A 57,671-nucleotide genomic window follows, 5' to 3' on the forward strand; every position below is an offset into this window, starting at 1 on the left:
ATTAGTGATGGTGATGAAGGAATTTGTGAGATTGGTGGCACTCACTCCTGCTGCGCCACTGCTCAAGGTAAAGGCACTGCTAGCAATGGCAAGATGGGAATTGTCCACGCGCAATGCAGGAATCAAGATGCGAGATAGGATGTACCTTGCTGGGGTATCTCCAGAGTTGTTTGGGATGTTCATATCTGCCCCGGCCTTGATGAGCAGGCGTAGAATATCGATATTATTTTTCATTGCTGCGTATTGCAAAGGAGTATTGCCTCGAATGCTATCTTTGACATTCACCCTTGCTCCAGCCTTGAGGAGTGCTTCTGTTAGGCGGATATTATTGAATTGCACCACCTTGTGCAATGCGGTTTCTCCATGGCAGATGGCATTGACATTGGCGTGATAATTGATGAGCAAATACACAGCTTGGGCATTGTTTTTCCTGGCTGCATCATACAAGGGAGTGCTGCCCCTAAGCCTCGCATTTACATTTGCACCTAGCTGCAGGCCTCTTTTGACATCCTGGAAATTATTGCTAAATAGAAGATAGTCATATTGATTGGCTAGCAATAAAGAGGAAAACAAAATTAAGAGAAAAAATCTTTTCATTTTTGCTCCTTGAGATAAATTTGAGAAAGTTTTTTGATTTTTTGAAAGATTTCCAAGAAATCCACGCCATAGACTCTAGTATCTGCGATACTGGTAATAAAATTGGTATCCCCATTATATCGAGGTAAAAGATGCAGATGCAGATGCCCAGGGATCCCAGCACCTGCTGCTTTTTTGATATTAATGCCAAAATTCACCCCCTGTGCTCCATATTCATAGAGCATGGGGATGGCTTTTTGGATGATGATTTGGAGATGTAGCCAGGTTTTGACAGGCAATTTTTCGGGGCTATCGATGTGTATGTTGGGGATAAAAAGCAGATGCCCGGGGATATAGGGGAAGCGATTCATGACCCCATAACAAAGCTCATCACGATAAAAAACCCTATTTTGTTCATCAAGCTGGGGATTTTGAGAAATCTCACAAAAGATGCAGCCCTCTGTTTGCGTCTCAAAATAATCTGTGCGCCAGGGAGCATAGATGTTTTGCATAGGGCCTCCTAAATGAAATTGGGAGCATCATTGGCAAATAAAATGAGATCTCCCTTGTAAGTGGAATTGAGCAAGAAATTTTGCAGCTGACTCTTGTCTTTGAGCACGATTTTTTGGGGCCTGCGGATGTGCTGGGATAGGATGTGGGAATTGAGTTCCCCGGTGATGATTGCCATATCAAAAGTAGAGTCAATGGCCTTTGCAAGAGTGATGTTGGATTTTTCATCACTTTCAATGATGCCAGGTGTGATGATGACCTTTCTGCCATCATAAAGTCCCGCAATCCGCACAGACTCTAGCATTCCATTGAGATTTCCATTGAAACTGCTATCCAAAATCATCTTGCCATTGACCACTTCCTTTGTCAGGCGATGGGGGATTGGCTGCAGGGTGCCAAGCACTCTTTGCATGGTTGGGATGGGGATTTTTAGATGATGGCCAAGCAGGATGGCAGCACTGAGGTTATGGATATTGAAGGCTCCAAGAATATTGGTTTTGAAGGTGTAGAAGTTTTGTTCAATCTCTAGCTCAAAGCTTGTTTCTTCAAGATTAGCTTGTTCATTGCGTAACTCTGTGGGGAAATATTGGATTTTTTTATTTTTGGAGAGATATTGTGGGAAGGTATTGTCTTTGAAAATCAGTGCAAATTCTAGTCTATTGCTCTCTAGCAACTCAAATTTTGTCTGCATGATATTCTCAAGTTTTTTAAAATATTCTAGATGTTGCTCGCCAACCTCGCCAATGATGCCATATTGGTGATTGAGCAAATGTGCAATCTCTGCGATATCACCCTTTTGGCGCGCACCGGCCTCTACGATGTAGATCTCTGTATGGGGAGGGAGATTTTCATTGATGTCGCTAACAATGCCCTTGATGGTGTTTACACTCCTTGGGGTGGCATAGACTTGGTATTGTGTGCGCAGGATTTGGTAGAGGAAGTTCTTGATGCTGGTTTTTCCATAACTTGCGGTGATGGCAATAATTTTTAGATCTTTGATGGAGTTGAGTTTTTTTTGCGCTTGTTTTTTGTAGCGGTTAAATAAAATGGCCTCAAAACAATAAGAACAGATGAGGCTAAAAATCAAACTCAAGAGGAAGAAAATATTGTTGTTGCTCTGTAAAAAGAATACCAAAACATACTGCTGCAATGCCATGAACGCAAATAAGATAATAAAAAAAGTTTTGATCCTCCTAGTGAATACGAGTTTTTTGTCTAGTCCGATAGCCCAATTTATCAATAAGGGCAGATAAAAGAGATAGAGGCTGATGAAGAGCAGAGTGGGGGAGTTGCTAGGCCCCACAGCGATAAAGAGTGCTAGGGGCAGGAGGAAATAGAGAAAATGCCAGATTTGCTTGTGATGTTTTGTGATAACACGATAAAAACTATAGTTGTACCATTGGAGATTGGTCTGGAGATAATATGCCAATGCAAAAATAAAAATCCAATTGGAAACAAAATAAAAAACAACAAGCCAATTCACTTTAATCCCTTAGAATGACAAAATCTTGGAATGCCTTTGGTGGGATGATTTTGGTTTGCACTGTATCCACCCGCGCGCGCTCAGGTCCGATTTTGAGCAGGGAGACAAAGGCGTTGAGGAATTCCATATCTGCCGCACTGGCATAGACTTCTACGCGAAAATCCTCTAGATTTCTTATGCTGCCAGTGATTTCTAGCTCCCTTGCTTTTTTTTGTGCAAAATTGCGATATCCCACGCCTTGGACTACGCCAGAAATTAAGATGTGTAGAGTCATTACTACTCCTTAAAATAAAGCTTTTCTATCATATCTCCTTGCTTCAGGAAAAAATAATGATCGCCTTCCAGCGCGTAGAATCGGCTATTCTTGATGAGTTTTGATATTTTTTCTCCCGAAGAAAGGCTTGTAGCTGAGTCTTGTTTGCCCCAAAAAATCACTGCCTTTTGTTCAAAATTGGCAAAATGCGGGGTGAAATCCTCATTCACGACATTTTTGAAGGTATTATACATGCCTTGGTTGAGATTTTTGGCATCCTTGCTGCGCATGAAACTTGTATTGAGGTAGAGGGACTTGCAAAGCTTTGCAAGTAGGATTTTTAGTCTGACTTTGAGGGGTTTTTTTTCCAAAATCCCAGCTGAACTTAGCAAAATGATGGGGTAGGGTAGGAGAGTGGCGACCTTGCCCCCAAAGCTATGCCCAAAGACAAGTTGGGGAGTTATGTCTAATGCGTGAAAAAATCTCTGCATAATCTCTGCATAATCCTGCGTATTTAGGGTTTGCTCATTGGGGCTGCGTCCAAATCCTGGTAGATCGATATAGCAATGATTGTATTGGGGAAAATATCTTTCAAAGGCGAGTTTCATGATTTCTTTGTTGCTGCCCCATCCGTGCAAAAACACGATATTTTGCTCGCTTTGGTGATGGATGAAGTCATAGGCAATGGGAAAATCATGGCCTTGATAGGAGATGATTCTTTGTGCCATTATTTTGCTTTTTGGATTTTTTTGATGTATTGATAATCAACAAAAATAGGTTTCTTTTTGGGGAGACTGGTGCAAAGTGATATTAGGGTTTTTTCAAAATCTTCAAAGAGATAGTTTGCCATGCTGCCAGGGATGGGATTGATTTCGTTGATGTAGATTTTGTCCTCATGGATGAAAAAATCACAGCGAATCAATGCGCCCTCAAAGCAATTTTCATAAAGAGCTTCAAAATGCTTCTGCATTTTGGTGACATTTTGCGCGGAGAGATTGGCATTCTCTATCTTGGAGTCGCGCGAAAAATCCAAATATTTGTCTTCAAAATCTAAAAATTCTTTTTTGCCAGGCTCCTCGATGAGGGAAAAAACAAAATCCCCCTGGATCTTGCAGCCAGCGAGATTGTATTCTTTGATGCCGCTGAAAAAAGGCTCGACCAACACGCTTGAGTCATATTCAAAAGCCTGATCGAGAGCAAAATTTAGGCTTTGGGGATCTTTTGCTATGCTGATGCCAATAGAGCTTCCTAGTCTTGCAGGCTTGATGATGAGAGGGAAGTCTAGGGGGATCTTTTGCTCTTGATGCTGTGTGAGATGGACAAATGGCAGAGTGGGGATGCCACGCTCTTTTGCAAAAATTTTTGTATAGAGCTTATTGAAACTCAGGACACTGGCCTCCACTCTAGGCCCGATGTAGGGGATATGATAAAAATCAAGCAATCCTGCAAGCGTGCCATCCTCTCCATCAGCTCCATGTACTAGATTGAGTAGGATGTCAAACTCTAATGGGTTTTTGCCAAAAAAACCAGAGGTAAAAAATCCTCTCCTATCAAGATGTAGGGGCTTTTGGGATTTGTGTTTTTTTTGAGCAAAGAAATCTGCTTGCATTTGATGGGATTGTATGTGGTAGAATCGATGTTCCTCATCTAGGAAGATGAAGAGTAGATTTTCTTGTTTTAGGACATTTTTGAGTGTGATAGCACTGACAATGCTGATCTCATGCTCCCAGCTTGCCCCACCAAATAAGATACAAAGAGTCATTTTTCATCCTCGTTTTTGCTAATTATAATATATTTGAGTAGAAATCACTGTGCCTGTTTCAAAGTTCTTGGGAAAATCCCAGTGGAGATTATTTAGTTTACCAGAGGATTGGGGAAAAGCTATATAAGAGAGCAGGAAGCGTAAAAATTGGCCGAGTTTCTTTCTTTTTGTTATTATTTCTATGCTTTTACTTATTACAAGATTTTACAAGGAGTTTTTATGGGTAGTGTTACTTTGATCAATAATGAAACGGGTCAACAATTTGAGTTTGATTTGATTGATTGCACCAGGGGGCCAAAGGCTATCAATTTTTCTAAGCTTTTTGAGACAGCAGGGATTTTTTCCTACGATCCAGGTTATGGTTCTACGGCAGGATGTGAGTCTACTATCAGCTATATTGATGGCCAGAAAGGTGAGCTATTCTATAAGGGCATCCCCATCCAAGAAGTTGTGGAAAAGTATAAATTCATTGATGTGTGCAAATTGCTTATTAGTGACTCTGCTCCCAAAAATGCCGCCGAGTCTTTGGAATTTGATCTAGAATTGCGTCATCGCGGATTTTTGCATGAAAAATTAAAAAGGATGTTTAACTTTTTCCCCGATAAGGCTCATCCTATGGCAACACTTTCTGCTCTTGTCTCTGTTCTTTCCACGCTTTATGTAGATCACAGAGATGAAGACATGGCAGATGATAGGGGCTATCAAACCATGGCAAGAAGAATCATCGCCAAAATTCCTACGATGGTGGCTTTTTGTTATCGCAATTCTGTGGGTGCACCATTCATCAATCCTGATATCAGCAAAAGTTATGTGGAAAACTTCCTCTATATGCTGCGCGGATATCCGCATGGTAGGATGAAGATTGGTAAGCATGGCGAACAGGAAATCACTGCGCTAGAGATTGAGGCATTGGATAAGATTTTGACATTGCATGCAGATCATGGGCAAAATGCCTCCACTACCACAGTGCGAAATGTTGCTTCCACAGGTGTGCATCCCTATGCCGCGATTTCCTCGGGGATATCGGCATTATGGGGGCATGCGCATGGTGGGGCGAATGAGAAAGTTTTGCGCCAGCTCAATGAAATCGGGGATATCAAAAATGTGGATCGATACATTGCTAGGGCAAAGGATAAGAGCGATCCCTTTAGATTGATGGGCTTTGGACATCGTGTGTACAAAAACTATGATCCCAGAGCGAAGACTCTCAAAAAACTCAAAGATGAATTGGATAAAAAAGGCATCAAAATGAATGCTCGCTTGAGTGAGATTGCTCATAAAATCGAGGAGGTGGCGTTGAATGATGAGTATTTCATTCAAAGAGGGCTTTATCCCAATGTGGATTTTTATTCAGGAATCATTCTCACAGCACTTCAGATCCCCACAGAGCTCTTTACTCCGATTTTTGTAATGGGAAGAATGCCGGGTTGGTGCGCACAGCTTATTGAGCACCACAAAAATCCCTCTGCAAGAATCACCCGCCCAAGACAGGTGTATTTGGGAAAATGATCCGCAAGGACCCAAGGGATGAGTCTCTTGGATCCTTGGGCTCTTTCTCTTCTATCATTGTTTTGGTTCTTGTTTTATTGGATTTTTTCTGGTCTCTGCTTTTTTTGATGCGTTTATCATCGCTGGGGTTTTTTTTGACCGCTTCTTGATCGTCTTTGCTCCCTGTGCTGCGACTTCTCGCCATGAGGTGATTTTTGCGACTCTAGTTGAGAAATTTACATCTTTATGCACAAAGGTTGGATTTATATGACTAGGGTTTTGGGTGTCTGTCTTCTTTGATTTTTGCTCCATTGGATGCAGTTGGAGCAAAGGCAGATAGGGAGATGCTAGAGCAAGATAAAAAAAGCAGGGCCTAATTAGAGGTTTTATCGCGCAGTCGCGATGAGGCATTGGTAAAAGGAGTGCTCAAAAAAGGCGAGAGGGTGGTGTCTCGCGGGCAGGATGTGTTGCAAATTACTAAATCTTTGTGGTCTTGGCGAATTTTGGTAAGAAATGCAGGGAGAAGTAAGCTGAAAGCAAAATAAAAATTTGCTTAGAAGGGTTAAGGGCTGCATATAATATCGCCTATCTCCCTCCCCATCACTTAGGATCTTGTGTGCATTGCTATCACTTATCAATATTTTCTTTAAAAAAGCTTTCCAAGCGATGATAAATAGCTCTATTGCGATTGTCTATATCCTCTTTTAACCAACCATTTTGGGGCAATTTTGCTAATTCTTGGACTTCTTTTAAATGCTTGGTTCTAGCATCCTTGCTATATATTTCTTTCTTTTTGGCAAAAAAATTATCAGCGCATTTAATATTGGTTTTTTTAGGAAGCAAAATCTTGTTGCCTATTTGTTCTAAATATTCTTTATGACTTTCTTCATCCCAACCATTAAAGTTAGCATTCTGCCATTGTTTTGGCAAAATATGCTCAACCTCCAAGCCAGAAATATCAATGGGCTGTGAAAAATTATCATAAACATAGGCATAAAGATAGAGTAGGTATTTGGCCTTATTTGCCCTATCTTCCCACATATTTTCTTTGAAGGTTTCAAATGATGGATAGGGGATTTCATCTATCTTTTTGGATGGATTTTCATTCTGTAAAATATTAATGTTTAACTTCAACACCAAATGGCTAATTCTATTGCTAGTAACCTCTAGTCTCAAAAAAAGCAAGCTTACTTTTTTAAGCAGTTCCAGCAGTGGTGCTTCAAATGCTTGGCTGATTCTATCTTTTTTAATATTTTCATCCCAAAACAATTCTCTATGCTTCCATACCAAACAACTTACAAATGACTGCCAGCCTTTATTTTGAAAAATATTTAGCACATTTATATAATTGAGAGATTTTCCGCACAGATAATCTTGTGGTGCTAACCAAAAGTTTGCAAGTGATCTAATAAAGGGCATTGTTTCATCCTTATAAAGCCAACCATCAGACGAACCCCAAGCTTTTATTGTTTTGCTTCCTACTTTTTTATCATCTTTTGAGGTAAAAAAGTCTAAAAAATCTATCGTCGTCGTATTTGAGTCATTGTGAACTGCTTTAATGATGTGCATATACTGCAAAAATAGAAAATCAAGATTTACATCTTTATTGCTCTCTACATTCTCTATATTTGCTTCAATCTCGTTCCAGAGTTCGATGAAGCAATCTAAATCCGCGCTATAGCGTTCTTTGTAGTATTTGTACAAATATCCTTTTAGCACATCAGCATTGGATAGTGGCATGCCACGAGAATTGAGCGTGTTAAAAATTGTCATTGCTGATTCTTGGCTATCACACACCACAAACAACACAAATAAATTTTTACCTAAGACAAAATTACAAAACTTAGTTCATCTAAGTGTTTCTTTGACTTTAAAATCTTTTAACTTACCTTTAAAATACAAATAGTTTTGCACATAAGGCGAGCGATTGTTTTTGTTTTTTTTGTTATGCTCTTGTATGAAGCCCTCATCGATTGCATCGCTTAGAATCTTGCTAAGATTTTCTTCTTCTTTTGCTGTCACGACCTCACTTTTCAAATGCTGTCTTTTAAAGTCAAATCCTCTTTCATTTTCATATTCCCACACGCATTTGCCAAACGCTTTTTCATAATCCCCCTTTTCTTTTTCGCTATTAGATTCTGTTTTAAAGCACTCATAAAATGCTCTAAAAAGCAGGGTAAAAGTCGTAATTCTTTGTTGTCCATCAATGATTTGAAATTCATCTTTCTTTTCTGAAAAAGCAACAATGGAGCCCAAGAAATATTCATCATTCCTATTATCAAAGGCATTAAGAATATCATTCCACAATGTTTCACAGTGATCTATTTCCCATTTATAAGGGCGCTGATATGGCGGGATGATAAATTTTACATCTTCTTCGCTTAGCATTTTTGCAATGTATTTTTGTTCGGGTTTAAAATTCATTTCTTGCTCCTTGCACAATTTTGGGTTGCGAGTTTTTTTTTCAAACTCCACCAAACATATTCCATTTTATTCCTATTGCTTGCATTTCATACATTTAGCAGATTGTGGCATCCAGCTCATGTTTTTAACTTCAGAGCCAAAAAGGAAATTTTAAAAATTCAAAAAGTAGGGTAAGATCAAAATGAAAAAATCTCAAAAATCAAGGTAAATGCCAAAAAAGATGAAATTTAGACATTTACTTTTTCAATGAGTTTCCAGGGTAGCCCTTGTTTGTTGAGCTCTTCCATAAAGGGATCGGGATCAAGTTGTTCCATATTCCAGACCCCTGGCATGTCTCCCCAGATGTCTTGGCAGATGAGTTTGGCGCCAATCATCGCGGGTACACCGGTAGTGTAGCTTATAGCCTGCGCGCTGACATCACGATAGGCCTCTTGGTGATCGCACACATTATAAATATAGACGGTTTTGTCATGTCCATTTTTGGATCCAATGATGTAGCAGCCGATGTTGGTTTTCCCTTTGGTGCGGCCAGCAAGAGATGCAGGATCTGGTAATAGGGTTTTTAGGAATTGAATGGGTATGATTTTGTGCCCCTCATGTTCGACTTCCTTGATTCCCAACATCCCGACATTTTCTAGGCATTTCATATGGGTGATATAGCTCTGAGAGAATGTCATAAAAAAGCGAATTCTTTGCAGTCCTGGGATATTTCTGACAAGGGATTCGAGTTCCTCATGATAGAGGAGATAGGAATCTTTTTCTCCAATCTCTGGATATGCCCAAGTCTGCATAATTTCTAGAGGCTTTGTCTCAATCCACTTGCCATTTTCCCAATAGCGCCCATTGGCACTCACTTCGCGCAGGTTGATTTCGGGATTGAAGTTGGTGGCAAAGGGATAGCCGTGATCTCCAGCATTGCAGTCTAAAATATCAATCGTGCGGATTTTGTCAAAAAGATGCTTTTGTGCATAGGCGCAAAAAACATTCGTCACCCCCGGATCAAAACCACTGCCCAGCAGTCCAAAAATTCCCGCGCGCTTAAAGCGGTCATTATAGGCCCATTGTTCCTTGTATTCAAATTTTGCAGTGTCGGGATGTTCGTAGTTGGCGGTATCCAAATAGTGGGTTTTTGTACGCAAACAAGCTTCCATAATGCTTAGATTTTGGTAGGGTAGGGCGACATTGATGACGACTTTTGGCTGGTGTTTTTGGATTAGGGCCACTAATGCCTCCGTGTCATCAGCATCCACGCTCTCACAAATAATTTCACCCAATTGCTTTTCTTTGATATTTTTTGCAATGGCCTGGCATTTTGTGATATTTCTTGAGGCCAGAATGATTTTTGAAAAGGTCTGTTTGTTTCGTGCAAGTTTGTGTGCGACGACTCCACCAACCCCACCAGCTCCTATCTGTAAAACAGTGCTCATATTGATTCACACTCCTTAGATTTTGAGATTTTTTGTTTTCATGATAGCAAAAAAAGATAATACTCCAAGAATATTAAAAGCCAAAACACATATCTCGCAGCAAAAATTAACATTTTCTTCATAAATGTCAAAACTTAAAAAAGAGTGAAAACATTTTCAAAAAAATACTTCTTGAAACGCTTTAAAATAGGGGTGGTGAAATTAAGGGGCCATAGATTTGAACCAAGGAATATTTGTTATAATCCTCTGAAAAATGAAGGAAAATCCATGTATGTGATTACTGGAGGCGGGACAGGAGGGCATTTGGCCATTGCCAAGGCATTGGCCATCGCGCTCAAAGACAAAAAGCAGTCTATGATTTATATTGGTTCGATGCAGGGACAGGATCGTGCTTGGTTTGAGCAAAGCGATCTCTTTGAGGCGGTGTATTTTTTGGATACCACTGGGGTGGTGAATGCGCGTGGAGTATCCTTGGCGCGCGCGATGTGGAGGCAGCTAAAGGGGATTTTTTCTCTGCGCGCTATTTTTGCCAAGCATGAAATTAAAGGTGTGATTAGCGTGGGGGGGTTTAGCGCTGGGCCAGCGAGCATGGCGGCAGTTTTGTTTGGTAGGCGTCTTTTTATCCATGAGCAAAATGCTATCAAAGGCAGGCTGAATCAAATCCTAAGTCCTTTTGCAAGGGTGATTTTTGGGAGTTTTGAGGATGGGGGCAAAAATTTCATCAAGACTCCTTATCCTGTGCGTAAGGAGTTTTTTTTGGAGTCCAGGGTGCGCAGAGAAATTAAAACCATACTTTTTTTGGGCGGTAGTCAGGGGGCTGTGGCGATCAATAATTTTGCATTGAGCTTGGCGCAAGACTTGATTTTGCGAGGATATAAGATCATCCACCAATGTGGGGTAAAAGATTTGGAGCGCATGAAGCAAGAGTATATTCAGATGGGGATTTTTGGAAAAATTGACTTGTTTGACTTTAGTCCAGATATTTTTGGCAGGATTTCTCAGGCAGATTGTTGCGTGTGTAGGGCGGGGGCCAGTAGTGTTTGGGAATTGGCAGCTAGTGGGATCCCCTGCCTCTATGTGCCTTATCCCTATGCCGCAGGGGATCATCAATATCATAATGCCTTGTATTTTGAGAAGAAAAAGCTCGGTCTCATTGCGCAGCAAAAGGATCTCACTCCAGAGAAATTATGGGAATTTTTTGAGTTTATTGGGCCTAATATGGCAGGCATTTCCCAGGGCTTACAGAACACCATCCAAAAAAATGGTGCAGAGATGATTGTGGGGAGGATTATGGATTCTTTGCAAGCATGATTTCTAAGATCTGCTGATCTACATCCAGCATGCTATTAGAAGCAATTGCGCAGAGATTTTTTATGCTTTTGTCTGCATCATCGCTCACAATTCCATCTTGGGCATTTAGACTAGATTGCTCCAATGCTATTAATAAGGATTTGAATACAGACTGCACGGTGGTGGAGACTTTCATGGAGCATCCATTGCTGGCACCATCGCACAAAATTCCGCTAATATCCCCAATCATATTGCAAATGCCACGAGACACCACATCAAAATTCTGTGTGAAAAGCCATGCAATGCCTGCATAGCTGCCAATCCCAGCAGTGGTGACTGCACAGAGTGCAGAGAGTTTGGGGAGTTTGGAGTGAATGTAGATGGCGGTGAGATGAGAGAGGAAGAGCGCGCGATTGAGATCTTTTTCTTTGCCAAGATGTTTTGCTGCGATGACCACAGGCATGGTCGCAGTGATGCCTTGATTACCAGATCCAGAGTTGGTCATAGCAGGCAGTGGCGCGCCACCCATGCGTGCATCGGAGGCCGCGGTGGTGAAAATGAGAATCTGGCTGCCCAAATCTTTTGGAAGATCTTTGGAGTATTTTTGAAATGTGCGGCCAATTTTTAGGCCATAATCCTTGCGTAGACCCTCTAAGGATAGAGCCTGGTTCATCTCTGCGCATTCTCCCAAAAAAGCAATCTTTTCTTCCTCAATCATGCAGGCTAGATCATAGATGTCGCGCAGGCTTAGAGAAGAGAAAATCTCTAGTGAAGCGGAGGTGCAGTCCTCTGTGTGAGGATTTTCTACAAGGGTTTTGCCATCTTTTTGTACTAGACTCACATGGCAATGACTTTGTGTTATCAGCACGCATACTTGATGATTTTTGCTTGTGGCAATAGCCTTGATATAGACTGTGGGAACATTTTTTTCTATAGAGATTTTGATGATGCCTAGGAGTTTCTTTGCCTCTTCTAGCTGCTCTTTAGTGGCATTTTTGAGTACCTCTAGTCCAAGCGCACTATTTTGGCAGACATATCCCATTGCCGCAGCGATTTTAATCCCCTTCATTCCCGTGTTTGGTACACTCACCGCGATGGCATTTTTCATAATGTTGCCAGAAACAAAAAGCTCTAGGCTACAGAGTTCCTCTTCAAGATTCTCGCTGGCAACTGAGCATGCCAGGGCTATGGAAGCTGGTTCTGTACAGCCTAGTGCAGGTTTGACTTCTTGCTTGAGAATTTGGATGATTTGATCTTTGATATCCATATTTTCTCCTTAATTTTTCCACATTTTAACAACTTTTTGTACAAAGTGATACAATGATATTGATGCATAAAATGTACAAAAAAGAATCAAAATCCATCTAAGAGCCCCAAAGTAGGGCAATTAAAAAGCTCCTAAGGGCTGGGCGAGTCAAAAGATGTGATAAAAAGAGTCAAAAATAAGGACGCTAAAAGGAAAAACTCAGATAAAGCAGAACAAAAATCAACCCTTTTTCTGAGGGTTTGAAGAGATTGCAAAATAAGGAGGGTTATAAAAAAACAAAGAAAACAACCCATAAAAAAGAGAAGTTCAAAAAAGAAAGCTCCTCAAAAAGAGAAGCATTCAAAAAGAGTGAAAAGTTTATTGCATTTGCGCAGCGACTTCTGCAGCAAAATCCTCGACTTTTTTCTCGATGCCCTCGCCAAGTTCAAATCGAATGTACTCAAGGATCTCGATTGTATCGCCAATTTCTTTGGATTTTTCCTCGAGGACTTGAGCGATGGTTTTTTTGTCATCCATGACAAAGAATTGCCCCATGAGAGTGAGTCTCTGATCTATTAGTGTATTGTCTGCGATGAATCGATCCATTTGTCCTGGTAGGATTTTATCCCAAATGGCCTCTGGCTTGCCTTGTTTTTTGAGCTCTTCTTTGAGTTTTTGCTCTTGGGCTTTTAGGACTTCTTGGGTCAGCTCGCATCTACTGATGAACTCTGGGATTACCTTTAGTGGTTTGCCCAGTCTCTTGAGCTCTTCATTTTCTTTTTCTAACTCTGCTTTGAGCGCGACTTTTTCTTTTTGGATGAAATCCTTGTCAAAGGCTCTGTAGCAGAGCACCTGCGGCTTCATCGCTGCAGCATGCATGCAGATATTCCTTGCAAGCTCACTAACTTTTTCTGCATTGGCTTTGTTTTGGCATTTCAAAGAGAGCAAGACCCCCACTCTGGCATTAGAGTGGACATAGCCTGTTACGATTCCATTGGCATCTGCTTGAATATTGGCAATCCTCCTTACCACGATATTTTCGCCAATTTTGGCAATCTGGCTATGGAGATAGTCGCAGAATTTCTCTCCCTCAACATCTGCATCTTGCAAGGCATTTGTGCAGGAAATTCCTTCTTTTTCTACGCAAAGTGTGCTTTTTTGTACCAATGATTTGAATGCTTCATTTTTGGCGACAAAATCTGTCTCACTGTTGATTTCTAGCATCACCGCATTACTCAAATCCTCTTTGACTTTCACAGAGATTACACCCTCAGCCGCTACTCTATCTGCCTTTTTTGCAGCCTTGCTTAGACCTTTTTCTCTCAAAAACTCTACAGCCTTCTGGATGTCTCCTTGGGTTTCTACCAATGCTTTTTTGCAGTCCATCATCCCTGCATCTGTCATTTCTCTGAGCTGTTTTACAAGTTGTGCGCTAATTTCTGCCATTATGCCTCTCCCTTTGTCATTTCTTTTTCTATTTCTGCGGTTACCTCATCCATGAGATTTTGTTTTTCTTCCTCAGTGGCAGCTTGTGTCTCTGTTTCAGTCTCCTGGCTGCCATCAATCATCGCACGTCCTTCAACGATTGCCTCGGTCATTTCTTTGCAGAAAAGCTGAATGGAGCGAATGGCATCATCATTCCCGGGAATAGGGTAATCCACAACGTCAGGATCGCAATTGGTATCCAGCGGAGCTACGACGGGGATGCCCAGCCTCCTGGCTTCTGCCACGGCGATTTTCTCTTTGACCACATCGATGACAAAAACCACATCTGGAGCTTTTTTCATATGTCTCACGCCGCCAAGATATTTATTGAGTTTTTCTTTTTTTCTTAGGACCATTAATCTTTCTTTTTTGGTAAGCATATCAATCTGTCCGCTTGCCTCCATTTCTTCGATGATTTCAAGCTTGCGAATGGATTTTTTGATAGTACCAAAGTTGGTGAGCATGCCACCTAACCAGCGATAATTGACATAGGGAATTTGGATTTTTTCTGCATATTCCTTGAGGGTTTCGCTTGCCTGCTTTTTTGTGCCCACAAACATGATGGTTTTACCCTCTGCAGCAGCATCTCTCACGATGTTGTAGGTATATCGAAAGTAGCGTAGGGTTTTTTGCAAATCAATGATATGAATATTTTTTCTCACACCAAAAATAAATCGCTTCATTTTTGGATTCCAGCGTCTTGTCTGATGTCCGAAATGTACTCCGCACTCTAGCAGATCTTTCATTGTTACCATTTTAACTCCTTCATAATTTTGGTTTTTCCTCCACGCTCATTAATGACAAAAGCCACAACCTTTGAAGAATTAGCGTGTGTGAATTGTAAAATGAAATCTCGATTGTAATGAAAAACTGCTTTATTGGAGCTTAATTTTTGATTATTTGCGGGGTGTAGTGGGAATTTTGATTTCGCATAGGGATTTTTAGTTTGTGTTTCTTGGGTTACCCAGGATTTTTCTGGTGTACGGGTTTTAAATTGGTTATGACTTTGGAATTGGTATAGGATTTTGTGTGCGAAGATTTTTGAGAAAATGAGACTTTTGATAAACCCAAAACACCGCAAAACCTTGCGCATGAAAATTTAGCATGAGTAAATTCAAAAGAGATTAAAAAGGATCAAAATAGAAGCTTTCTGCATTCTATTTTGATCCATAAGGTCTATTTTTGCATCGCTTCAAGCGCGTATTTTTCACCTAGTTCAAATGCTTTTTTGTTAACATCTGCAACCTTTGCGGGAACCTTGGAGAGCATGGTTTGGAATACCAAATCCCGATCCACGCATTTAGTGAAAGTCACTGTGATTGCCAACGCGACGACAGATTGTGTGACGACATTTCCCACCTCCTCTTTGGCAATCGTGATGATGGGGATTTCATGAATCTGAAATTTTTTTCTATCTTCTTCTGTGGGGGTTACGAGATTTGGCTCCACGACGACAATCCCTCCATCCTTCACACCGGATTTGAACTGATTGAAGCTGATTTGAGCGGTGGAGAGCATAAAATCAATCTCGCCTTCATTTGCATAAGGGTAAAGGATTTCTTTATCATCGAGCAAGATATCGACCTTTGTGGGCCCCCCTCTCACCTGTGAAGTGTAGGTAGAAGCCTTGAGACCATAGCCATTGGCAAGGATTCGGGATTCCGCGAGAATCTCCCCAGCGAGCAAAACGCCCTGGCCACCCACGCCTGTGAATCTAAGTTGATTTTCCATATTAACTCCCCTTTTTCATTAATGCTCTGTCAATAACGCCTTGATATGCGTCAGTATATTCTTGCTTAGTGGTATCATGCTTGAGGATGCCTGTAGGGAACTTTCCGATCTTTTCCTCATCAGATAGTTGTTCGTATTTGCGTTGAGAGATTGTGCGAGAGTCAATCCATTTTAGCGTTTCTACTGCCTCTCCCATTTTATTTTTTCTTCCTAGATTGATGTGGCAATTGCTATGGATGTCAAAGAAGCTAAATCCCCTGTGTTTGAAGCCTTCCACCAAGATTTTTTCGATTTTTGCAGAATCTAACACGCTTTCTCTGGCCACAAAAGTCGCTCCTGCGATATCAGCAAGCTTGCATGGATCGATGCTATTTTCAATATTGCCATATTGAGCGGTAACAGTCCACATGTCTTTTGGAGTGGTGGGCGAGGTTTGGGAATTTGTCAGACCATAGATAAAATTGTTGACCAAGACAAAATTGATATCAATATTGCGGCGGCATGCATGCATTGTGTGATTGCCCCCTATTGCCAAAGCGTCCCCATCTCCACTCACTACAATTACATGTTTATCAGGATGGGTGAATTTGATCCCTGTAGCATAAGCAACTGCCCTGCCATGCGTGGTGTGTACGGTATTGCAATTCACATAAGAGCTCATTCTGCCGCTGCAGCCAATCCCGCTCACCAAACACACATCTTTCATATCCCATCCTAGAGTATGAATCGCGCGTACGATGGATTTCAAAATCACACCATCGCCACAGCCCCAGCACCAGAGCGTGGGCAATTTATCTACCCGTAAATATTCATCATAGTTAAAAGCCATTTTACATCTCCTCTATTTTTGCGATAATTTCATGTGGGGAAATACTTCGCCCATCTGCCTTGCCAAAAAATGTCACTCTTCTCTGCATAATGCGCTCAATTTCTTCAAGATACTGTCCCTTATTCAGTTCGATTACTAGGATTTTTTCAAATTTATCCCCCAATTCTTTGAGTTGCTTTGCTGGGCTTGGCCAAAGGGTGATGGGTCGGAACAATCCTACTTTTTTGCCCTTGCCCTTCAGCTCAGCCATGGCTTCTTTTACCGCTAGCGAAGCAGATCCATAAGCAATGATGGCAATCTCTGCACCTTCAAGATCTTTGGTCTCAATATGGGTGATTTCCTCAATTCGAGATTCTATCTTTGCAAACAAGCGATCAATGAGGGCTTGACCCATTTTGGCGTCTTCTGTGGGGAAGCCAATGGGGCCGTGATGCAAGCCTGTGATATGATAGCGATAACCCTTGAAAAAGGGATTGAGCACTGCAGGGTCATTGGAGCCCACTCCATAGGGAGTGTAGTCTTTGGGATCTCCATCAAAGGTTGCGCGATTTTTAATACTTTTTTGCACCTCTTTGAGATCGGGGATCTTTGCTTTGCCATACATATGTCCGATGGTCTCATCCATCAGCAAAAAAACAGGAGTCATGAGAGTTTCTGCGAGATTGAAGGCGCGAATGGTCTCTGTGTATGCTTCTTCAAGTGTTCCTGGTGCCACTGCCACGGCCTTAAAATCCCCATGACTTGGATTTTTCATAAAATTGATATCACCTTGTGCAACTCGAGTGGGCATACCCGTAGAGGGTCCAGAGCGCATGACATTGGCGATGACTAGAGGAATCTCTGCCATAAATCCATAGCCGATCTGCTCGACCTTGAGTGAGATCCCGGGTCCTGAGCTTCCTGTCATGGACTTTGTGCCACTCATGCTTGCACCCAGTGCTACAGATATCCCACTAATTTCATCTTCCATTTGGATGAATCTTCCACCATTTTGTGGGAGTGCTACGCTAAGTTCATGCATGATGTCTGAAGATGGGGTAATGGGATATCCACCATAAAACTTACAGCCCACTTCAATCGCGGCCTTTGCTACTAATTCATTTCCACCAGAAATTATTTCTCGCATTGTCTTTCCTTTTGAATTATAAAAAGTAATGATTTTGTTTGATTTTTTGGGCTCGCTCTTGAGCTTCTTGTGTGATTTTTGCAAATTTAAATTCCTTGCGATCTGCCACATAGATGGCAAAATCAGGGCAATGCAATTCGCATTCCCTGCATCCTATGCAGCTTTCAGGATGCATTACTTTGATGATTTTACCCAAGACTTTTTTGGAATCTAATTGCATGCTCAATACCCCAGCTGGGCATTTGGATACGCAAATATCACAACCCTTGCAACGTGTCTCATTGGTCCAAACTGGCACACCTTGGTGAGCTACTGTATCTGACATTTTTTCTCCTTGCTACTTGATCGTATCAACGAATTGCTTTTTTAATGTGGGGCGCATTAGCCGCGCATTAAACAAAGCAGTAGTTTATCCAAACTTCTTAATAAAACATAGAGATTTTTTTATAAAATCACGGGAAAAATTGCAGGCAAAAAAACAAGCCTTTGGGAAGAAAAAACAAGGGGTTTTGGAGAGGGCCCATAGAGCGAAGGGATCGCCAAAAAATAAGCGAGGAAATTGCAAAGATTTTGCAAAGAAAATCACAGAAATCTTGGCAAAAAATTCAAGCCTTTTGGCAGGAGTCTAAACAGAGAAATTTAAGAGAGAGATAAGTGAGAAAATCCTCACAAAAGTCGAGGGGGTTTTGGCAGGATATTCTCAAGCGCGGCGCAAAAATTAGCACAGAATTTTTTAGTTTGAATGAGGGAAATCCTGCAGCAGTGAAAAAAGCTCAAAAACCTTGGTGGGGGGGATGTCAAAGCTTTTAAGCGTGCCAAAAAGATGTGGTGCAAAAAATCAGCATAGCTCAAAGCCACAGAGCTTAGTGGATGTGGTTTTTGTGCTCCTCATAGGTTTTGCTGAAAGTATGCGTGCCCTCTTTATTTTTGACAAAATACAGATAATCCACTTTTGCGGGATGAATGGCAGCCTTGATGGCTTGGATACTCACGCTTCCCACTGGGCTTTTTGGTACGCCTTTATTCTTATAGGTATTGAAAGTGGAATTATCCTGGCGGATCCGATCGGGGGTGATTTTTTGGTGAGAGTATTTGTCATAATTCAGGCTCCCATCCATTTGCAGAGGCATTCCTTTTTTGATGCGATTGTAGATTACTGCGCTAATTAGGGGCATCTCTTTGTCATTAGCTGCTTCTTTTTGAATGATGGATGCGATGGTGATGTATTTAAACCACTGCTCCTCATCATAAATCCCTAGTACCTTCAAGGAGAGCTCTTTATGGCGCTTGAGGGATTTTTGAACCAAAAACTGCATCAAAAAATCTGCATCCGCACCAAGGGGAAGCTTGTAGGTATCTGCAAAAATCACTCCATCATCATAGGGAGCGTATTTTTCATAGGCTTTTTGCAGGTTCTTTATAGAGACGGGAAAATTTTGGGCAAGAATCTCATTGAAAAAAAACATCGTTTCTCCAGGGATGAGGGTGACTTCTTTGAGCGTGGATTTGGAATGAGAAAGCGCATACAAAAAATCCCCCTTACTAAGCACGTTCTCTCCGATGTGAATGAAGCCACTTTGTGGCTTTCCTATGGCCAGTAAAAAAAACTTATCAATTTTGTTAACATCGTAGTGATTGTTGGCAAGGTATGTTATAATTGCGCTAATAGAGCCCCTGGGAATGAGGATGTCTCTTTTTGAGAGCATCGGGATGTCTAGATAAAAGATTGCGGTAAAGATCATGAGCAGAAGAATATCGAAAAAAATATTGAGTCTTGTTGCATTTTTTTTGGTCATCTTAATCCTATTTTTTAGTGGCTATAAAATTCTCTCGCATGGCATTAGTGTTGAAAAACTTGCATTTGGCAAGGTCAGTCTTTCAAAATTATATCTAAAACTCGATAAAAAATTAATTTTGCAAGTAGATGAGCTGGATCTAGAAGATCTGCTCAAGGCTCCTGCCAAAAAACCTCTGGATATAGAGAGCATCAGCAAATACATTCGATATTTCACTTGGGGGATTGCGTATTTTCAATCCCTTTTGGTGAAAAAAATCATCCTAGATCCCCAAAATATCGCAAATATCTACTATGATGGCAAGCGCTATAAAATCACTTTCCCAAAAGTTATCGCAGATTTTAATATTTCGGAGGAGCCTGGGCGTTTGCGCCTCAATATCCAGACCCTAAAACTTGTCAATCTCCAATCCCAGCTCCAGGGTAGGCTCGTGTATTTGCCTGGCAAAAATGAGCTCGCATTTGATCTGAGTGCCATCTATACCCCCACCAAAGATAAGATCATCGCGCAGGGCTATACCAACCTTAAGCGCATTCATGTAGAGCTCAAGACAAGTGGGCTTAAAAATCTTGACTTCACCAAGCCTTTTTTAAAAGATTTGAAAAATCCCGTGATACAAGACTGGTTGTATTCCAAAATCTTTTTTGATGAGGCGCGCATAGAGAGCCTGAGCTTTGATACGATTTTGACCCAGCGCAAATTTCTTGAGGGCATAGAAGAGAGTCTCAAGGGCAGGATCTTGGTGAAAACTGCCGAGCTAAGTTTGTTTAATAATCTAGATTCCCTTAAGGCCAAAGAAGTGCGCATCACCATCGCTAAGCAAAAAGTCGCATTCAATTTCCTCAATCCCACCTATGGTTCTGTGGATCTAGAGGGCTCTAGCGCGGAACTTAGTGATCTCACTTCCCACCCAAAAATTACGGCTTTTGTGAAGTCTCAGAGTTTTCAATATAGCGCGAGTTTGCTGACTTTATTGGAGAATTATCATCTCCACATTCCAGAAATCAGTGTTGATTCTCCATTGAGCGCAGATTTGAAATTTAGTATTCAATTTTTGCAAAATCACAAACATCTAATTAATCTTGGCGGGAGTATTGAGACCCAAGATGCACAAGTCGAACTCTTTTCCTTTCCATTTTTTGCAAAGAAGATTAACGTGGGATTTGACATCACGCCTCAATACCAATACATCTACGTTCGCGCCAATCATGCCTATTATTACAATATGCTTAATGCCGATGTGGATGGAGTATTGGATATCAAAGATCAAAGCTTCAAATCCAGAATCAAGGTCTATTCTGCAAATATTAATACCAACCAGGCTATCAATTATCAAAAGCCCTATTTGTTGTCAGTTCATCAAGCAGAAGATCCATCCCCTCAAGATGAGGATGTCAAAATCCCCCGCACCTTTGATCCTAGTAAGCTTTCTCCACTACAGCTCAAAAAATATATTCTTGCATCCATCAGAGAGGATGAGCGCCCCTATACCCAGGAGATTTTGAAGATTACCAATCAGGATAATTTTGTCACCGACCTCAATGTAGATTTCAAAGATCCTGAGAACATTAAGGTTTTGCTTCCAGAATTCAAAGCAAGTCTTTTAATCCAAGATCATCTCAAAGTGATTGCTTTTGATGATTTTGCTCTTTTTAGTGCTTATTCGCCCATGCTTTCTTATCTTGATATTAAGGGTGGTAATGCACGCATAGAGACACGGGACTTCAAAAATTTTGATTTGATTTTTAGTATCGAGAATATGTGGTTGCCCTTTTATACTAATGACAATCATAAGATCACGATGCTAGAATTTAGCGGGACCATCAATGGAGATGAGATACAAATGGCTTCCCTAGACAAAAACATCACCTTTTATCGCAAAAATTCTCAGAATAGGATTCATATCAAAAACTACAATCTCAATGTCAATGAATTCTTAGATAGCAAGATCCCTGCAGTCCAGCAGACACTGCATGGCAGTGAGAAGGAGGGAAAAAAAGAAGCCTCTTTGACCAAGGAGCAGATGAATCAAAAACTAGAATTTTTGCGCCAAAAGCATCTCTACCAGCGCCAGCATAATATCTCTCCGCAGATGACAAATATCGACATTGATGGCATGAAGCTTTCTTATAAGGGCTATGAGGTCCCCACTGATGAGATTAACATTCGCTTCCGCGATCAAAGGACTCTTGCAAGCCTTACCTACAAAAACGGCATTGCCAATGTGGATTTTCTTGATGGAAGCATCTATATCAAGGCTAGTAATTTTAGTGCGGATTTTATCAATATGGTGGCCAAAAAAGAGCTGCTTCATGGCGGGTTGTTTACCCTCATTGGTGCATACAAGGACAGCATTTTTAGTGGGGAATTAAAGATGCAAAATACTTTATTCAAGAATTTTGTGGTGTTGCAAAATCTCATCAGCCTGATTGATACCATCCCTTCCTTGGTGGTCTTTAGAAACCCCAATCTTGGTGTGAAGGGCTATGAGGTTTCTCAGGGCAGTGTTATTTTTGGGATTAATAAGGATTTTTTGGGGCTGGAAAAAATTCATCTCATTGGAGATACTATGGACATCGATGGAAGCGGGATCGTGCAATTTAAAAACAAAGATATGAACATCAATCTCCAAGTCTCTACGATCAAAAACCTTAGCAGTATTTTGAGCAAGATCCCCATCATTGGATATTTAATCCTAGGGAGTTCGGGCAAAATATCCACTAATGTCAGCGTGAGTGGTACTTGGGATCATCCCAAAACCAGTGTTTCTCTAGCTGAAGATGTGATCACTGCGCCATTTAAGATTTTGCGCCGTGCATTTCAGCCACTCACCTCCATTGTGGATGAAATCAAAAACGAAATGGATGACAATGGCAATCATCAAGAAGGGGATGCGCGAACACAGAAGCATGCTTCTAGTCCAGCCAAGCCATCCACACCAAAAGTGCAAAAAACACCAGCTAATACAGATTCAACCCCTCCGTCTACGCCAACACCAGCCAGCGAAATGAAAATCAACCAAGCCACACCAGAGAACACAGCGCCAGAAAACACATCCATGCCGACAGATCCATCAATTAGCACATCTACTCCAGAGAACACAGCACCGATTCATTCAAATGCGCCAGCTAATACAGACTCAACCCCTCCGTCTACGCCAACTACCCCAGCTACGCCAAAAGATACCCAAGCCAATGAAGCTACACCTGTCAGAATGACACCAGCCCAAACTACTCCAAAGGAGGAAGAATGACATTGCTACAAGGCCAAAAAGACATCCACTACAAGATCACCCAAATCCTCAGTCAAGATGAAAATCTCAAAAGGCGCCTCTTTTCTTTTGGGCTTACAGAGGGTAGTGTGGTGAGCATCATCCATTCTTCTATGCATAAATCCAATATTGCCATCATTGTGGGGAATTCCCAAGTGGCCCTACGAAACAATGAGGCAAGTCAGATTTGCATCGAGCTGGCAAATTGAGAAAAACTCAAAAAGCAGAGATTATCAAAGAGCGGTTTTTGCAACATTATCCTGCTCCAAAAACCGAGCTTAAATATCAGAATATTTATGAGTTGCTAGTGGCGGTGATGCTCTCAGCACAATGCACAGATAAGCGTGTAAATATCGTAACTCCAGCGCTTTTTTCGCGCTATCCCACGCCAAAGCAATTGGCAGATGCCAATCTTGAAGAGCTCAAGGAGTACATCCGCTCTGTGTCCTTTTTTAATAATAAAGCCAAAAATCTTATTGCCATGGCAAATCAGCTGCTAGAATCCTTTGGAGGAGAGATCCCTAGGGATAGAGAGCTATTAAAGATGCTTCCAGGGGTGGGTCAGAAGACTGCCAATGTGGTGTTGATTGAATATTGTGAGGCTAATTTGATGGCAGTGGATACGCATGTTTTTCGCACTTCTCATCGCTTGGGGCTGAGTAAATCTAAAAGTGCCCTGCAGACAGAGGTGGATTTGTGTAAATTATTCAAGACAGATTTAGATAAGCTCCATCAAGCTTTTGTGCTTTTTGGGCGCTATGTTTGCAAGGCCTTGAGGCCTGCATGTGAAAGTTGTTTTGTTAATGAATTTTGTATAACAAAGAAGAATTTTAAACCCTCATAAAATCAAAAAAAGATATAATAGAAAAATTTTGTTTTTGGAGTTTGTTGTGGAGCTTTTGAGGAAGAGTTTTATTGAGGTTTTGAAGAATACTGCAGGGATTGTGCCCCAGGATTCTTTGAAGCCATTGCGGGATGGATATATTTCTAGCGTAGAGCTTCTAGAAAGCAAAAAGCGGGTTTTTATTGTTGCTAATGAGGAGTTTTTAAAATTACTTTCTGAAAAAATGATTTTGGATGATCATCCTGATGAGGAAGTACTCATAGATATGAGCAAAGAATTTGCCAATCTTGTAGTGGGTCACTCCAAGGTGCTTGCAGAGGAAAATGGTGAGTCCTTTCATATCTCCACTCCCACTTTTTATGGCATTTCTCGCATCCATGATTACGACAAGGCGATTCATTTTAAATTTGACCACTCTAGATATTGTAGTATTTTTGTGAAGGCATGATCTTATGGCAAAAATTTCTGGTTTAGAGGATAATCAAAGAGAACAAGAGCTTACCACCTATCTAGAGGATATGATCCAAAGCTATGAAGGGCTCTTAGATATTGAAGCGGTTTTCACTGCAGAGCTAGGATCGACAAAACTCACAATAAAAGAGATTTTGAATTTTGAACGTGGGTCAGTGATTGATCTTGGCAAGCCTGCAGGCGAGAGCGTGGATGTCTTTATCAACACACGCATTGTTGGCAGGGGCGAGGTGATGGTTTATGAAAAAAATCTCGCAATTCGTCTCAATGAAATTTTAGATTCCAATGCGATTGTGTATTATCTTACTAAAGAATCTTGATGAGAAAAATCACCCTCTTGCTTTTTTTGTATCTTGGTATGGTTTATGGTGTTTCTATTGAGGAGATCCAAGCAAAGAGTGATGCTGGGTATAATGATGTATTTTTGACCTTTCCCTCTCCGCTCAAGCAAAAAATCAAGCTCTTGTATGATGAAAAAAAAGAAATCTATTTCATCCAGGGGCTTTCTAGTCCAAAGCCCTTTTTCCAGAGATTTTCTAAAGGAGCTTTGGATTCGATTATGATTTATGCAGATGGTAATGTGTTGTATCTTTCCATGAAGCCATCTTCAAACCAGGGGTTTTCCATCGATTTGGCATTATCTCGCGACAAAAAATCTCTGCGCCTGCGCTTTGCGCCTCTGCAATCCTTAGCAAATCAATCCCAAGAACTGGCAAGAAAATCGCTGGCAAATAAATCGATAGAATCCTTGGCGGCTCCAAAAACCTCTGAGATTAAACCAGCATCCATGCAGTCTTTTTCCAATCAAGAAGTTGGCGTAGGGACGTGGCAGTACAATCTAGTAATGATCTTTTTGCTTTTGCTAATCATTGCATTTTTGCTCGCACAGAAAAAAATCCGCAAAAACCGCGGTCGTGGGAGTTTGCCATTTGTGCAAAATTATCCCATAGATTCTAAAAATAGGATTATTAGCATTGGCATGAAGGATCGCAGTTATTTAATCTTTGAGGGTAGTAAGGGCTATGTACTGCTAGAAAAAATCAAACCAAAGGAAAAGAGGGTAATTCAAAAGTCATGAAAGTCAAAGATAATCAGCGTTTTTTCTATGCTTTTTTGCTCTCTCTCCTGCTGCATGCCCTAATCATTGCGCTGGTGATGCTGATTAATCATTATCAGCCAGCTCCTCCTCGCCTCCAAAAGGTCAAATTGGACAATCTCTTGGTGCTTAAGCGCGGTCAAAGCCAGGATCCTACCAAAAATACTAAGGGCGCTAGGAAGCCTTCTCTGGCTGCCAAACCCACCGCGCCTAGCAGACCCACTCCAAGACCTACACCAAAACCCACGCCAAGTCCTAGGATTGCAGCTGCTAATCCTATGCCCAAACCCAGAGAGGTGCCAAAACCACAGGAACCACAAAAACAAGAAAAACCCAAAAAACCAGAGGAGAAGCCAAAAGAACAGGAAAAACCTCAGGAAAAAAAGCAGGTGGATTCCAAAAGAAAAGCGCTAGATACCTATGAGCAGACTCCAATTGATCCCAAAAATCTCTCCTTTATTGGACAGAATGATTCTGATGATCCCATGATGAATATGGATTCTGGCGGTGGGGGAGGGGGCAATCCCTCTGAGCAAGATGACAAGGGTAGCGACCCTGAGACTGCGCAAGAGATTGATGATCTTTATGGTGAGGAATTTGGAGATCTTGGTACCGCAGAAAAGGATTTCATCCGAGATAATCTGCGCAACATCGGAAGAATCACGCAGAAATACCTCCAATACCCTCGCGTGGCGGCATATTTTGGACAGAGTGGGGTGAATGCTGTGGAGTTTTATCTGCATCCCAATGGTGATATCAGCGATCTCAAGATTATTCGATCTTCAGGGTTAAATTCCTTTGATAACAACACGTTAAATACCATCCAGATTGCTTATAAGGATTATCCGCGCCCCAAGGTTAAGACGCTCATTCGCATTAATGTTACCTATTCGTATTATGGCAACTAAGTGCTTTGGGTACTGGGGCTATGAAAGCGAATTTTTGCTTGTGTGAGTTTTTTATCGTATCGTTTTTGGGCCTGCGCGGCATAGGGGTCGTGAATCTTGGTCTAGTGATTTTTATTTTGAGGAGTTGGTGGACTTTGGCATGTGGCCATTGCAGCCATTGGGGATCCTATGTAAAAGCCTTGAATTAAGACCTGATTCCTTAGGGCAGTGCAGTTTTTAAATTAAGAAGCAGATGGATGTTGGGTAAATTTAGACATTTTTGCATTCTTGTATTTGGTGTATCAGCAGCACTCACCCTCCCTTCTTTGTTTTATCCTATGGGTTGTAGCGCTATATCCCTTTTTTTAATAACATCATCTTGAATAAAGAAAATACGATACATTTGCCAATGGGGTCATCTATGCCATAGTCTTATTTCCAGTGGCAATCATTATTGCACTTTTCTGTAGCTAGGGAGGAGGTTGGATCCCATTATCTATTGCTTCTATGATGGGATAAAAAGCAGGGAGCTGCAATGAAGAATGAAAACAAAACTAGCAAACATTGGGGCAGGATTATCGTGGTTTTGGTGGTGTGGTGTTTGAAGCATCCACTCTGGCTTGATAGACATTGAATAGTAGTTGTTCTAGTGTGCGCTGCATCAACCCCCGCGAAATCCTGTGTCGCACAATGGGAAAAATGCCACTGCAAAAGAGGTGAGCAATCCCTGCCAAATCTTTTTGTGCAATCATCAAAAAATCCACGTCAAAAAACTAATCCCCAAGGCTAGCACCCCAGCTAGAGTCTTTGCAGATCCTAATGATTTCTTTCAGGATTTCTAGCACCTCTTTTTCTTCGTTTTTTAGCCCTACTAATGGATTATATTCTGTCACTTCCACCGCGCTAAGCCTGTCTTTGAAGCCCTCCAAAAGCAACTGTAGAAATTCTCTTAATTCTTTAAAACTTAGTCCATGATTCTCACGCACACCAGTGGATGTGAAGAGCTTCCCATCCATGATGTCTAGATCTAGGCTTAGATAAATGATATCCACATCCCGCAGCAAAATTTTGCTTTGTTCCACCACCTCTTGCATATTTTCTCTTATAGAATCTATGCCAAACAAAGGAATTTGCAATTCCTTGATCACATCTCTTTCACTCTGCTCTGTGCTCCTCACTCCAAAATACACCAGATGCCTAGGATCTATCTCCAAAGTCCCCTTTTCTAGACCCAGGTTGCAAAGCTCCTGCCATGCCTCCTCTTCGCTTTGATTCATGCAATTGAATCCGCTGCGCACGCGATTGAGTACCATTCCCAGGGGCATGCCATGGATGTATCTAGAATCACTATCATAGGCTGTGTGAATATCTGCATGCGCATCCAGATATAAAATCCCAATTTTTTTGTCCTTGTGAACGCTTCTAAGGGCTTGAAAAATCCCAAACATATTGGCATGCTCTGAGCTTAGTATGAGAGAAAATTCCTTACGCAAAAATACTTCTTGCATGCGCGGGATCAAAATCTCCTTGCAAAAAACATAATAATCCTCAAAACTCCTGGCATATCGAAATTTTTTATCCAAAATGCAGCGCTCTTGAGCAATCCTGTGCATATGTCTAACAAGCTCTCCATGCTTTGGCCTTAGAGCCTCTATCAGAGCCTTGACCCCCTCATCACTGCCTTGTTTTGATGCGCCTAGTTGCGCCTCTAATCCCACTAAAATCATTTTCTTCCTTTTTAGGATTGGGCTAAAGACCTTTTTCTTCCTTGAAGCCCCATTTGTCCTTGCTAAGATAATAGGCTACATAGCAAAGCCCCATAAAAACAAGCGTGAGATAGCCACCAATGCGCTCACTTTCATCCATATACGCGCCAATAAGCCCAACCAAGCAGCCGCTAATGCCAATGATTTGGATGAGTGGATTAAAGGGGGTTTTGTAGGGCAGGTCTTTTAGTAATCTCCCAGAGGCCAGATATTCCCTCCTAAAAAAATATTGCGCAACGCTGATGCTAATCCACACAATAATGACCATAAAGCTAACCACATTAATCAAACTGGCCATGATTTTCTCTGGTGCAAATGCCTCAGTAAGCATGCCAACTAGCGTAATGCCTAAGGAGAGATAGAGTGCATAAGTTGGAGTTCCCGAGGAATTGAGCTTGGTAAAAATGGGAAAGAACATCTTTTTTTGACTAAGGCCATAAATCATTCTGCCTGAAGCATAGAGACCAGAATTGGCAGTAGATAAGATGGCTGTAATGATGACAAAATTCATGATATCTGCTGCATAGGGGATCCCCACGCCAAAAAATGGCAGAGGGATTTTTTCTAGAGTGCTTACAAAGGGGCTTTGAGAGAGTCCGCTATCTGTCATTGGCAAAAACACTGACACCACAAACACAGCCCCCAAAAAGAAAAAGATGATTCGCCACAACGTCGCCTTAATAGCCTTTGGCATGATCTTGCTAGGATCTTTGGTCTCTCCAGCTGCGACCCCTATGATCTCTGTGCCTGTGTAGGCAAAAATCACTGCCAAAATCACGCCAAAAAATGCTCCAACACCCTTGGGAAAAAGGCCTTTTTGCAGTCCTTGAGTCTCTCCATTGAAATAGAAATTACCAAACACTCCATCAAATCCATGTAAATAGAAAGAATAAATAATCCCAATTCCACCCAGCACGATAAATACAAAGACGGCTAAAACTTTAATTGCACTTAATAAAAATTCTCCCATAGCAAAGATTTTGACAGAAAAGAAATTCAATAAAAATAAAAGCATGATGCAGGCAATCACCCACACATATACAGGAATATCAGGAAACCATCTTTGCATAAGCAGACCGATTGCGATGTATTCTACTGCCACGGTCAAAACCCAGCTAAGCCAATACATCCAAAAGACCATATACCCCGTACTAGGGCCAATAAAGCGGCTGGCATAGTCCCCAAAGCTCCCTGTGGTGGGGTAGACGCTGGATAACTCACCCAGTGACAAAACAATGGAATAAACAATAATCCCGCCAATCAAATACGCCAAAAGCGTGGCTAGTGGACCAGCGCTTGCGATATTCCCTCCCGTGCCCACGAAAAGCCCTGTACCAATGGTCCCTCCCAGGGCAATCATCATCAATTGACGCATGTTAATATCTCTGCTCAGCTCCGTGCTTGTAGTATCTCTCATCCCTTTTCCTTTTAGTTCAATGAATTCATTCTATCCTAAAACCAGGGCAATCATCTCTGCTTAATAGTAAATCAATGATAAATCCAATCATTGCATTGTGTAAAACCGTAAGATTTTCCAGGCTTTTGTGAGAAAACCACTCAACAAGCGGTTTTTGAATGGCCTGAGCAAGTATAATCCTGGGAAGATTGTCTGAAAAAAGGATGTGACATGGATATGGGTTTGATCAAAGAAAGCATGGATTTGGAATCACGGGTGGCTTTGGTGCCAGATGATGTGGCATTGCTCACCCAAAGAAATGTGAATGTTGTGGTAGAAGATGGCGCTGGTGAGAATAGTGGTTATAGCAATGCCATGTATGAGGCTGCAGGCGCAAAGATTGTGGATACAAAGTCTGCGTGGGAGCAGGATGTGGTTGTCAAATGCAAGGAGCCCCTAGAGCATGAATATTCTTTGCCAAGGGAGGGGGCGACTTTATTTAGTTATCTAGATTTGGCCTATCAAAAGAGCCTTTGTGAAATGTTGATTGAGAAAAAAATCACTTCTATTTGTACTGAAACCATTGCTGGAGCCAGGAATGATTATCCCATTTTGATGCCTATGAGTGTGGTGGCTGGGAGATTGGCTGCTCATTTGCTCCAGCATTATTTATTGGCCCTGGAGCATGTGGAAGGCTTTTGGGGTAAGGGAGTCATGCTAGGGGGGCTTTCTGGAGTGCAAAGATCTAAAGTCGTGGTGGTCGGAGGTGGTGTAGTAGGCATGGAGAGTGCAAAGATGCTAAGCCAAATGGGAGCTAGGGTAAGTGTTTTGGAGCTAGACTATATAAAATTACAAACCCATCCCTACTGTTCTATGTATGATTTAGAAATTTTAAGCGTGAATGAGGCCAATATTATCAACGCACTAGATGGGGCTGTGGGGCTTGTTGGGGCAGTGCTTCTGACAGCTAGCCAGACTCCAAAAGTGATTTTAAGAAGACATTTGAGATATATGCAAAAACAAGGGGTGGTGATTGATGTGGCCTGTGATCTGGGAGGCTGCATAGAGACCATCCATCAGACAAACCATTCTAACCCGGTGTATGTGGAGGAGGGCTTGTTGCATTATGGGGTGCCAAACATGCCAGGTATTGTCGCAAAAACCAGCTCCATAGCCTATAGCAATGCAAGCGTGCCTTATTTGCTGTATTATGTAGAGCATGGCTTGAAGGGATTTTTACAAGCCAATACAAAAATAGTGGCTAACACGCTTGGAGGCTTAAGCGCCCATAATGGCTATATTACCCAGGAGGGAATTGCCAGGGCATTTAACCTGGCATTCAAATCTCCTCTAGAAGTTTTAAAAGAGCTTTAGATTTTTTTGAGTCTTGTCAAACAAAGAGGCTTCTGAATCTCTCTTTGAGACAGCTCCCATCTCGTTACGCCATTCATGCAGGTCGGTATTTAACCGACAAGGAATTTCGCTACCTTAGGACCGTTATAGTTACGGCCGCCGTTTACTCGGACTTCAATTCAAAGCTTCATCATTGCTGAATGACTCATCCTCTTAACCTTCGAGCACCGGGCAGGCGTCACGCCTTGTGCTTCCTCTTAAAACCACGCTCAAAACCGTTATAGCGGCACAAAAGGATACCAATAGACCCAAGGTCCTACTATCATTCCCTCTGGATTCTTTTATATGATGGAATATCTCTTTAGAGTCAGAGCCCTGGATTTCAGAAAATTACATTTGCTATTGATTTCTTATCACTAGAGAGAACATGACACAAAGCAAGGCGGTAAGGAGAAAGGGTAAAAGCCAATGAATCAATAGGGCATCATAAGATAGAGATAGCAAAAGAATAATTACAAAAAAAGCAAGAGAATTTGCATAGGAGACGATTCTGCCTGCATTTTGTGAATCATACTCCTGGGCAATAAAGCTCCTTATGCTAATGCGTATCAGATTAAAAGATGCTCCCAAGCAAAGTAAGGAGAGGATTTTTAAGAGAATATTTTGGGCAAAAAACCAACATACAATTCCCAAAATAATTATCCCTACGCTCAAATAGTAATGGATAAAAATCTTTTTGGCATTTTTAAAAGAAAGCAAAAAGCTAGATAGTATCATTCCCAAACCCATGGCTGCATCTAAAATGCCAACATCCGTCATTTCGCCTTTGGAATAAGCAATTTGGGCGGGAAGCATAAAGTTAAACAAAGCGAGAGTGGGCCAAATCAAAACCAAACAACCAAAGATAATATTAAATTTTAAAGGCGTTGGCGCGCTTTGTGTTTGCGTTGTTTTGTGGGTCGTTTGAGTTTTGCCCTTGATGCTGATCCATAAACCACTAAGGATGAAAAGAATCCCACAACCAAAAGATGACTTCTTTGGGAGTGTTTTTAAAAAGAAAAGCAGCAAAGATGGGGCCTATCATTAAACTCGCTTGATTAACACTCATGGACAATGAGCTATATTTATCAATTTCTTGAGGGGTATGGGATTTTGAAAGGGAGGCAAACCAAGACTCCCAACTTGATTCTAAGATAAAAAAGAAAAACCATAAAAATGTATTGAAAAGGACAACAACATTGTGATGATGAAAATAATATAAACAAAAAGAGAGAATCCCGCAGCATATTAAAGCATAGGCTGTTGTTTTATGTCCTTCAAGAGGTTTTTTCCAAACCAAAGGAACAAAGGCAGCGGGCAAAAAGGTGAGGGTCACAAGCAAGGCCAGAGAGCCAAAAGATGGGCCTTGAATTGCCATCATCCAATTCACTGCCAAAATCAAAGCCCCGCAACTTAAGCGATAGAGTCCTGAAATAAAAATATAGCCCTTCAATCCATCATCCCTGCTTTATGATTCAAAAATTTTTTCGCTCCATTGCTGGAGAAGCTCTAGGGGCAAGTTTGTTTTTTCTTTAAAAAATTGATGGGGATAATAAAACTCCATCACACCTTCCCTAGCACTCCAGTCTTTAGGGGGCATTGCGATATCTCCTTCTTTGGCTGTGATTTTGATGGACTCTAGCTCTTTGGGCAAATCATCGATTAAGGGATAATGGATTTTTTGAATCTTGCCCTCTTTGGCTTTTAAAAAACCAATAAAAGCACTTCCCTTAGGTTCTGGCATTTGAAAACCACTCAAATCCCTGCCCAAATAAGAAGCGATATGCAGGGCATAGGGATTCACACCAAAAGCTCTTTCTACCTGATCCAAAATCCCATCTCCTCCTGTTCTTGCTCCCACTTCAATGACCCAATAAGAATCTTTTAAAATCTTGATCTCTACATGAGCCAACCCCTTGTCAATCCCTAAGCACAAGGCAGCATTATGGGCAATTTCGTTCAGTTTTTTATCTAGGTTCCTATGACTGGGCACAAGATGGGCCATTTCGCTAAAATAGGGTTTGGGGCTAAGATATTTTTCTGTAACGCTTAAGGTAATGCATTTGTCTTTAAAGCATAAAACTTCTACAGAAACCTCCTCTTGGGTATCAATATATTTTTCGATTAAATATTTATCGCCAGCGATTTTGAAAGCATTTTTGTATTGAGCAATAATTGCTTTGGAGAGGGCAAGCTTTTCTGAAGCTTCCTTTGGATTCCGTGCGAGATATACCCCTCCACTTCCTCCAAAATCATAAGGCTTAATGATCATGGGGAATCCTATAACCTCTATAGCCTTGGCAAGTTCCTCTTCATGTTCTAGGAGAAAGAAGGGACTGCTAGGCACACCATGCTCTTTAAATTTGCATTTCATTTTGTATTTATTGCGTGCATTTTCAATCACTTCTAAAGAAAGGTGCGGAAGATGAAAAAATGCATTGATTTCATTGGCACTTTTTAAAACCCAATCATTTAAAGGAATAACACTAAGCAGTTTAAAGCCAAGAGATTGTTTCTCTTGAATGCATTGAATAAGGGATTGCGCATCATTGCTATCAGCTTGCAGAGCACCATCAAAATATCTGTTTTTATTGAATTTTGCATTTTTATCTGCGATAAAAATTAAAGCATCACTTACTTCCCTAGCACCTTTCAGTGCTCTTTCTCTTAGATATTGATTGGCCCCAAGTAAAACGATAAAAGATTGTATAGACATATTTTCTCCTTTGTTAGACCCTAATCATATATGGCACACATAAAATAAGTAAATATCTGCGGGATTTGCCCTTAGAAATGACAGTATGAGCCTTCTAGTTTTCCTATATTTTGATTGGAATAGCCCCTTTATAACACCATCCAAAAGCCTTGAATACCCATCTAATAAAACATCCTTCTTGATTTTCAAATAGATAGACTTAGCTTTGGATAATTTATTTCTCTCCATAGATAAAAGAAATTCAATAATATACAATTGGCAGATAATTGTAGGCACTGCAGAGACATCACTCCAATCATAACTATGAAAGACTCTATTCTTCTTCATGGCTAATAAATCTCGCACACAATTAGTAAATTCTTTATTCATCATCCGCCAAATAATACCTCTATCAGCAAGCATCTTTTTAATCTCTTCAATCTTTTAAAAAGATCTTCATTATGTCAATAGAATCTCCATTATTTTTTAAATCCAAATAACACTTGTTTCAATATCTCTCACCCAGCAAAGGATTTTAGCGATGCTCTTGTTGGTTTTTAGCACGCGGATTGAGCGCAGATGGCTCTAGTCCTCTGGGCTATACCAACTCTAGCAAGCAGTTTTATCAAAATTTGTCTATATCCATTCCTCTTCATTCAATTCCAATCCACCTCAATTTATTCAATTTATTCAATTTATTCAATTTATTCAATTTATTCAATTTCCAGCCCAGCAATTCGACCCATCAAAGCTCCCTTCCCATTCACAGAGCATCCCATACATGCTAGGAATCTCTGCTAAGACCAGAACTAATCCGACAAACATCTACGCGGCGCACAACCCTTGCAGGAGTGCTGATATCGCGATTCCTGCGTGCTCTAGCATTGCCTTCTCTTGCATTTAAAGAAAATCCCCTTTCTTTGCAAAAAACTTTTTTCCATAAAATTTCCATCAAATTTCTTTGGCTTAAGGATTATCTAAGGAAATAATGTGTACTATTTCACTTCCTAAAGCGAAACAAAGCTTACCAAATCTTGTGATTCCTTTTAAAGAACTTTGCTTTGAGTAGAATTTGAAAAACACATTTTGTCGGTTTTGTTGTTGAATTTTAGGTTGTTCTTTTACTAGATTTAATATTGTTTATGTTCGAAGTAAAACTTACTTGGCATTAATATATTTTATTTGGTGGTGATCTTTGAAATCTAAGCAAGAGATTTTAAATTTGATTACACTTATTTCCCAAAAACTTTTCTCAAGAGTTTTTGCAGAGATATTTTGACAATTTAAATTTCTTAGCAATTTTATTTTTTACAACTCTGTTTATACTTTAATTTTTTAAGTCTAAACTTGTGATAGAGAGAAAAAGCTAAGAGTTCGGGAAAGAATTTCCATTTCATTATGGAGAGTTTTTGTCTGCATTTATTTATATGTGGGCTCAAACTTCCTTCATTTCATTATGGAGAGTTTGATCCTGGCTCAGAGTGAACGCTGGCGGCGTGCCTAATACATGCAAGTCGAACGATGAAGCTTCTAGCTTGCTAGAAGTGGATTAGTGGCGCACGGGTGAGTAACGCATAGGTTATGTGCCCCATAGTCTGGGATAGCCACTGGAAACGGTGATTAATACTGGATACTCCCTACGGGGGAAAGTTTTTCGCTATGGGATCAGCCTATGTCCTATCAGCTTGTTGGTGAGGTAATGGCTCACCAAGGCTATGACGGGTATCCGGCCTGAGAGGGTGATCGGACACACTGGAACTGAGACACGGTCCAGACTCCTACGGGAGGCAGCAGTAGGGAATATTGCTCAATGGGCGAAAGCCTGAAGCAGCAACGCCGCGTGGAGGATGAAGGTTTTAGGATTGTAAACTCCTTTTCTAAGAGAAGATAATGACGGTATCTTAGGAATAAGCACCGGCTAACTCCGTGCCAGCAGCCGCGGTAATACGGAGGGTGCAAGCGTTACTCGGAATCACTGGGCGTAAAGAGCGCGTAGGCGGAGTAATAAGTCAGATGTGAAATCCTGTAGCTTAACTACAGAACTGCATTTGAAACTGTTATTCTAGAGTGTGGGAGAGGTAGGTGGAATTCTTGGTGTAGGGGTAAAATCCGTAGAGATCAAGAGGAATACTCATTGCGAAGGCGACCTACTGGAACATTACTGACGCTGATGCGCGAAAGCGTGGGGAGCAAACAGGATTAGATACCCTGGTAGTCCACGCCCTAAACGATGAATGCTAGTTGTTGGGGTGCTTGTCACTCCAGTAATGCAGTTAACACATTAAGCATTCCGCCTGGGGAGTACGGTCGCAAGATTAAAACTCAAAGGAATAGACGGGGACCCGCACAAGCGGTGGAGCATGTGGTTTAATTCGATGCTACGCGAAGAACCTTACCTAGGCTTGACATTGATAGAATCTGCTAGAAATAGCGGAGTGTCTAGTTTACTAGACCTTGAAAACAGGTGCTGCACGGCTGTCGTCAGCTCGTGTCGTGAGATGTTGGGTTAAGTCCCGCAACGAGCGCAACCCTCGTTCTTAGTTGCTAGCAGTTCGGCTGAGCACTCTAAGAAGACTGCCTTCGTAAGGAGGAGGAAGGTGAGGACGACGTTAAGTCATCATGGCCCTTACGCCTAGGGCTACACACGTGCTACAATGGGGTGCACAAAGAGACGCAATACCGCGAGGTGGAGCAAATCTCAAAAACATCTCTCAGTTCGGATTGTAGTCTGCAACTCGACTACATGAAGCTGGAATCGCTAGTAATCGTGAATCAGCCATGTCACGGTGAATACGTTCCCGGGTCTTGTACTCACCGCCCGTCACACCATGGGAGTTGTATTCGCCTTAAGCCGGGATGCTAAATTGGCTACCGTCCACGGCGGATGCAGCGACTGGGGTGAAGTCGTAACAAGGTAACCGTAGGTGAACCTGCGGTTGGATCACCTCCTTTCTAGAGTAAGATCAAGGTATTTGTTTATCTTGATAAAAAATAAGTGTAAAAAGAATTTTTAACTCTTGCTTAGTTTTCAGAGATTCTATCAAATGAGTATCGTCCTTGTAGGGGCTTATAGCTCAGGTGGTTAGAGCGCACCCCTGATAAGGGTGAGGTCAGAGGTTCAAGTCCTCTTAAGCCCACCATTCATTAGAGGGGAATTAGCTCAGCTGGGAGAGCGCCTGCTTTGCACGCAGGAGGTCAGCGGTTCGATCCCGCTATTCTCCACCAATGACTTACTTCAAAGCAATAGAATCTTTTTGTTAGTCTAATGTAAATTCTCTTAAGAATGAATCAAGAGATTTGAATCAAGAGATTTAGAAAAGCAAAAGCAAGCTTGAAAAGAGTTTGCAATAAAAATCTTTCTAATCTCACAGTATTCTCTATAGGATTTACATTAGGCTAAGCCTAAGTGTTTTTTAATTTATTATTGTTAAGCCTATGAATAGTAATAAGACTACAATTACCTCTGTTTTTATTGGAAGTAGAAATACATTCAATAAGGCAGTGATAACTTTAGAATACTTAACTATTTTATCCATACTTTAAGAGCATCATAAGAACTTTTAGATCTTATGTGAAAATAAGCTTTTAAGGGCAGATGGTGGATGCCTTGGAAGAGAGAGGCGATGAAGGACGTACTAGACTGCGATAAGCTACGGGGAGCTGTCAAGAAGCTTTGATCCGTAGATTTCCGAATGGGACAACCCAACTAGCACTAGCTAGTTACCTTTAATGGAGCGAACCCAGCGAAGTGAAACATCTCAGTAGCTGGAGGAAAAGAAATCAAATGAGATTCTCTTAGTAGCGGCGAGCGAACGGGGAAGAGGGCAAACCGAATGCTTGCATTCGGGGTTGAGGACTGCGACATCCACTGAGATCATTTAGTAGAACAATCTGGAAAGTTTGGCGACACAGGGTGATAGCCCCGTATACGAAAGATGATTTCTAGGTAGCAGGATCCAGAGTAGGCCAGGACACGTGAAATCCGGGCTGAAGCCGGGGAGACCACTCTCCAACCCTAAATACTACTCTCTTACCGATAGTGCACAAGTACCGTGAGGGAAAGGTGAAAAGAACCGCAGTGAGCGGAGTGAAATAGAACCTGAAACCATCTGCCTACAATCATTCAGAGCCCTATGATACATCCCATAAAGTTTTACTTTATAGCGCGTATCTCAATAATTATATCATTGGAGTCTCCATAAGATCGTAAGGTTTTATGGGGTGTATCAGGGTGATGGACTGCCTTTTGCATAATGATCCTGCGAGTTGTGGTATCTGGCAAGGTTAAACAAACGTGAAGCCGTAGCGAAAGCGAGTCTGAAAGGGCGCTTAGTCAGATGCTGCAGACCCGAAGCTGAGTGATCTATCCATGGCCAAGTTGAAGTAAGTGTAATAGCTTATGGAGGACTGAACTCGTACCCATTGAAACGGGTTGGGATGAGCTGTGGATAGGGGTGAAAGGCCAAACAAACTCAGTGATAGCTGGTTCTCTTCGAAATATATTTAGGTATAGCCTCAAGTGATAGTAATAGGGGGTAGAGCTCTGATTGGGCTAGGGCTGCTCACCGCGGTACCAAACCCTGTCAAACTTCAAATACCTATTACCGTATCTTGGGAGTCAGGCGGTGGGTGATAAAATCAATCGTCAAGAGGGAAACAACCCAGACTACCAACTAAGGTCCCCAAGTTCTATTCTAAGTGGAAAAAGATGTGGAGTTACTCAGACAACCAGGAGGTTGGCTTAGAAGCAGCCATCCTTTAAAGAAAGCGTAACAGCTCACTGGTCTAGTGATTCTGCGCTGAAAATATAACGGGGCTAAGATAGACACCGAAGTTGTAGATTGTGCTTTGCACAGTGGTAGAAGAGCGTTCGTATCTGCGTTGAAGGTATACCGGTAAGGAGTGCTGGAGCGATGCGAAGTGAGCATGCAGGAATGAGTAGCGATAAAATATGTGAGAATCATATTCGCCGTAAATCTAAGGTTTCCTACGCTATGCTCGTCATCGTAGGGTTAGTCGGGTCCTAAGACAAGTCCGAAAGGGGTAGTCGATGGAAAATGGGTTAATATTCCCATACCAACCATTGTGTGCGATGGGGGGACGCATAGGGTTAAGTGCGCTAACTGATGGAATAGTTAGTTTAAGAGTGTAAGTTGGGAGATAGGCAAATCCACTCCTGTATCACAAGCTCGATGAGCTCTTTGAAGTCTTCGGATGGATAAGAGTGTCACTGATACCGTCGTGCCAAGAAAAGCCTCTAAGTTTAGCAATGGTTGCCCGTACCGCAAACCGACACAGGTAGATGAGATGAGTATTCTAAGGCGCGTGAAAGAACTCTCTTTAAGGAACTCTGCAAACTAGCACCGTAAGTTCGCGATAAGGTGTGCCTATGAAAGTAGGTCTCAGCAAAGAGTCCCTCCCGACTGTTTACCAAAAACACAGCACTTTGCCAACTCGTAAGAGGAAGTATAAGGTGTGACGCCTGCCCGGTGCTCGAAGGTTAAGAGGATGAGTCAGTCAGCAATGATGAAGCTTTGAATTGAAGCCCGAGTAAACGGCGGCCGTAACTATAACGGTCCTAAGGTAGCGAAATTCCTTGTCGGTTAAATACCGACCTGCATGAATGGCGTAACGAGATGGGAGCTGTCTCAAAGAGAGATTCAGTGAAATTGTAGTGGAGGTGAAAATTCCTCCTACCCGCGGCAAGACGGAAAGACCCCGTGGACCTTTACTACAGCTTGGCACTGCCGATGGGAGCATTATGCGCAGGATAGGTGGGAGGCTTTGAAATCTTCACTCCGGTGGAGATGGAGCCATCCTTGAGATACCACCCTTAATGTTTCTGTCTGCTAACTGGCTTGAGTTATCCTCAAGCAGGACAATGCCTGGTGGGTAGTTTGACTGGGGCGGTCGCCTCCTAAAAAGTAACGGAGGCTTGCAAAGGTTGGCTCATTGCGGTTGGAAATCGCAAGTTGAGTGTAATGGCATAAGCCAGCCTGACTGTAAGACAAACAAGTCGAGCAGAGACGAAAGTCGGTCATAGTGATCCGGTGGTTCTGTGTGGAAGGGCCATCGCTCAAAGGATAAAAGGTACCCCGGGGATAACAGGCTGATCTCCCCCAAGAGCTCACATCGACGGGGAGGTTTGGCACCTCGATGTCGGCTCATCGCATCCTGGGGCTGGAGCAGGTCCCAAGGGTATGGCTGTTCGCCATTTAAAGCGGTACGCGAGCTGGGTTCAGAACGTCGTGAGACAGTTCGGTCCCTATCTGCCGTGGGCGTAGGAAAGTTGAGGAGAGCTGTCCCTAGTACGAGAGGACCGGGATGGACATGCCACTAGTGTACCAGTTGTTCTGCCAAGAGCATCGCTGGGTAGCTACGCATGGATGTGATAACCGCTGAAAGCATCTAAGCGGGAAGCCAACTCCAAGATAAACTTTCCCTAAGGTCGCAAGAAGACTACTTGCTTGATAGGTTGGGTGTGTAAGTATAGTAATATATTTAGCTGACCAATACTAATTGACCGTTTGGCTTATTTTTATGTGATAAGACTTAAGTATTTGTTATCACTGCCTTATTGAGTGTATTTGGTTTTATTCTTTTAGGCTTAGCAATGAAGAGATTTCCTAGATATAAGAAGGAAGATGGAATTAAGAGCAAATGCGATTTGTTTTTAATTCCCTTTTCCTTGTGTCTATAGAGAGAAGGAAACACCCAGCTCCATTCCGAACCTGGCAGTTAAGCTTCTCTTCGCTGATGATACTGCACCTTTCAGGTGTGGGAACGTAGGTCGATGCAGGGTTAGGGAAATCTCCTTATTTTTTGAATCTGCTTTTATTTATTCGTTCCTTGTTTAGTTTTATGTTACCCTTTGTTCTTTCCTTGTAGTTTCGTTTTGTTCCTTTATTTTTTATAGATCCAAGAAAGAAAAAGGGTGGATCTTCCCAGTTAAACATTCTTGAGTTTCCTGACATTTGTGGTTGATTTTCATGCTTTTTTACATTAGAGAGATTGGGTGTGTAAGTATAGTAATATCTTTAGCCAACCAATACCAATTGAGCGTTTGGTTTATGTGATAAAACTTTGCTATCCGCTTTATTGAGTATATGGTTTTTCTGTCCAATGGTGCGCGATAAAAACTTGGAGTGCTTAGGATTTTTTTGCGACAGGAATGCTTTTGGGAGGAGAAAAATTCTTTTAAAGCTTGGCATGATTGAGAGTGTAAATTGATGAAAATCTAAAATGCGTATAAAAGCTCTGCATTTGATGTGGCGACCTTAAGAGAAGAATGGGTTTATTGCGATTTGGGCTAAGGAATCAGGTCTCAAAGTCATCGCCTTGCAGAAGGATGGCTGCCAGATAGATTTTGCAAAAATGAAAATGAGTAAAAAATTCTCAAGATTCTCAAGCGACCTTGTGCATTTGAAATCCCAAAAATTCATAAAGATTGCAAAAGCCTGTAAAATCATAAAATCCTGCGCCCATCTCCCAACCCCCCAATCTTGTATATCCGAAGTATGAAGACGTTTAGAATGTGTTTTTAATTCTCAGATTCTCTGGTTGTGAGGATTGGAAAAAAAGATTGTGATTTTATGTTTTTATCCTTAAACTCAAGAAAATGATATTAAAGAATGGTTTTTTATTGTGATTTTATGTTTTTATCCTTAAACTAATAGATGATGTTCAATTTACTTTTTAAGGTTATGCACTCATGGATCGTATGCAGGAATACAACAAACTCAAGGAAACAAGTTTATGGGATGTTGTCATTATTGGAGGTGGTGCTACGGGGCTAGGAATCGCTCTAGATAGTGCCTTGCGTGGTTATAAGACACTTCTTTGTGAGGCGCTGGATTTTGCACAAGGCACCTCTAGCCGCTCTACAAAGCTCCTTCATGGCGGTGTAAGATATCTGGCGCAGGGGGAAATTAGCCTTGTCTATGAGGCTTTGCACGAAAGAGATAGGGTCATCAGAAATGCGCCCCATCTTTGCAAAAAACAGGCGTTTATTATTCCAAACACAAGTTTTTTTGACGCTTGTTTTTACACTTTTGGACTAAAGATATATGATTTCATTGCCGGGGCTTTTGGGATTGGCAAAACCTCTTATTTAAGTGCCAATAAGGCCAGATCAAGGCTAAGGGGTATCAAAGAGCATAAAATTTCTAGCGGTGTGTGTTATTATGATGGGCAATTTGATGATGCGCGCCTTGCGTTAAATCTTGCACAAAGTGCTGCTAGGGAGGGTGCATGTGTGTTAAATTATGCACGCGTAGAATCTCTGCTCAAAAATCAAGATGGGGAGATAGAGGGGGTTGGCATTAGACTTCAAGATACTCAAGAGATTCTTGAAGTGCATAGTCGATGCGTCATCAATGCAAGCGGGGTTTTTGGTGATGGTATCAATGCCATGGATCATGCCAGAGGGAATAGCATTGCGCCTTCTCAGGGGATTCATTTGGTTTTTGATAAAAGCTTTTTGCCAGGCAATGATGCGCTCATGATACCCAAGACCCCAGATGGCAGGGTGCTTTTTGCAATACCTTGGTATGACAAAGTCGTGGTTGGTACCACAGATACGCTTGTTAATGATATTTGTTATGAGCCAAGTGCTCTTGATGAAGAAATTGCTTTCATCCTCAATACATTTGGCGAATATGCGACCAAAACACCAGGGCGCGATGATGTTTTGTCGGTGTTTGCAGGATTGCGTCCTTTGGTGAAGCAAGACCAAAGCGCTTCCACAAAAGACATTTCAAGAAAACACAAGATTTCTCTATCCCCAAGCAAACTCATTACCATCAATGGTGGTAAATGGACGACTTATAGAAGAATGGCACAGGATTGCCTAGATTTTATCATCAAGCATCAATTATTGCCAAAAAGTCCTTGCAAAACACAGGATTATAAAATCTATGGCTATAAAGAGGATGGAGATCCAGCAGATAGGCTGCATATGTACGGGGACAAGGCAGAGGAAATTTATAGGCTTGAAGAGCAGGACCCAAGACTAAAAAAACCCATACACAAGGATTATTCCTATACTTTTGCACAGATTTTTTGGGCACTAGAGCATGAAATGGCGCAGCATCTAGATGATGTTCTTGCAAGGCGCATTCGCCTGCTTTTTTTGGATGCCAGAGCTGCTAGAGCCTGTGCAAAAGATGTTGCGCATTTTATGGCAGAGCATCTTGCATGGAGCCAATCGCGTCTAGAATCTGAGATTGAATCTTTTATGAAATTGAGCGAACGGTACTATCTAAAATAAGGAGACATAATGAAACGGTATATCATGGCAATAGACCAGGGTACAACATCTTCAAGAACAATCATTTTTGACAAAATGGGAAATGTCATCAGTAGCGCACAAAAGACGATTTCTCAAATTTTCCCCCAATCTGGTTGGGTGGAGCATGATGCCAAGGAGATTTGGGCTTCTCAAATTTCAACACTTACAGGAGCTTTAGCCAAGGCAAACATCAGTGCCAGTGAGATTGCAGCCATTGGCATTACCAATCAAAGAGAAAGCACGGTGATATGGGATAGGGAGAGCGGAGAGCCCATAGCCAATGCCATTGTATGGCAAGACCGTCGTACTGCAGATTATTGCGAATCTCTAAAAGAAAAATACGCAAAATCTATTCATCAAAAAACCGGTTTGATTATTGATGCTTATTTTTCTGCAACCAAAATCAAGTGGCTCCTTGATAACATCCCTAATGCTAGGAAAAAGGCAGAAAATGGTCAACTATGTTTTGGCACCATCGACACTTGGCTGATTTATAATTTTACAGGTGGCAAGGTCCATGTCACAGACCCAAGTAATGCGAGTCGCACGATGCTTTATAATATCCACACGCTCCAATGGGATGATGAGCTTTTGGAGCTTTTTGATATTCCCAAGAAGCTCCTGCCAGAAGTGAGATCCTCAAGTGAAATCTATGGCCATACAATGACGCGTTGGGTGGATTCTCAAATCCCTATTGCTGGAGTTGCAGGCGATCAGCAATCTGCATTATTTGGGCAAATGTGCATCGAAAAAGGAGCGATGAAAAACACCTATGGCACGGGCTGCTTTTTGTTGATGAATACGGGAGATAAACCTGTGATGAGTCAAAACAATCTTCTTACAACTGTTGCTTGGCAAATTCAAGATAGGGTTTCTTATGCGCTTGAGGGTGGGGTATTTGTAGGTGGAGCGGCTATACAGTGGCTGCGCGATGGTGCTAGGATGATTCGAACCGCTGCAGATATCAATACCCTAGCAGCCACTGTAGAAGATAATGGGGGCGTCTATTTTGTCCCCGCGCTCACAGGGCTTGGAGCTCCTTATTGGGACCAATATGCAAGGGGGACGTTTTTTGGCATTTCTCGAGGGACAACTGATGGGCATATTGCTCGCGCAGTTCTTGAGGGTATCGCTTTTGAGGTATATGACATCGTCAAAGAAATGGAAAAAGACCTGGGTGAAAAATGCATTGAGCTGCGCGTGGATGGTGGGGCAAGTGCGAGTGATTATCTCATGCAGATTCAAGCTGATATTTTTGGATTTAATATAGTGCGGCCAAAAACAATCGAAACAACAGCACTGGGTGCAGCTTATTTGGCTGGCTTGGCAGTGGGATTTTATAAGGATATAGAGGAGATTAAATCCCAATGGCATATTGACAAGACTTTTTCACCCAAACTAGAAAAGGAAAGGGTTCAAGAAATGTTGCATTTTTGGCACAAGGCGGTAAGTAGCTCACTGCATTGGCTATCCTAAGGGGGAGAGAATGAGCATCTTTGTTTCAGAATTTATCGGGACGGGTTTGATGATATTGCTTGGCAATGGAGTTGTTGCAACTTGCGTGCTTAAGGGCACAAAATGTGGAGATGGGGGGCATTGGCTGATTATTACAACTGCATGGGCATTTGCGGTTTTTGTGGGTGTGGTGGTAGCAGGAGAGAGCAGTGGTGCTCATCTCAACCCCGCAGTAACATTGGCTTTGGCCCTGGCACATAAGCTTGAGTGGCAACTTGTGCCCAGCTATATTGCAGGGGAATTTCTTGGCGCAATGTTTGGAGCCTTGCTTGTTTGGATTATGTACAAACAGCATTTTGCCCTCACCTCCGATGAGGGTGCAAAGAGGGCGTGTTTTTGCACCTCTCCAGCGATACGGAACTATCCCTCCAATTTTCTAAGTGAGGCGATTGGAACATTTGTGCTAATTTTTGTGATCCTTCATCTAAGTGGCGCAAATATTATTCTTGGTACTGACTCTACTGCAAGCATTGGTCTGGGGAGTCTGGGGGCATTGCCTGTGGCTATTTTGGTGTGGGTTATTGGCTTGTCACTAGGTGCAACAACAGGCTATGCCATAAATCCAGCAAGAGACTTGGGGCCTAGAATTGTATTATTTTTATTGCCTCTCAAAATCAGTGCTGACTGGGGCTATGCTTGGATTCCCATATGTGCCCCAATTGTTGGGGGTGTTGTTGCTGTATACCTTTCTAACATACTTTAGCCATTCTTTTTATTTGCTAGGAAATGGTGCCATAAAGGCCATGCCATGAGGCTCGCTTTATTGTGAAGGTGTAAAATTCTTGGCAAGAATCACCTTCCTTAAAGATTAAAATTCTCGCCATAAAATCATCAAGACTCTCATAAATCTCAAGTTTCCTCATAAAAGTCGATGGCATTTCTTTGAAATCCCTTGCGAGGTTAGGGGTTTTACCCTGAGTGCGACGGATCTTTGTGCTGTGTCATAAAGTCTGCTACAAAATTTCAACGCATTAGGAGGATCAAGCACAAAAGCATGTATTCCCGCCAGAAGCAAAGTGAGTTTTCGCCCACTTTTTGCATGTTATAAAAGTGTCAAAACACCCCTCCAGTGCTTCAAAAATTCTAAAACACCCAGCCGTAGTTAAAGAAGACATTGAAATGACTAGGGCCTTCTTTGATGGATATCTCTCTGTTTCCTAATGTTGCCACTTTGATGTCATAGGAGATCATGGGCACAGAGATCCCGAGGCTATACTTGGAATGCCCCACTCTGTAATTAAAGCCTGTGGTGAAATTGAGATTGCCTGCATTGACAAAGCGCCCTAGCATGCCATAACCCTGCCAAAGCGCTCTAAGCCCTGCAAACATGCCAAGAGAACTATCAAAACGTCGAATAGCCTCTAGAGCGTCTTTTTCTTTAATTGTGGTGTACTTGGTATAAAAATCTATGAGGACATTGGAGCCCACGCCAAGGCCCACTTGATTGATTGAAGCGCTGATTTTGTTTACGCCTGCATAGTTGTACTTCATGATGCCATAATAAGACATCCCAACGGTATCGTTAAAATAGTGCTGATAGCCCCCCATCACATTAAAGCCCACCATCGCAGACTTATTGGACACTCTGGACATGCTATTAAGGGTGCTTGATAGGCCTGAGAGGAAAGTTGAACTATAAGAGGACATTTCCCTTGGCAGTCGTCTGAAGCTCACTTCACTAGTTGCACTTTGTGCTGGAGTGCTTTGAGGCACTTGTGCGGCACTAGCACCCCCCCCCGGGCCACTGCCACTTTCGTTACTTGCATTGCTTTGGGGTAATTGTGCAAGCTGTGCTGCACCTGTGGCACTATTCAAGGAGGCTGCAGCGACTTGTTTTGCGCTCGTGCTGTTTGCAGGTAGGCTTGTGATGTGTGTTACGCCAGCATAGCTGTTGTATTGGTTGATCACGGCTTGTTCAGCTTTTTTTAGGGCTTCATTATAAAATTTCTCAAGCTCTTCCTTGTTTTTGATGGCTTGTTGTTTTGCCCAAGCTTCATACCACACGGGAGAGTCGAAATTGGTGCCATTTTTTTGCACATCTTCAAGCCCCTTTAGGTAGGCATCCCATCTCTTTTTGAAATTCGCTTCATCGGTTTCATACTGTTTCATGTTTTTCTGGTATTGCGCCATTGCAGCATCGTACATTTTTTTGTTTTCAGCGTTCTCAGTGCCATTGCTTTCTTTTGGCGGTGCTAAGGGTTCTATGGGTGCGACGGGTTTTACGATGGGGTTTGTCCACCATGCTGGGGCGTTGAACGACCAATTGGGGCGGTTGTTGGGCTCTGCAGCTGGGAGATCTTTGTAATTGATAGGTAATTCATTATGTGCACCCAAATATGTCCAAACACCCACCCCCAGGCCCCCCATGCCCGCCAAAAAGTAAGTGCCATTTTTGTTGGTTACAAAAGGTAGACCACTAGCATCGCCTGGATTTTTATCAAATCGATCCCATGCTGATGCAGCACCTGCATCATTGTTGGGCTTTGCTTGGTCGGTGTTGTTAAACCAGCCATTTTGGTAAGTCATGTCTCCATTATGGCTGTAGCCATTTACATGCCCCCACTCATGCCATATTGTGATTAATGGCCAAATATTGGTGCCGGGGGTTAGTGGATCATTGCTGAGATAGATGGGGGGTTTTTCCTTTGAGGACTTATCGGGTTTGAAATAATAGTTAATGAGTCCGGGCTGCACACCCCAGACAGCTGGTGAACCAAGGCCTTCATAACCACTAGGACTCATGATGTCTACCGTAATGTTTTTGCTCGTGGTGTATTGTTTATAAACGGTTTCAGGGCTTAGTACATATTTTTGACTTCCTGGCTTGGCTTGGCCATTACTTAAGGGGACAACATTGGGGTTATAGTCACCAGGACCATTGACAAAAGCAAAAGGGGCGTGCAACACAGCTTGTTTAAACTGAGGGGAGCTTAGGACTGCTGCTAGATTCTCTAGTGCGTAGGTGATGAGCTTTGCTGAGTAGGGGGTGGGCACGCCCCATGCCCAGCTCCCATTATTTGGTTTGAGCAGATCTGGGATAGGGGTTATGGGGGCGAATTTAGCCGTGATGTCCACCCAAATTCTCTCAAAGATCCCCAGAACATGTTTGGTTTGTGCATTTGAGCTACTGCTGGCATCCACCAAAAATCTCGTGTCTATATTGGGATTGTTTTTGTCAATGTAGGACTGTTGAATGTTTTGCGCTGCGGCTAGCTGGGCACCACTGAGTGTGCGATTTTGCTGTTGTTTTTGCTGCTGTTGTTCTTGTTGCTGATATTCTGCCAAGACTTTGGCGATTTCTGGCATGTGAGTTTGAGGGATGGTGGTGATCTCAAAGGGCTTGAGGTCGGCGATCCGTCCCACGATCACTCTGTCTTTGTTGCCAGGGGTGTTCATCGTAATATCTACATTTGTGAGATTGTAGGGCAGGAAGTTTTGTATCACTACGTTGCCATTTTCTAATTTGATCGCGATGGGGTGGGCAGCGCTTAGGATGATTGGGGTAGGGTTCTGGTTGGTAGATGACCCTAATTTGTCCTGTGTGAAAATAGGCTGAGTGCTGTACTGGGTGCTTTGGATGAGGGGGGTTGTGCCTGAGATCCTTTTGATGGGAGGTCTTTTGGGTATGGGAACGCTTGGCAGCAGGGACCTAGGAGGGATGATGGTCTCTGCTGTTTCCACCATGCCTGTGGTGATTCCGCCTTCTACAAAGTATCCATCCTTTGGGTTGTAGGCCATCAAAGGCAACCCGCCGAAAATAAAAGGGAATAAGTATCTTCGCATTTTAATTCTCCTAGCCATCCAAGGTGCTGAAATAAATATGTCATTATAGCAAAATCTTAATATTTGGCTCTAAAGAAGCAAGAAATTTATTCTTAATTTGATATTTACTCCAAATCGCTTGTAAAGAAGCAGGGAATTTTAGGCCTGATGTGTTTGCCTGCCTCAAAACGTTTTATTTTGTGATTTTTGCGAGACTATCTCTGGTGATTTGGCTAATCTCATCCCATTTTTTTGCCAAAATGAGTTCCTTTGGACTTAGCCAAGATCCCCCCACACAAAGCACATTTTCTAGATGCAAATAATCATTAATATTGTCAGGGCTAATGCCGCCTGTGGGACAAAATTTCACCTCATGAAACGGAGCTGCTAGGGATTTTAACATGCCCACCCCACCAGCTGCCTCTGCAGGGAAGAATTTCAAATCCTTATAGCCAAATTCAAGAGCTAGCATCAATTCACTCGCAGTGCTCACCCCAGGAATGAGCGTCAGGTTTATGTTTTTGGCCTCTTTTGCAAAAGTAGGTGTCAACCCCGGGCTTATGGCAAATTTGGCTCCTGCATGCTTGACTTCTTCTAGCATTTTGGCATTCAAGACTGTGCCCGCTCCCACAGTAGCTTCTGGAACTTCTCTGGATAGGATCTTGATGGCTTCTAGTGCTTCTTTGGTGCGCAGGGTGATTTCTAAGATCTTGATGCCACCATGTACTAGCGCCCTTGCTAGATCAATGCTTGTTTTTGCGTCATGGATTGTGATAACGGGGATGATTTTGCTGATTTGTAAAATTTCTCTTGCTTGCATGTCTTCTCCTTATTGAAAATATCCACCAAAGCTCATGGCTCCAGTCTCAGCGCTAGAGCTTTGAGCTCTAAAGCCTGCAAAGAGCTCCCTGCCAGAGCCAAAGATCTCTTTTTGTGTGAATATGGCTGCCTCTCTTTGATTCCATTCTTTTTCATCTACCAAGACTTCTAGCACACCATTTTTGGCATCAAGTACAATCATATCTCCTTCTTTGATCTTGGCGATGGATCCGCCAAGCAGAGCTTCAGGGCTCATGTGGATGGCTGCAGGGACTTTGCCTGAAGCTCCAGACATTCTGCCATCAGTGATGAGGGCCACCTTGAAGCCTTGGTCTTGCAGGGCTCCTAGCGGAGGGGTTAGTTTGTGGAGCTCTGGCATGCCATTGGCCCTAGGACCCTGATAGGGCAAAACAGCGATAAAATCTCGTTCTAGCTCTTTGTTTTGGAATCTTTGTAAAAACTCTTGCTGAGAGTGGAAGATTAGGGCAGGGGCTTTTATGATTTGATGCTCTTCTTTTACGGCTGAGATTTTGATCACTGCTCTGCCGATGTTGCCGCGCAGGATTTTTACCCCGCCATCTTTGGAGAAGGGATTTTCTATGTCTCTTAAGATCTCTGTATTTTTGCTTGTTTTCACCCCATCTTTGTAGGTGAGTTTCCCATCGATGAGAAAAGGATTTTTGGTGTAGGGTTGCATGCCTTGGCCCATAACAGTATCCACATCATCATGCAAAAGCCCTTCTTTTAGGAGTTGGTGGATGATGAAGGCGATGCCTCCTGATGCTTCGAATTGATTGACATCTGCCCTTCCATTGGGATAGACTCTGGCTAAAAGCGGAATAATGCTAGAAATCGCATCAAAATCATCCCAATTGATGATAATCCCCGCAGCTCTAGCTATGGCGATGAGATGGATGGTGTGATTGGTGGAGCCACCTGTTGCCATGAGGCCTATCATGGCATTAATGATATTTTTTTCGCCAAGGAGCTCACCTATGGGCTTGATTTGACTTGTGGCCATGTGCGCAGCGGCTTCTTTCACGAGAGCTTCTCTCAAGGGGGTATTGGGATGGATGAATGCAGAATTTGGTAGATGCAATCCCATGAATTCCATCATCATTTGATTGGAATTGGCTGTGCCATAAAAGGTGCAGGTCCCAACATCATGATAAGACTTCATCTCACTCTCTAATAGCTTGTCTCTAGAGATTTGACCCTGGGCAAAGAGCTGGCGCATCTTGGATTTTTCATCATTGGAGATGCCGCTAGCCATGGGACCTGAAGGCACAAAAATGCTTGGCAAATGCCCAAAGCTCAAAGCCCCTATCAAAAGCCCTGGGACGATTTTATCGCATACGCCAAGATAAAAAGCCCCATCAAAGACATTGTGAGAGAGTGCTATGGCCACGCTCATGGCAATGACATCGCGTGAAAACAGGCTTAGTTCCATACCCTCATAGCCCTGAGTGATTCCATCACACATTGCTGGAGTACCACCTGCAAATTGCGCAAAGGCATGATGATTGAAGATTTCTTTTTTGATGAGATCAGGATAGTTTTTGAAGGGCTGGTGTGCGGAGAGCATGTCATTATAGGCTGAGATTATGGCGTAGTTTAAATCTTTGTTTTCTTTGATTTTGTCTTTGATATGGCTGGGAATGGTTGCATAAGCATGGGCCAAATTCGCACAGCCTAAATCTTTTCTTTGGATTTTGCCCTTATGGCCTGCAATGCGCTCTAAATACGCCTCTCTGGTTTTTTGACTGCGCTCCATGACTTTTTGTGTGATTTGTTCTAGTTTTTTGTTTTTCATTGCGAATAAGCCACTCCTAAGTGAGAATATTGTTAAATTTAGTTTGTATTCTAAGGTATTTCTATTAAATGAAAGCTTTTGTCTTTTAAAATTTTATGGTTTTTATTGTAAGGAGTTTCTGTGCAACAACTAAAAGATTTTGAATTTATTTTGTTTGGCGCCACTGGGGATTTGGCTATGCGTAAAATCTTCCCATCTTTGTATGGAGCTTATAGCAAGGGGTTGCTATCACCAAAGGGCAGGATCATCGCCACGGGAAGGAGCGTTTTGGATTTGGGGCAATTTCTTGGAGAATTGGAAAAAAAATCCAAGATTCACATCAAGAATTGCGATGAGAAAAAATGGGCAGAATTTACACAAAACATCAGCTATGTCTCCATTAATCTCAATAAGCTTGCAGATTTTAAAATTTTAAAAAATAGTCTGGATCAAAGGTGTGATAATCGCGTGATTTATTTCTCCATCTCTCCGCAGTACTTTATTAAGGCCTGCGAGCATCTTGCTCAAATTGGTTTCAATGAGAAAAATGTAAAAATCGTGCTAGAAAAGCCCCTGGGCATGGATCTAAAATCCTGTCAAGAGATCAATGATGCAATTGCCAAATATTACAAAGAGGAGCAAATTTATAGGATTGATCATTATTTGGGTAAGGAAGTCATTCAAAATCTCTTGGTTTTGCGGGCCTGCAATCCACTTTTTCTCTCTGTGTGGGATAGGGAGCATATTGATTGCGTGGAGATTACGATTTTTGAGGCCTTGGGAGTGGAAGCTCGGGGTGAGTTTTATGACAACACTGGGGCTTTGCGAGACATGCTCCAAAATCACATCCTGCAGATTCTCTCTTTGATTGCCATGAAGATCCCCAAGGTCTTAGATGCCCCCTCCATCAGAGAGGCAAAGCTAGAACTTCTCAAAAAACTCAAACCCTTCAAAAAAGAAGAAATCAAAAAGCAGGTCATCCGAGCTCAATATGGTAAAAGCGCTGGATTTAAGGCTTATTTGGAAGAGGAGAATATCAGAGAACATAGCCAAGCAGAGACTTTTGTAGCCATCAAGGCTCAGATTGAAGATCCCATGTGGCTTGGCGTGCCATTTTATCTGAGGACTGGCAAGAGAATGGCTGAGTCTTTTGGTCAAATTGTCATTTCTTTCAAAAACAAAAATCTACAAGGCTATACCAACAAGCTCATCATTTTCCTACAACCAGATAATCACATTTCCCTAAATCTCAAAACTAAAAAAATTGGCAATAGCATGGATGTAGAAGAAAAAACCCTGGATTTGCATCTGGATGATTCTGCCGCAATGCAGCCCTATGAAAAGCTGATTTTGGATGTTATAGAAGGCAATCAAGCTTCTTTTAATCATAGAGAAGAATTGGAGGCTGCTTGGAGGTGGATTGATCCAATCTTGGAGAATTGGAAAAATAATGAAAGTGAGCTCTATCTCTATCCTGCAGGTAGCTGGGGACCAAAAGAAGCCCTGGATCTGGTGTATGAGTGTTCTCATGAGTGGCATAATTGTTAAGCCCGCTGCGCAATCTACCAGATTCTTTGGTGTGAAGATGGGAAAGGGTTTTGAGCGCATGAGTGTTCTCATAAGTGGAGTTTTTTCTCACTTCAAGCTTTTTAATGTGAAAAATAGAAACAGTTTTGTGAAATTTGAAAAAAGATTCAATTTTTAAATCTGATTTATTTTGCTAAGATGTAACTAACATAGGGTGGTTTTTGATTATGGCTTTTCGTTTTTATGAATTTTCCAACTCGCAGGAATGCAATCTCTCCCTGGTCTCTTGGTTGGGGGAGTTTCTGACAGAAAAGGCTTTGCTAAATGGCGGCGCTTCTTTGGCTGTATCTGGTGGAAAATCCCCAGTGGCCTTGTTTGAGTTATTGAGTCGGGAAAAAATTGCCTGGGACAAGATTTGCATCAGTCTTGTGGATGAGAGAATCGTGTCTTTGGAGAGTGAAGATAGCAATACTGCCCTAGTCAAGTCTCATCTCTTGCAAAATTCTGCAAAAGGCGCTAGCTTTATCCCCATCCTTAAGGATCCTTCTTTGTCCCTAGAGCTTTTACTTGAGTTTGCAAACAAGCATTATAGGCAAGCAGATTTGGCGATTTTGGGCATGGGCCTAGATGGTCATACAGCCTCTTTATTCCCTGAGGCAAGTGAGTTTGAACATGCGCTAGAGAGTGAGCAAAACATCATCTCAACCACTCCCAAAAACGCTCCCTATCAGAGGCTTTCCATGAGCTTGAAGGCTCTAAAAAAAACCAAAAAACTTATCTTGACCCTCAAGGGGGAAGATAAGAAAAAGGTTTTTGAAGAGGCAAGTTTGGGAGTCAATCCCAAACTGCCTATTTCTTACATACTTCATTCAAGAGAGGTTGATTGCGATGTCTATTACTCAAAATAAAGGCAAGGAACTCTATCCTAGGTTATTGGCTGATATTGGCGGAACAAATGCGAGATTTGCCCTAGAGCTTAGCAAGTCTAAAATCGAGCATATTGAGGTTTTGGCCTGCAATGATTACAATACCATTGTGGATGCTGTGAAGGCGTATTTATCCAAGGTGGGGAATCCGGTGGTCAATTATGGCGCTTTTGCCATCGCTAATCCCGTGGTGGGGGATTGGGTGCAGATGACAAATCATCATTGGGCTTTTTCTATCGAAACTACCAGGCAGGCTCTTGATTTAGAAGTCTTGATTTTAATCAATGACTTTACCGCTCAAGCTCATGCTATTAGTAGAATGCCCCTATCAGAGCTTGTGCAAATTGGAGGCAATTCTTGTGCGATTCATGCACCAAAGGCGGTTTTGGGTCCAGGGACTGGACTTGGAGTGAGTGGACTCATCCCTTGCCTAGATAGCTATATTGCCCTAGCAGGAGAGGGGGGGCATACGACTTTTGCGCCCTTTGATGATACTGAGGTAATGATCTGGCAATATGCTAAGAAAAAATTTGGACATGTTTCTGTGGAGAGATTTTTGAGCGGATCGGGGCTTTGCCTCATTTATGAAGCTCTCTCTCATCGAGAAGGTATGAAAAACTCAAAAATGACTCCAGAGCTCATCAGCGAGCAGGCTCTAAGTGGAAAATTCCCACTCAGTCGTCTGACGCTAGATATATTTTGCGCGATGCTTGGAACGGTTGCTTCTGACCTGGCCTTGACCTTGGGAGCAAGGGGTGGGGTCTATCTTTGTGGAGGAATCATCCCAAAAATCATTGAATACTTCAAAAACTCTCCTTTCAGGACGCGTTTTGAAAACAAGGGCAGGTTTGATGCATATTTGGCCGCTATCCCTGTTTATGTGGTATTGGCCAAATATCCTGGCATTCATGGCGTGGCCGTGGCCCTTGAAAACTATTTGAAAGATTATTTTAAAAATAAAGGCTAATCCATGAAAACTTTCACTCATCTCAATGCTTGGAAGGCATTGAATTCTCATTTTTCTCAGATCAAAGAAGTCCATATGAGGCAGCTGTTTAAAGAAGATGAAAATCGAGGGCCTAGATATTTTCTGCAGGTTGGGGATTTGAAATTGGATTATTCCAAAAACCGCATCACCGATGAGACTTTGGCGCTTTTGTTTGACCTGGCTAATGAATGCTCTTTGAAAGAAAAAATCCATGCGATGTTTGAGGGAGAGAAGATTAACAACACTGAAAATCGAGCTGTTTTGCACACGGCTTTGAGAAATCAGGCAAATCACTCCGTCAAGCTTGATGACATGGACATCATGCCAAATATAAGGGAGGTTTTGATAAAAATGCAAAACTTCTCAGATTCTTTGCGCACGGGCTCTTGGCTTGGCTATACCAATCAAATCATCACAGATGTGGTCAACATAGGTATCGGTGGCTCTGACCTAGGGGTTTTGATGGTGTGTAAGGCTCTGAAAAATCACGCCCACCCAAGGCTAAACATGCACTTTGTCTCCAATGTTGATGGAGTGCAGCTCCAGGATGTTCTGTCAAAGGTCCATCCTGAGACGACTTTATTCATCGTAGCTTCCAAGACTTTCTCCACCCAAGAAACCCTCACCAATGCATTTACAGCTAGAAAATGGTTTTTGGACCATGCTCTAGATGTAAAACACATCGCTAAGCATTTTGTGGCTGTCTCCACAAACAAAGAGGCTGTGAGGGAATTTGGCATAGATTTGGAGAATATGTTTGAGTTTTGGAATTGGGTGGGAGGGCGCTATAGCCTTTGGTCAGCCATAGGGCTGGCCATCATGATTTATCTTGGTAAAGAGAATTTTTCCTCTTTGCTTGAGGGGGCACATTTGATGGATGAGCATTTTCGCAATGCACCTTTTGAGCAAAATATGCCTGTCCTCATGGCATTGATAGGCATTTGGTATATCAATTTTTTTGACTCAGGTAGTCATATCATCGCACCCTATGATTCTGTGCTTAGATATTTCCCCAAATTCATCCAGCAGCTGGATATGGAGAGTAATGGCAAGCAGGTGAGAAGGGATGGTAAGAGGGTGGATTATGACACAGGTCCTATTATCTGGGGGGATATGGGGATCAATGCCCAGCATGCTTTTTTTCAACTTTTGCATCAAGGTACGCATCTAAGCCCCATTGATCTCATTGCATCTCTTAGTAGCAGGGGCAATCTGCCAGGTCATCACGAAATCTTGTTGAGTAATGTTTTTGCCCAAGCAGAAGCTTTTATGCGTGGAAGGAATCTTGAAGAAGTACAAAAAGAAATGGCCCAAAAAGGCCTTAAAGAAGAGCAGATTCAAAAACTTGCTCCCCATAGAGTCTTTTCAGGGAATCGACCTAGCAATGTGCTTTTGCTAGATGAAATTCACCCAAGAAGCATAGGTTCTTTGATTGCTTTGTATGAACACAAAATTTTTGTTCAAGGGGTAATTTGGGATATCAATAGCTTTGATCAGTGGGGGGTAGAGCTTGGGAAGGAGCTGGCTCATACAATTTTATCGGAATTGAAAGGAGGAAAGACTCAAGAACATGATAGTTCTACAAAACACTTAATCCAAATTTATAAAAAATTTAATTCAATTTGAAAGGGGAAATTATGAAAACAAAATCAAACAATTTTGCATTGGTGACTTTAACGACATTATTTTTTGTGATGGGTTTTATTACGGTGCTAAATGACATTCTAATCCCGCATCTTAAGGGGGTTTTTGATCTCAATTATTTTGAGGCCGCCCTGGTGCAATTTTGTTTTTTTGGTGCTTATTTTATATCGGGTGGTTTTTTTGGGAAGCTCTTAGACAAGATTGGCTACCCAACTGGCGTAATCTTGGGATTCCTTTTGACAGCGCTTGGATGTATTCTGTTTTATCCTGCTGCTTCCACTGCTTCCTACCCGATATTTTTGGGGGCTTTGTTTGTCTTGGCCTGTGGTGTGGTGCTTTTGCAGACTGCGGGAAATCCCTTCGTGACCTTGCTAGCCCCTGGCAAAGAAGCCACGGCCCTGACTTTGGTGCAGGCCTTTAACTCTCTGGGCACGACTTTAGGACCGTTCTTTGGTGCCGTGTTCATCCTTTCTGGCACTGCAGAGTACGTAAGCAAGTCTCAAGAAGCTCAGTCTGTGCAAATCCCTTATTTGGTCATTGCTGGCGTGTTGATCCTTTTGGCCGTGGTGGTGTATCTCTTGAGACTTCCTGATGTGAGGGAGAGGGCTGAGAAGGTTAGCGAAGAAAATAATGATGGCAAAAACAGCATCTTTGAATACCCCCATCTTGTTTTGGGTGCTGCTGGCATCTTTTTCTACGTCGGAGCAGAGGTGGCCATTGGCTCATTCTTGATTTCGACTATGTCAGACATCGCGCAGATTAAACATGAGACTGGTGCCAAATATATCGCCTTTTATTGGGGGGGTGCGATGGTAGGGAGGTTTATCGGAAGTGCTGTGATGAGCATCATCCCACCCAATCGCTGCCTAGCTTTTAATGCTGTTGTAAATATTTGTCTTATTGCCACAGCAGTTTTTCTTGGTGGCAAGGTTGCTATCGTGGCTTTGGTGGCCATAGGGTTCTTTAATTCTATCATGTTCCCCACCATCTTCTCTCTAGCCACAAAAAATCTAGGCAAATTCACTAGCCGCGCTTCAGGGCTTATCTGTATGGCCATTGTGGGTGGGGCTCTCGTGCCACCAGTACAGGGATTAGTCGCGGATTATTTTGATGTCCTTGAGTCTTATTTGGTTCCTATGCTCTGCTATTTTTACATTCTCTTTTTTGCGGTGAAGGGTTATCGCACCAAATAATTTGGAATACAAGCAGATATAAGCAATCTCCTCACTTTTCTTCCCCTCCCTTGTGGAGGGACTTCGAAAATTTCTCTCTTTCTCGCATGGTGACATATGGGGACATAAATTAAGGTTCTCTCATACTGTGGGAGGAAGCGTCGTGCCCAAAAATCCCCATAAGTGAGAAAAATTCTCCACATATATCAAAATTCATCTAGCAAAAAATTCAAAATCTCAGGAAAATTCACTCGTTCTAAAAATTAAAATGTTACAGATAGTAATTTAATTTTTTAATATGCTACAAAATGTAAAAAAATCGTACGAAATGATGGATTCGTAAACCATGAGTGTGCTTTAGGTACATATTTATCTGGTTACAATGGATGCGTACAGGCTGTTGAAGCCTTTTGCTTCCTGGCTTGTGAGGTATTAAACTAAGATGAAAGGAGCTAAGATGAAGTATCTGGTAAATATTGACAATGGCGGGACTTTGACAGATGTTTGTGTCGTGAGTGGTCAAGAAGTGCACTATACCAAAACACTCACCACCCCCGTGGATCTCTCAGAGTGTTTTTTTAAGGGCATTGCCAAGGCCAGTGAGGAAATTTATGGTAATGATGGAAAGAATGAATTTGTAAAGTTGCTACACAATACAGACCTCATTCGCTACTCTTCCACTCAGGGCACGAATGCATTGGTTGAGAGGAAGGGACCAAAGCTAGGGTTTATAACAGACAATCCTGAGATTGAGGACAAGCTCACAGATGCCCCGCACAAAAAAGAGCTGTATGAAAGCCTGATTGGCGATCGTGTGATGCTTCTGCATGATATCAAGCACAATAAAGAAATTGGTGAGCATTTGGTGAGCGCAGTGAATGCGCTGACGAATAAAGGCGCTGAGAGATTGATCATTGCTATCAAAAACAAAGAAGATGAAAAAGAGCTTAAACATATTTTTTTGCTGAAATTCCCTAGACATCTACTGGGTTC

46 protein-coding genes, 2 tRNA genes, 3 rRNA genes and 1 other annotated feature (2 of these 52 cut by a window edge) are annotated in these 57,671 nt (G+C 42.1%); of the genes, 24 read left to right on the plus strand and 27 right to left on the minus strand.

The features are described from left to right. The 6 genes in view from DQN48_RS02495 to DQN48_RS02520 are tightly spaced (at most 8 nt apart) and all read right to left on the minus strand, a layout consistent with a single transcriptional unit that may run on beyond the window. Positions 1-597, minus strand: the 5' portion of a protein-coding gene (locus tag DQN48_RS02495; RefSeq protein WP_013022809.1) for an ankyrin repeat domain-containing protein. It extends 237 nt beyond the left edge of the window; 597 of the gene's 834 nt are visible here — the first part of the coding sequence; the start codon lies at positions 595-597; its stop codon lies off the left edge, out of view. Next, a complete protein-coding gene (locus DQN48_RS02500; protein WP_013022810.1) occupies positions 594-1,088 on the minus strand; it encodes an HIT family protein in 495 nt (164 codons plus the stop codon). The genes DQN48_RS02495 and DQN48_RS02500 overlap by 4 nt, the downstream gene beginning before the upstream one ends. An 8-nt stretch (positions 1,089-1,096) precedes the next feature. Next, positions 1,097-2,569, minus strand: a complete 1,473-nt coding sequence (locus DQN48_RS02505) for a Mur ligase family protein (RefSeq protein WP_013022811.1) — start codon at positions 2,567-2,569, stop codon at positions 1,097-1,099. Position 2,570: 1 nt separating this feature from the next. Beyond that, on the minus strand, positions 2,571-2,843 hold the full coding sequence (locus tag DQN48_RS02510; RefSeq protein ID WP_013022812.1) for an acylphosphatase: 273 nt from the start codon (positions 2,841-2,843) through the stop codon (positions 2,571-2,573). 2 nt (positions 2,844-2,845) lie between these two features. Continuing rightward, on the minus strand, positions 2,846-3,550 hold the full coding sequence (locus tag DQN48_RS02515) for an alpha/beta fold hydrolase (protein WP_013022813.1): 705 nt from the start codon (positions 3,548-3,550) through the stop codon (positions 2,846-2,848). Continuing rightward, positions 3,550-4,584 carry a D-alanine--D-alanine ligase gene (locus tag DQN48_RS02520; RefSeq protein WP_013022814.1) on the minus strand — a complete coding sequence of 345 codons (1,035 nt, stop codon included), beginning with the start codon at positions 4,582-4,584 and terminating at the stop codon, positions 3,550-3,552. Before DQN48_RS02520 ends, DQN48_RS02515 begins: the two co-directional genes overlap by 1 nt. A gap of 219 nt (positions 4,585-4,803) precedes the next feature. Between DQN48_RS02520 and DQN48_RS02525 the strand changes: the two genes are divergently transcribed. Then, complete coding sequence (locus DQN48_RS02525) at positions 4,804-6,093, plus strand: citrate synthase (protein ID WP_041913075.1); 1,290 nt, start codon at positions 4,804-4,806, stop codon at positions 6,091-6,093. 606 nt (positions 6,094-6,699) lie between these two features. On the opposite strand, the gene DQN48_RS02540 is transcribed toward DQN48_RS02525, so the two are convergent. The 3 genes from DQN48_RS02540 to DQN48_RS02545 form a co-directional block, all read right to left on the minus strand. Next, entirely contained in the window at positions 6,700-7,881 is a 1,182-nt protein-coding gene (locus DQN48_RS02540) for an HNH endonuclease family protein (RefSeq protein ID WP_231902622.1), read from the minus strand. A 39-nt stretch (positions 7,882-7,920) separates the two neighbouring features. Then, positions 7,921-8,496, minus strand: a complete 576-nt coding sequence (locus DQN48_RS07805; RefSeq protein ID WP_231843994.1) for a DUF262 domain-containing protein — start codon at positions 8,494-8,496, stop codon at positions 7,921-7,923. A gap of 227 nt (positions 8,497-8,723) precedes the next feature. Next, positions 8,724-9,923 (minus strand): saccharopine dehydrogenase family protein, encoded by a 1,200-nt coding sequence (locus DQN48_RS02545; RefSeq protein ID WP_013022817.1) that lies wholly within the window; start codon positions 9,921-9,923, stop codon positions 8,724-8,726. A gap of 267 nt (positions 9,924-10,190) precedes the next feature. On the opposite strand from DQN48_RS02545, the gene DQN48_RS02550 reads away from it, so the two are divergent. After that, positions 10,191-11,234, plus strand: coding sequence for a UDP-N-acetylglucosamine--N-acetylmuramyl-(pentapeptide) pyrophosphoryl-undecaprenol N-acetylglucosamine transferase (locus tag DQN48_RS02550; RefSeq protein ID WP_013022818.1), 1,044 nt, complete (start codon positions 10,191-10,193; stop codon positions 11,232-11,234). Here the strand turns inward: DQN48_RS02550 and DQN48_RS02555 are convergent. From DQN48_RS02555 to mltG, 8 genes are all read right to left on the minus strand, one after another. Beyond that, positions 11,212-12,480: an L-cysteine desulfidase family protein gene (locus tag DQN48_RS02555; protein WP_013022819.1), complete on the minus strand. Its 1,269-nt coding sequence runs from the start codon at positions 12,478-12,480 to the stop codon at positions 11,212-11,214. The genes DQN48_RS02550 and DQN48_RS02555 overlap by 23 nt on opposite strands. A 357-nt stretch (positions 12,481-12,837) precedes the next feature. Further along, positions 12,838-13,905: a translation elongation factor Ts gene (tsf, locus tag DQN48_RS02560; protein WP_013022820.1), complete on the minus strand. Its 1,068-nt coding sequence runs from the start codon at positions 13,903-13,905 to the stop codon at positions 12,838-12,840. Beyond that, positions 13,905-14,699 (minus strand): 30S ribosomal protein S2, encoded by a 795-nt coding sequence (rpsB, locus tag DQN48_RS02565; protein ID WP_013022821.1) that lies wholly within the window; start codon positions 14,697-14,699, stop codon positions 13,905-13,907. The genes tsf and rpsB overlap by 1 nt, the downstream gene beginning before the upstream one ends. 421 nt (positions 14,700-15,120) lie before the next feature. Beyond that, positions 15,121-15,675 carry a 2-oxoacid:acceptor oxidoreductase family protein gene (locus tag DQN48_RS02575; protein ID WP_013022823.1) on the minus strand — a complete coding sequence of 185 codons (555 nt, stop codon included), beginning with the start codon at positions 15,673-15,675 and terminating at the stop codon, positions 15,121-15,123. Position 15,676: 1 nt separating this feature from the next. Continuing rightward, a complete protein-coding gene (locus DQN48_RS02580) occupies positions 15,677-16,504 on the minus strand; it encodes a 2-oxoglutarate ferredoxin oxidoreductase subunit beta (RefSeq protein ID WP_013022824.1) in 828 nt (275 codons plus the stop codon). Position 16,505: 1 nt separating this feature from the next. Next, positions 16,506-17,630, minus strand: a complete 1,125-nt coding sequence (locus DQN48_RS02585) for a 2-oxoglutarate synthase subunit alpha (RefSeq protein WP_013022825.1) — start codon at positions 17,628-17,630, stop codon at positions 16,506-16,508. A gap of 16 nt (positions 17,631-17,646) precedes the next feature. Then, the gene (locus DQN48_RS02590) at positions 17,647-17,955 is read right to left on the minus strand and encodes a 4Fe-4S binding protein (protein WP_013022826.1); all 309 of its coding nucleotides are present in this window, start codon (positions 17,953-17,955) and stop codon (positions 17,647-17,649) included. A 538-nt stretch (positions 17,956-18,493) separates the two neighbouring features. Then, complete coding sequence (mltG, locus tag DQN48_RS02600) at positions 18,494-19,426, minus strand: endolytic transglycosylase MltG (RefSeq protein ID WP_013022827.1); 933 nt, start codon at positions 19,424-19,426, stop codon at positions 18,494-18,496. Here mltG and DQN48_RS02605 point away from each other — a divergent pair. The 7 genes from DQN48_RS02605 (at position 19,419) to DQN48_RS02635 (ending at position 26,016) form a co-directional block, all read left to right on the plus strand. Beyond that, complete coding sequence (locus DQN48_RS02605) at positions 19,419-22,679, plus strand: DUF3971 domain-containing protein (RefSeq protein WP_013022828.1); 3,261 nt, start codon at positions 19,419-19,421, stop codon at positions 22,677-22,679. The two genes, mltG and DQN48_RS02605, sit on opposite strands and share 8 nt — an antisense overlap. Further along, the gene (locus tag DQN48_RS02610; RefSeq protein WP_013022829.1) at positions 22,676-22,906 is read left to right on the plus strand and encodes a FeoA family protein; all 231 of its coding nucleotides are present in this window, start codon (positions 22,676-22,678) and stop codon (positions 22,904-22,906) included. Before DQN48_RS02605 ends, DQN48_RS02610 begins: the two co-directional genes overlap by 4 nt. Continuing rightward, positions 22,903-23,541, plus strand: a complete 639-nt coding sequence (gene nth, locus DQN48_RS02615) for an endonuclease III (protein ID WP_013022830.1) — start codon at positions 22,903-22,905, stop codon at positions 23,539-23,541. The genes DQN48_RS02610 and nth overlap by 4 nt, the downstream gene beginning before the upstream one ends. A 79-nt stretch (positions 23,542-23,620) precedes the next feature. Next, positions 23,621-23,989 (plus strand): chemotaxis protein CheX, encoded by a 369-nt coding sequence (locus DQN48_RS02620; RefSeq protein WP_231902623.1) that lies wholly within the window; start codon positions 23,621-23,623, stop codon positions 23,987-23,989. Positions 23,990-23,993: 4 nt separating this feature from the next. Further along, entirely contained in the window at positions 23,994-24,332 is a 339-nt protein-coding gene (gene fliN, locus DQN48_RS02625; protein WP_013022832.1) for a flagellar motor switch protein FliN, read from the plus strand. Then, complete coding sequence (locus DQN48_RS02630) at positions 24,332-25,090, plus strand: hypothetical protein (protein ID WP_013022833.1); 759 nt, start codon at positions 24,332-24,334, stop codon at positions 25,088-25,090. Before fliN ends, DQN48_RS02630 begins: the two co-directional genes overlap by 1 nt. Beyond that, positions 25,087-26,016, plus strand: coding sequence for an energy transducer TonB (locus DQN48_RS02635; protein ID WP_013022834.1), 930 nt, complete (start codon positions 25,087-25,089; stop codon positions 26,014-26,016). The genes DQN48_RS02630 and DQN48_RS02635 overlap by 4 nt, the downstream gene beginning before the upstream one ends. 554 nt (positions 26,017-26,570) lie before the next feature. On the opposite strand, the gene DQN48_RS07630 is transcribed toward DQN48_RS02635, so the two are convergent. From DQN48_RS07630 to DQN48_RS02645, 3 genes are read right to left on the minus strand one after another with little or no spacing between them, the layout of a single operon-like run. Next, on the minus strand, positions 26,571-26,747 hold the full coding sequence (locus tag DQN48_RS07630; protein WP_158303463.1) for a hypothetical protein: 177 nt from the start codon (positions 26,745-26,747) through the stop codon (positions 26,571-26,573). A 21-nt stretch (positions 26,748-26,768) separates the two neighbouring features. Then, positions 26,769-27,722: an arginase gene (gene rocF, locus DQN48_RS02640; RefSeq protein ID WP_013022835.1), complete on the minus strand. Its 954-nt coding sequence runs from the start codon at positions 27,720-27,722 to the stop codon at positions 26,769-26,771. A 22-nt stretch (positions 27,723-27,744) separates the two neighbouring features. After that, a complete protein-coding gene (locus tag DQN48_RS02645) occupies positions 27,745-29,178 on the minus strand; it encodes an amino acid permease (protein WP_013022836.1) in 1,434 nt (477 codons plus the stop codon). 210 nt (positions 29,179-29,388) lie between these two features. Here DQN48_RS02645 and DQN48_RS02650 point away from each other — a divergent pair, with 210 nt between their 5' ends. Next, a complete protein-coding gene (locus DQN48_RS02650) occupies positions 29,389-30,531 on the plus strand; it encodes an alanine dehydrogenase (protein ID WP_013023762.1) in 1,143 nt (380 codons plus the stop codon). A gap of 60 nt (positions 30,532-30,591) precedes the next feature. Continuing rightward, positions 30,592-30,797 (minus strand) — a sequence feature (23S ribosomal RNA rRNA prediction is too short). 710 nt (positions 30,798-31,507) lie between these two features. Here the strand turns inward: DQN48_RS02650 and DQN48_RS02660 are convergent. The 4 genes from DQN48_RS02660 to DQN48_RS07640 form a co-directional block, all read right to left on the minus strand. Next, positions 31,508-32,002, minus strand: coding sequence for a hypothetical protein (locus DQN48_RS02660; protein WP_041913082.1), 495 nt, complete (start codon positions 32,000-32,002; stop codon positions 31,508-31,510). Positions 32,003-32,017: 15 nt separating this feature from the next. After that, positions 32,018-33,265: an ATP-grasp domain-containing protein gene (locus tag DQN48_RS02665; RefSeq protein WP_013023763.1), complete on the minus strand. Its 1,248-nt coding sequence runs from the start codon at positions 33,263-33,265 to the stop codon at positions 32,018-32,020. A 24-nt stretch (positions 33,266-33,289) separates the two neighbouring features. Further along, positions 33,290-33,592, minus strand: a complete 303-nt coding sequence (locus DQN48_RS07635) for a hypothetical protein (RefSeq protein WP_170118053.1) — start codon at positions 33,590-33,592, stop codon at positions 33,290-33,292. Between the two features lie 436 nt (positions 33,593-34,028). Continuing rightward, the gene (locus DQN48_RS07640; RefSeq protein WP_158303456.1) at positions 34,029-34,196 is read right to left on the minus strand and encodes a hypothetical protein; all 168 of its coding nucleotides are present in this window, start codon (positions 34,194-34,196) and stop codon (positions 34,029-34,031) included. Between the two features lie 501 nt (positions 34,197-34,697). Between DQN48_RS07640 and DQN48_RS02675 the strand changes: the two genes are divergently transcribed. The 8 genes from DQN48_RS02675 to DQN48_RS02710 all read left to right on the plus strand — a co-directional run bounded on the left by DQN48_RS02675 (position 34,698) and on the right by DQN48_RS02710 (position 44,751). Further along, positions 34,698-36,196: ribosomal RNA gene (locus tag DQN48_RS02675) — 16S ribosomal RNA — on the plus strand. Between the two features lie 111 nt (positions 36,197-36,307). Continuing rightward, a tRNA-Ile gene (locus DQN48_RS02680) sits at positions 36,308-36,384 on the plus strand. Positions 36,385-36,393: 9 nt separating this feature from the next. After that, positions 36,394-36,469, plus strand: a tRNA-Ala gene (locus DQN48_RS02685). Between the two features lie 350 nt (positions 36,470-36,819). Continuing rightward, a 23S ribosomal RNA gene (locus tag DQN48_RS02690) occupies positions 36,820-39,784 on the plus strand. 146 nt (positions 39,785-39,930) lie between these two features. Continuing rightward, positions 39,931-40,046 (plus strand): 5S ribosomal RNA (rrf, locus tag DQN48_RS02695). The 16S, 23S and 5S rRNA genes sit together here with 2 tRNA genes alongside, the layout of an rRNA operon. A gap of 909 nt (positions 40,047-40,955) precedes the next feature. After that, complete coding sequence (locus DQN48_RS02700) at positions 40,956-42,512, plus strand: glycerol-3-phosphate dehydrogenase/oxidase (RefSeq protein ID WP_013022837.1); 1,557 nt, start codon at positions 40,956-40,958, stop codon at positions 42,510-42,512. A 9-nt stretch (positions 42,513-42,521) separates the two neighbouring features. After that, entirely contained in the window at positions 42,522-44,009 is a 1,488-nt protein-coding gene (gene glpK / locus DQN48_RS02705; RefSeq protein ID WP_013022838.1) for a glycerol kinase GlpK, read from the plus strand. A gap of 10 nt (positions 44,010-44,019) precedes the next feature. Next, complete coding sequence (locus DQN48_RS02710) at positions 44,020-44,751, plus strand: MIP/aquaporin family protein (RefSeq protein WP_013022839.1); 732 nt, start codon at positions 44,020-44,022, stop codon at positions 44,749-44,751. A 380-nt stretch (positions 44,752-45,131) separates the two neighbouring features. Here DQN48_RS02710 and DQN48_RS02715 read toward each other — a convergent pair whose 3' ends face one another. From DQN48_RS02715 to edd, 3 genes are all read right to left on the minus strand, one after another. After that, on the minus strand, positions 45,132-47,786 hold the full coding sequence (locus tag DQN48_RS02715) for a porin family protein (RefSeq protein WP_170118054.1): 2,655 nt from the start codon (positions 47,784-47,786) through the stop codon (positions 45,132-45,134). Between the two features lie 217 nt (positions 47,787-48,003). Beyond that, complete coding sequence (locus tag DQN48_RS02720; protein ID WP_013022841.1) at positions 48,004-48,630, minus strand: bifunctional 4-hydroxy-2-oxoglutarate aldolase/2-dehydro-3-deoxy-phosphogluconate aldolase; 627 nt, start codon at positions 48,628-48,630, stop codon at positions 48,004-48,006. Positions 48,631-48,639: 9 nt separating this feature from the next. Next, complete coding sequence (gene edd / locus DQN48_RS02725) at positions 48,640-50,442, minus strand: phosphogluconate dehydratase (protein WP_013022842.1); 1,803 nt, start codon at positions 50,440-50,442, stop codon at positions 48,640-48,642. Between the two features lie 120 nt (positions 50,443-50,562). Here edd and zwf point away from each other — a divergent pair, with 120 nt between their 5' ends. From zwf to DQN48_RS02755, 6 genes are all read left to right on the plus strand, one after another. Next, the gene (gene zwf / locus DQN48_RS02730) at positions 50,563-51,969 is read left to right on the plus strand and encodes a glucose-6-phosphate dehydrogenase (protein ID WP_013022843.1); all 1,407 of its coding nucleotides are present in this window, start codon (positions 50,563-50,565) and stop codon (positions 51,967-51,969) included. 206 nt (positions 51,970-52,175) lie between these two features. After that, complete coding sequence (pgl, locus tag DQN48_RS02735) at positions 52,176-52,856, plus strand: 6-phosphogluconolactonase (protein WP_013022844.1); 681 nt, start codon at positions 52,176-52,178, stop codon at positions 52,854-52,856. Then, entirely contained in the window at positions 52,837-53,841 is a 1,005-nt protein-coding gene (locus DQN48_RS02740; protein WP_013022845.1) for a glucokinase, read from the plus strand. Before pgl ends, DQN48_RS02740 begins: the two co-directional genes overlap by 20 nt. A gap of 3 nt (positions 53,842-53,844) precedes the next feature. Further along, complete coding sequence (gene pgi / locus DQN48_RS02745; protein WP_013022846.1) at positions 53,845-55,488, plus strand: glucose-6-phosphate isomerase; 1,644 nt, start codon at positions 53,845-53,847, stop codon at positions 55,486-55,488. A gap of 11 nt (positions 55,489-55,499) precedes the next feature. Then, entirely contained in the window at positions 55,500-56,699 is a 1,200-nt protein-coding gene (locus DQN48_RS02750; protein ID WP_013022847.1) for a sugar MFS transporter, read from the plus strand. A 436-nt stretch (positions 56,700-57,135) separates the two neighbouring features. After that, positions 57,136-57,671, plus strand: partial view of a hydantoinase/oxoprolinase family protein gene (locus DQN48_RS02755; RefSeq protein WP_013022848.1) — the 5' end (the start) only. Its footprint extends 1,390 nt past the window's final position; only the first 536 of its 1,926 coding nucleotides appear in the window; the start codon lies at positions 57,136-57,138; its stop codon lies off the right edge, out of view.

Source organism: Helicobacter mustelae, from assembly GCF_900476215.1.
In the GTDB taxonomy this organism is placed as follows: Bacteria; Campylobacterota; Campylobacteria; order Campylobacterales; family Helicobacteraceae; genus Helicobacter_H; species Helicobacter_H mustelae.

Excerpts from the sequence above, each read along its gene's own strand:
- DQN48_RS02500 (WP_013022810.1), bottom strand. The coding sequence starts at position 1,088 with ATGCAAAACATCTATGCTCCCTGGCGCACAGATTATTTTGAGACGCAA.
- DQN48_RS02510 (WP_013022812.1), bottom strand. The coding sequence starts at position 2,843 with ATGACTCTACACATCTTAATTTCTGGCGTAGTCCAAGGCGTGGGATAT.
- DQN48_RS02515 (WP_013022813.1), bottom strand. The coding sequence starts at position 3,550 with ATGGCACAAAGAATCATCTCCTATCAAGGCCATGATTTTCCCATTGCC.
- DQN48_RS02520 (WP_013022814.1), bottom strand. The coding sequence starts at position 4,584 with ATGACTCTTTGTATCTTATTTGGTGGGGCAAGCTGGGAGCATGAGATC.
- DQN48_RS02525 (WP_041913075.1), top strand. The coding sequence starts at position 4,804 with ATGGGTAGTGTTACTTTGATCAATAATGAAACGGGTCAACAATTTGAG.
- DQN48_RS07805 (WP_231843994.1), bottom strand. The coding sequence starts at position 8,496 with ATGAATTTTAAACCCGAACAAAAATACATTGCAAAAATGCTAAGCGAA.
- DQN48_RS02545 (WP_013022817.1), bottom strand. The coding sequence starts at position 9,923 with ATGAGCACTGTTTTACAGATAGGAGCTGGTGGGGTTGGTGGAGTCGTC.
- DQN48_RS02550 (WP_013022818.1), top strand. The coding sequence starts at position 10,191 with ATGTATGTGATTACTGGAGGCGGGACAGGAGGGCATTTGGCCATTGCC.
- DQN48_RS02555 (WP_013022819.1), bottom strand. The coding sequence starts at position 12,480 with ATGGATATCAAAGATCAAATCATCCAAATTCTCAAGCAAGAAGTCAAA.
- tsf (WP_013022820.1), bottom strand. The coding sequence starts at position 13,905 with ATGGCAGAAATTAGCGCACAACTTGTAAAACAGCTCAGAGAAATGACA.
- rpsB (WP_013022821.1), bottom strand. The coding sequence starts at position 14,699 with ATGGTAACAATGAAAGATCTGCTAGAGTGCGGAGTACATTTCGGACAT.
- DQN48_RS02575 (WP_013022823.1), bottom strand. The coding sequence starts at position 15,675 with ATGGAAAATCAACTTAGATTCACAGGCGTGGGTGGCCAGGGCGTTTTG.
- DQN48_RS02580 (WP_013022824.1), bottom strand. The coding sequence starts at position 16,504 with ATGGCTTTTAACTATGATGAATATTTACGGGTAGATAAATTGCCCACG.
- DQN48_RS02585 (WP_013022825.1), bottom strand. The coding sequence starts at position 17,630 with ATGCGAGAAATAATTTCTGGTGGAAATGAATTAGTAGCAAAGGCCGCG.
- DQN48_RS02590 (WP_013022826.1), bottom strand. The coding sequence starts at position 17,955 with ATGTCAGATACAGTAGCTCACCAAGGTGTGCCAGTTTGGACCAATGAG.
- mltG (WP_013022827.1), bottom strand. The coding sequence starts at position 19,426 with ATGACCAAAAAAAATGCAACAAGACTCAATATTTTTTTCGATATTCTT.
- DQN48_RS02610 (WP_013022829.1), top strand. The coding sequence starts at position 22,676 with ATGACATTGCTACAAGGCCAAAAAGACATCCACTACAAGATCACCCAA.
- fliN (WP_013022832.1), top strand. The coding sequence starts at position 23,994 with ATGGCAAAAATTTCTGGTTTAGAGGATAATCAAAGAGAACAAGAGCTT.
- DQN48_RS02630 (WP_013022833.1), top strand. The coding sequence starts at position 24,332 with ATGAGAAAAATCACCCTCTTGCTTTTTTTGTATCTTGGTATGGTTTAT.
- DQN48_RS02635 (WP_013022834.1), top strand. The coding sequence starts at position 25,087 with ATGAAAGTCAAAGATAATCAGCGTTTTTTCTATGCTTTTTTGCTCTCT.
- DQN48_RS07630 (WP_158303463.1), bottom strand. The coding sequence starts at position 26,747 with ATGATTGCACAAAAAGATTTGGCAGGGATTGCTCACCTCTTTTGCAGT.
- rocF (WP_013022835.1), bottom strand. The coding sequence starts at position 27,722 with ATGATTTTAGTGGGATTAGAGGCGCAACTAGGCGCATCAAAACAAGGC.
- DQN48_RS02645 (WP_013022836.1), bottom strand. The coding sequence starts at position 29,178 with ATGAGAGATACTACAAGCACGGAGCTGAGCAGAGATATTAACATGCGT.
- DQN48_RS02650 (WP_013023762.1), top strand. The coding sequence starts at position 29,389 with ATGGATATGGGTTTGATCAAAGAAAGCATGGATTTGGAATCACGGGTG.
- DQN48_RS02665 (WP_013023763.1), bottom strand. The coding sequence starts at position 33,265 with ATGTCTATACAATCTTTTATCGTTTTACTTGGGGCCAATCAATATCTA.
- DQN48_RS07635 (WP_170118053.1), bottom strand. The coding sequence starts at position 33,592 with ATGAAGAAGAATAGAGTCTTTCATAGTTATGATTGGAGTGATGTCTCT.
- DQN48_RS07640 (WP_158303456.1), bottom strand. The coding sequence starts at position 34,196 with ATGGAAATTTTATGGAAAAAAGTTTTTTGCAAAGAAAGGGGATTTTCT.
- DQN48_RS02700 (WP_013022837.1), top strand. The coding sequence starts at position 40,956 with ATGGATCGTATGCAGGAATACAACAAACTCAAGGAAACAAGTTTATGG.
- glpK (WP_013022838.1), top strand. The coding sequence starts at position 42,522 with ATGAAACGGTATATCATGGCAATAGACCAGGGTACAACATCTTCAAGA.
- DQN48_RS02710 (WP_013022839.1), top strand. The coding sequence starts at position 44,020 with ATGAGCATCTTTGTTTCAGAATTTATCGGGACGGGTTTGATGATATTG.
- DQN48_RS02715 (WP_170118054.1), bottom strand. The coding sequence starts at position 47,786 with ATGGCCTACAACCCAAAGGATGGATACTTTGTAGAAGGCGGAATCACC.
- DQN48_RS02720 (WP_013022841.1), bottom strand. The coding sequence starts at position 48,630 with ATGCAAGCAAGAGAAATTTTACAAATCAGCAAAATCATCCCCGTTATC.
- edd (WP_013022842.1), bottom strand. The coding sequence starts at position 50,442 with ATGAAAAACAAAAAACTAGAACAAATCACACAAAAAGTCATGGAGCGC.
- pgl (WP_013022844.1), top strand. The coding sequence starts at position 52,176 with ATGGCTTTTCGTTTTTATGAATTTTCCAACTCGCAGGAATGCAATCTC.
- DQN48_RS02740 (WP_013022845.1), top strand. The coding sequence starts at position 52,837 with ATGTCTATTACTCAAAATAAAGGCAAGGAACTCTATCCTAGGTTATTG.
- pgi (WP_013022846.1), top strand. The coding sequence starts at position 53,845 with ATGAAAACTTTCACTCATCTCAATGCTTGGAAGGCATTGAATTCTCAT.
- DQN48_RS02750 (WP_013022847.1), top strand. The coding sequence starts at position 55,500 with ATGAAAACAAAATCAAACAATTTTGCATTGGTGACTTTAACGACATTA.